We start from the raw sequence: 57,671 nt of genomic DNA, 5'->3' as shown, positions 1-57,671 counted from the left end.
CTACTTGACCGATCTGCTGCGCAACGAGGGCATCACGTCGATGCACTTCGTCCCCTCGCTACTCGGTCTGTTCCTGTCGCTGCCCGGGGTGAACGAGTGGCGCACCCTGCAACGCGTGCCGATCGGCGGCGAGGCCCTGCCTGGCGAGATCGCGGATAAGTTCCACGCCACCTTCGACTCGCTGCTGCACAACTTCTACGGCCCCACCGAGACGGTGCTCAACTGCACCCGGTTCAAGGTCGAGGGCAAGCAGGGCGCCCGCATCGTGCCGATCGGCACCCCGAAGATCAACACCACCATCCACCTGCTCGACGAGGCGCTGGCCCCGGTTCCGGTCGGAGTCATCGGTGAGATCTACATCGGCGGAAGCCATGTCGCCCGCTACCACGACAGGGCCGGCCTCACCGCCGAGCGCTTCGTCGCCGATCCGTTCAACCCGGGTGGACGGATGTACCGGTCGGGTGACCTCGCGCGCCGCAATGCCGACGGTGACGTCGAGTTCGTCGGCCGTGCCGACGAACAGGTCAAGGTACGCGGATTCCGTATCGAACTCGGCGAGGTCTCCGCCGCCATCTCGGTGGACCCCTCGGTCGGTCAGGCCGTGGTGGTGGTCAGTGACCTGCCGACGCTGGGCAAGAGCCTGGTCGCCTACATCACCCCGGCCGCCGATGCCGAGGTCGTGGAGATCGACCGCATCCGGGCGCGGGTCGCGGCCGCGCTGCCCGAGTACATGATCCCCGCCGCGTACGTGGCGATCGACGAGATCCCGATCACCGCGCACGGCAAGATCGACCGGAAAGCGCTGCCGGAGCCCGAGATCCGGTCGGCGACGGAGTTCCGCGAGCCCGCCAACGACACCGAGCATCAGCTGGCCACGCTTTTCGGCGAGCTGCTGGACCGCGATCAGGTGGGCGCCGACGACTCGTTCTTCGAACTCGGTGGGCACTCGCTGCTGGCCACGAAGCTGGTGGCGGCGGTGCGTTCGCGCTGCGGCGTCGACATCGGTGTGCAGGACGTCTTCGAACTCGCCACCGTCGCGGCGATGGCCGCCCACGTCGACGATCTCGTCGCATCGGGCGGGACGTCAGGGCGGCCCCCGATCGTGGCCATCCCGCACGAGGGGCCGCTGCAGATGTCGGCCGCACAGCTGCGGCAGTGGTTCCAGTTCCGGATCGACGGCCCCAACCCCGTCAACAACATCCCGTTCGCCGCCAGGGTGACCGGACCCAGTGACGCCGAGGCGCTGGTCGCGGCGATCAACGACGTCGTCGCACGCCACGAGATCCTGCGGACCACCTACACCGAGATCGACGGTGCGCCCTACCAGTTGATCAACCCGGTCGCGCCGTTGACGGTGCGGCGTGCACGCGGTGCCGACGAACAGTGGCTGCAGCGCGAACTCGACGCCGAGCGCAAGTACTGCTTCGAGCTGGAGAGCGACTGGCCCATTCGCGCCGCGGTGCTGTCCACGCCGTCCGATCATGTGCTGTCGATCGTCGTGCACCACATCGCCGCCGACCACTGGTCGGCTGGCGTGCTGTTCACCGACATCCTCACCTCCTACCGCGCGCGACGCGCGGGCCAGGAAGTCGAGCTGCCCGACCTGCCGGTGCAGTACGCCGACTTCGCGTCGTGGCAGGCCGGGCTGCTCGCCGATGAGGGTGAAGCGGTTGTCGCGCAACGGGAGTACTGGACCCGCCAGCTGGCCGGGCTGCCCGAGGAGAACGGGCTGCGTCCGGACTTCCCGCGCCCGCCGGTGCCGTCCGGTGGCGGCGACGCACTGGGCTTCAGCATCGACGGCGAGACACGCGCCAAGCTGACTGAACTCACCCGAGAACTCGGCGTCACCGAGTTCATGCTGTTGCAGGCCGCCGTGGCCGTTGCGCTTCATGCCGCGGGGGAGGGCGTCGACATCCCGTTGGGCACACCGGTCGCGGGGCGCACCGAACCGCAGCTGGAAGCGTTGATCGGCTTCTTCATCAACATCGTCGTGCTGCGTAACGACCTTGCCGGCAACCCCACACTGCGTGAGGTGCTGCGTCGCGCCCGGGAGATGGCGCTCGATGCCTACAAGCATCAAGACCTGCCGTTCGATCGCGTCGTGGACGCGGTCAGCCCGGTGCGGTCGCTGTCACGCAACCCGCTCTTCGGCGTCGTGGTGCACGTCCGCGAGGATCTGCCTTCCGATCGGGTCATCGATTCCGGCCCCGACGGTGAGACCCGTTTCACCGCACTGGAACCGACGTTCGACGTCGCCCATGCCGACCTGTCGCTGAACTTCTTCGCCGAGCCCGCCGCGGGGTACAAGGGCACCGTCATCTACCGCACCGAGCTCTATGAGCGTGCCACCGCTGAACGGCTCGTGTCGTGGCTGCACCGCGTTATCGCCGCGTTCGCCGATAACGCGGACCAGACGCTGCGCGACATCACGGTCGTCGAGCCGGGCGAACGCCGCCGCATCGTCGAGGACTGGAGCCGTCGGGCGGTACCGCCGGAGGCGCTGCCACAGACCGCGGGCGCAACCGCTGTCTACGTTCTCGACGAGTGGCTCGAACCGACCGCAGTCGGTGTCATCGGCGATGTTCACTACGCAGGAGGCGCAGTCGACGACGCGGCGGCGAATGCCAATGTCGCAGGCGCGATCCGGTTCGTGGACAACCCGTTCACGACGGGCACCAGCCTCTACCGCACCGGCGATCGGGCGCGGTGGACTTCTGACGGCAGGCTCGAGGTCGTCGACGCGGGTGATCACCGCGTCCAGGCCGCGTTGGAGGCAGTCGACGGTGTCGCATCGGCGGCCACCAGGGCGTGGCCCGGTCGTGTCGGGACGCAGCTGGCCGGTTACGTCGTGCCCGAGGCGCCGATCGAGGACGCCGCCGAACGTATCCGGTTCGCCGAGCAGGTGGCTGCGGCACTGCCCGCGGATCTGGTTCCGCCATCCATCACGGTGGTCGACTCCGTCGATCGCAGGACCCTCACCCGCCCGGTGTTCACCAACACCGCACCGACCGAACCCCTGCGCACCGACACCGAACGCGCTCTGGCCGCGGTGCTGATCGATGTTCTCGGGATCGGCGAAGTGGGTCGCAACGACGACTTCTTCACGTTGGGCGGCGACAGCATCCTGGCCGTCCAGCTGGCCGCACGGGCCCGTGACGCCGGTGTTCCGCTGACGGCACGAATGGTGTTCGAGCATCCCGAGATCGCCGAACTCTCCGTTGCGATCGACGAGAAGGCCGCCGCCGGCGGTGCCCCCACCGGTGGCGACGCCCACCATGCGCCGATGGCCGCGTCCGGTTTGACCGCCGATGAACTGGCGGCGTTGACCGCAGGCTGGTCGGAGACGCGAGACGAGACGACGTGACGACGATCGGAACGCCGTCAGCCGTCGAGGACGTCATGGCACTGAGCCCGCTGCAACAGGGGCTCTACTCGCTGACGGGCCTGACCGATGGCGACGACGCCGCTGATCCGTACGTCATCGCGATGGCGGCCGACGTCGAGGGCAGGCTCGATGTGGGGCTTCTACGCCGCTGCGCCGAGGCGATGCTGGTGCGCCATCCCAATGTGCGGGCCAGCTTCTTCCAGGGCAATCTGAGCCGGCCGGTGGCTGTGGTGCCGTCGAGCGTGGACCTGCCGTGGCGGCACGTGACGGCGACCGCGGAGGAGGCCGTCGGGATCGAGGCCGACGAACGGCGCAGGCGATTCGATCTGGCCAAGGGGCCCGTCGTCCGCTTCCTGCTCATCGAGAAACCGCAGTCGCAGTGGCGCCTCGTCGTGATCGCGCATCACATCGTCATCGACGGATGGTCGTTGCCGGTGTTCGTCGGCGAACTGATCACGCTGTACTGCGCCGGCGGCGACGTCGACGCGCTGCCGTCGGTGCCCCGGCCCTACCGCGACTACATCGGCTGGCTGGCGGGCCGCGACCCGGAGACCAGCCGCGTGCGCTGGCGGACACACCTGGACGGTCTCGACGGGCCGACGCTGCTCTCACCGGCGCTGACCGGTCGTGAGGCCGCGCCGGGGCTGCCGCAGCGCGCCGAGGTCATGCTCGACGAGGCGGCCACCGCCGAGTTGGTGGACGCCGCGCGACTGCGTGGGGTCACCGTGAACACGCTGTTCCAGATGGCCTGGGCGGCAATTCTTTCAGCGTTCACCGACCGCACCGACGTGGTCTACGGAGTCACCGTGTCGGGCCGACCAGACGAGCTGTCCGGTGTCGAGACGATGGTCGGGCTGTTCATCAACACGGTGCCGCTGCGCATCCGCCTCGACGCCACCGGGCGGGTGGGGCAGCAGTGTCTGGCACTGCAGCGGGAAGCCGCCGAGCTGCGCGACCACAGCTACCTGAGCCACGCCGAGATCCGAGCACTCGGTGGCCTCGGCGAGATGTACGACTCGCTGCTGGTGTACGAGAACTTCCCGCCGGGCGGGCTGGTCGGCAGCGACGAATTCCCGCTCGACGGTGCGGTACTGCGCCCAGCCGCCCTGGAGAGCCTGTCGCACTTCCCGGTCACCATCGCCGCTCATCCGACGCATGGGCGCCTGACGGTGCTCGTCGAGACCCTCGACGGTGCGCTCGGAGCGCTCGACGCCGAGACGCTCGGCCGCCGGGTGCTCACGGTTGTTCAACGCCTCCTGCGGTTGTGGGACCGGCCGCTGCGCGATGTCGCCGTGACCCTCGACGACGAGATCTCACCGCCGGTTCCCGTCGACCGCACCGAACCCGCGGGTGGCTTCCACACCGCCTTCGCCGAGATAGCCTCGCAGCACCCGGGTTCGACCGCACTGAGTTGGGACGGCGGTGAACTCACCTACCGTGACCTCGACGAGGTCGCCGATGGACTGGCCGATGAACTCGTCCGACGCGGGGTGCGCGCCGAGACCCCGGTGCCGATTCTGCTGCGCCGTGGCCCGGAGTACGTGATCGCGATGCTGGCGGTGCTCAAGGCAGGTGGTCTGATCGTTCCGCTGGACCCCTCGATGCCCGAGGACCGCATCGATGAGATCGTGGGCCAGACAAGTGCGTCGCTCATCGTCGATGACGCCGTGCTGGCTGCCGCGCCACGCGTGGCAGGCGCCGACTACCGGGCTGCCGACATCCGTCCGGGTCAGGGCGCCTACGTGGTGTTCACCTCAGGGACAACGGGAAAGCCCAAGGGTGTCATCGGAACTCACCAATCGCTGCTGTTCTACGCGGCAGATCACGTGCGCAACGTCCTGCGCCCAGCAGCCGAGCGACTGAGCCGTCCGCTGCGCGTCGCGCATGCGTGGTCGTTCACCTTCGACGCGGCGTGGCAGCCGCTCGCCGCCCTGCTCGACGGGCACACCGTGCACATCGTCGGCGACGCCGTGCAGCGCGACGCCGAGGCGTTGGTCGAGGTGATCGACCGACACGGAATCGATCTGATCGACACCACACCGTCGATGTTCGGTCAGTTGCAGGCGGCGGGTTTGTTGAGCAGGGTGCCCCTGGCGGTGCTGGCGCTCGGGGGAGAGGCCATCGACACCGCGCTGTGGCAGGCCATCCGCGCGGAGTGCGGGCGTACCGGCATGGCCGCGCACAACTGCTACGGGCCGACCGAGACGACGGTTGAGGCCGTCGTCGCCGCGATCACCACCTACGACGAACCGTGCATCGGCACGCCCACCGACTCGACCGTTGCCTACGTGCTGGACTCCTGGTTGCGGCCCGTACCCGACGGCGTGGCAGGCGAGTTGTACCTGACCGGAGGCCAACTCACACGCGGCTACCTCGGTCGCGCCGGCGAGAGCGCGGGCAGGTTCGTCGCCGATCCGTTCACTCCAGGTGCGCGGATGTACCGCACCGGCGACGTGGTCCGCCGCACTGACGGTGCAATCCAGTTCCTGGGTCGCAGCGACGACCAGGTCAAGATCCGCGGTTTCCGGGTGGAGCCGGGTGAAGTCGTCGCCGCGCTGTCCGGTCACCCCGGTGTGCGCCACGCCCACGTGGCGGTGCGCCGCCACCGCAGCGGCCCCCGGCTGGTGGCCTACGTCGCGACGAGCGCCCCGGTGTCCGACCTGCGCAGGCTGCTGGTTGCCACATTGCCGAGATACCTGGTGCCGCACCACATTGTCGTCGTCGACGAGATACCCCTGACCAGACACGGGAAGGTCGATGACGTGTCGCTGGCGGCGCTTGACGCCGACCGGCGCTCCGAGCAGTTCGATTCTCCGGCCACCGACACCGAGACCGTGCTCGCCGAGGTGCTCGCCGAGGTGCTCGAGGCCACGCAGATCGACGTCACGGCCGACTTCCTCGACCTCGGTCTGGACAGCATCGTGGCGCTGTCGGTCGTGCAGGCCGTGCGCCGACGCGGTATCGCGTTGCGAGCGCGACTGATGTTGGACTGCTCGACGGTCCGCGAGCTGGCCGCGGCGATCGACTCCGACGACGGCGTGGACGCGGACTACGACGAGGGGTCGGATCCGATCCCGCTGCTGCCCAACGGACACTGGCTCTACCAGTACGGTGACCCGCGCCGGCTCGCGCAGACCGAGGCGCTCGGGCTCCCCGACGGCATCACCCGCGCACAGCTTGATGCGCTGTTGCGCAACGTGATCGACGGACACGAGGTGCTGCGCAGTCGTCTGGACCGCGACACGATGACACTGGTCGGCCACTTCAACGAAGCTGTGCTGTCCGAGGCGATCGTGTCCGGTGACCTGATCGGTGCAGTCTCCAAGCACGCCGCGGAGTCGGTGGAACGCCTGAATCCCGATGCGGGTTCGATGCTGGACGCGGTGTGGCTGCACGACGGTGCCGGCGGGCCGAGCGTGCTTGTCCTCACCGTGCACGTGCTCGCGATGGATCCGGCGTCGTGGCGGATCGTGCTCGGTGAACTCGAGGCGGGCTGGCACGCGCTGGCATGCGGCACCAGTCCGGCGCCGGCACGGGAGCACACGTCGTTGCGTCAGTGGTCGGGGCTGTTGGCCGAGCGTGCACGCACGCTCGACACGTGCGACTTCTGGGCGGCTCAGTTCGACGGTGGCGACCCCCTTCTGGGGGCACGGCGGATATCCCCGGACACCGACTGCATGGGCGATGTGATCGTCGAGATGGCGTTCGCCGACCCCGAGGTGACAGCGCGTGTGCTCACCGGCCCGATCCCCGTGACGGAGGTGCTGGCCGCGACGACGGCACGCACGCTGACCGCGTGGCGTCGTCATCGCGGCCAGGCGACACCATCGCCGCTGCTGGCATTGGAGACGCACGGCCGCGCCGACCTGGCCGTGTCGGCGGGACTGGGCGATGATGCCCGTCAGATCGACACCGGCGATACCGTCGGTCTGCTCAGCGCGATCTACCCGCTGCGGCTCACCGCGACCGACGCCCGCGGGGTGGCAGAGGCGTTCGCGGCGATACCCGGCGACGGCATCGACTACGGGCTGCTGCGTTACCTGCGCGCCGATACCGCCGAACGACTTGGCGCGCATCGCGATCCGCAGATTCTGCTGAACTACCTGGGTCGCATGCAGCTCGCCGCCGACGGTGGGGCGCTGCGGCAGGACCGCTCACTGCTGAGCGACGTGTCGACGCTTCCCGAGCCCAACGCCGCGGTGCGGCACGAACTGACGATCATGGCGGCCGTGATCGACCGCAATGGGTCGGCGGTTCTCGGCACCCAGTGGCGCACCCTTCCCGAAATCCTGTCCACCTCCGATGTCGCCACCCTGCAGGCGATGTGGATGGACGCTCTGCGAGAGGTAATCGAGTGAGTCCTACAACTCCGAAACTGGCTGTCATCGGTGCGGGGGCCAAGGCCGTCGCGGTCGCCGCCAAGGCCGCCGAACTGCGTGCGATGGGCGTGCCCGCACCGGACGTCGTCGCCGTCGAACGCGCCGGTGTGGCCGCCAACTGGCAGTCCGGCGGAGGCTGGACCGACGGTAATCACCGGCTGGGCACGGGCCCGGAGAAGGATGTGGGCTTCCCGTACCGGTCGTCGTTGGTGCCCCGCCGCAACGCCGAACTCGACGAGCGGATGACCCGGCACAGCTGGCAGGCCTACCTGGTGGCCACAGGTGGTTTCGCCGAGTGGATCGACCGTGGTCGACCCGCGCCGACGCATCGGCGATGGAGCCAGTACCTGCGGTGGGTGGCCGATGACGTCGGCATGACCGTGGTCAACGGTGAGGTCGAGCGGATCTCGGTGCACGAGGACGCGGGCAACCAGCGCTGGGCGCTGCACACCGCCGAGGACACGGTCTACGCCGACGGGGTCATGGTCACCGGCCCGGGACAGGCCGAACGGTCGGTGCTGCCGGGCAATCCGCGCGTCATGTCGATCGCCCAGTTCTGGCACCACGCGGCGCAGCACGAACGTATCTCCGCCGAGCGCGTCGCGGTGATCGGCGGTGGCGAGACCGCCGCGTCGATGCTCAATGAGCTTTTCGGCCATCGCGTTTCGACCATCACGGTGATCTCGCCGTCGGTCACGCTGTTCACCCGCGGCGAGAGTTTCTTCGAGAACGCGCTGTTCTCCGATCCGACGGGGTGGACCGGGCTGACTCTGGCTGAGCGTCGCGACGCCCTGGCCCGCACCGATCGCGGCGTCTTCTCGGCACGCGTTCAGGACGCTCTGCTCGCCGATGACCGTATCCGGCACCTGCGTGGCCGCGTCGCGCACGCCGTCGCGCGGGACGGGCGAATCAGGTTGACGCTCAGCACGAACACCGGCGGGGAGGCCGTCGAGACCGTGCACGGCTTCGACCTGGTGATCGACGGGTCCGGCGCGGACGAGCTGTGGTTCGTGCCGCTGTTCACCCAGGACGCGCTGGACGTTTTGGAACTCGGCATGGGCGGGCCGATGACCAGTGAGTCGCTGCAGGAGTCCATCGGCGACGACCTGGCCGTCACCGGCGTGCACCCGAAGTTGTTCCTGCCCGGCCTGTCCGGACTCACCCAGGGCCCCGGGTTCCCGAACCTGTCCTGCCTCGGGCTGTTGTCGGACCGGGTGCTGGGCGCCGACCTGACCCACGATCCGATGAGGAGACTCGATGAGCAACAATCCGTTCGATGACGAGGACGGCACCTTCTTCGTTCTGGTGAACGACGAGGATCAGCACAGCCTCTGGCCGACGTTCGCCGACGTGCCCGCGGGCTGGCGGGTGGTGTTCGGGGAGAGCACGCGCGCCGACTGCGTGGCCTTCGTCGAGGAGAACTGGACAGACCTGCGGCCGCGCACACTGCGCGAGGCCATGGCCGCCGACTAGCCCTACGCTGGCGGGCGTGACCGTCTGGGTCGGCGCGCTGCTGTGGATCGCCTCCGCCGTCTGCTACTTCGCCGCAGAGGCGGTCGCCGCCGCGGGGTTCGACGGCTACGCGTACGCCACCGACTTCGTCAGCACCCTGGGCGACCCTCAGCGGTCGCCGCATGCCGCGGTGATGAACGCGGCCTTCGTGGTGCAGGGCTTGGCGTTCCCGCTCGGCGCGTGGTTGGTGTCCCGGGCTGCGCAGGCAGGCAGGGCGCTGCCGTTCCTATCGCTCGCGGTGTGCAACGGCATCGGCAATCTGCTCGTCGCTGCCGTACCCAGCGGCACGGGTTCGGCCTGGCACGGTGTCGGTGCCGCGCTGGCACTCATCGGCGGCAACGTGGCGGTGCTGGCCGGGTCGTCGGTCCTTCGATCGGCGCTCGCCGCACCGGCCTATCGGAAGGTGTCGATCGCGCTCGGGGTGTTCGGGCTGCTGTGTCTGCTCGCGGTCGCGTCCGAGCTGTCGCCGATCGGGGCCTGGGAACGCGGCAGCGTCTACGCGATCTATGCGTGGCAGGTCCTCACAGGGATCATGGTCATCGCTCGTGGAAGGTAGAGGCGAGCGTCAGCTCGGCTGAGGTAGCGGACCGTCCATGTCGAACACGCGGGCGTGCAGGACAGTGCGGTTGCGCAGCGCGGCGCGCACCGCGCGGTGCAGGCCATCCTCGAGGTACACCACGCCCTTCCACCGCACGGCGTGCGGGAAGAGGTCACCGTAGAACGTCGAGTCCTCCGACAGCAGCCGGTCGAGTGCCAGCACCGTGGTGGTGGTGACCAGCTCGTCGAGCCGAATCTGGCGGGGCGGGATCTGCGCCCACTGCCGGTAGGACAGGCCGTGCTCCGGATACGGCTTGCCCTCGCGGACGCCCTTGAAGATCATCGCTGGGCCGTCGCGCACTGCTTGTTTCGCAACATAGGCGTCGGCATGTGTCGAGATTAGTGCCCCGGGCGCGCCTTGTCCCTGGCATCGGAGCACTATCGTTCGGTGTCCTCGCTGCTCTGCACCGTAAAATGAAACTCGACCAGGAGGTGAACGATGGGTAGCGCTGATGATCGGCGTTTCGAGGTGCTGCGTGCCATCGTCGCCGACTTCGTGACATCCAAGGAACCGATTGGCTCCAAGGCACTTGTCGAGCGGCACAACCTCGGCGTCTCCAGTGCCACCGTGCGCAATGACATGGCGGTGCTCGAGGCCGAGGGCTACATCGCGCAACCGCACACCAGCTCGGGACGTGTGCCGACGGAGAAGGGTTACCGCGAGTTCGTCGACCGCCTCGACGACGTCAAACCGATGTCGTCCAGCGAGCGACGCGCGATCCTCTCGTTCCTGGAGTCCGGCGTCGACCTCGACGATGTTCTGCGACGCGCGGTCAAGCTGCTCGCTCAGCTCACCCGCCAGGTCGCGATCGTCCAGTACCCCACGCTATCGACGTCGACGGTGCGTCACCTCGAGGTCGTCGCGCTGACGCAGGCGCGGTTGCTGCTTGTCGTGATCACCGACTCCGGCCGCGTCGATCAGCGCATCGTGGAACTCGGTGACGCCATCGACGACCATCAGCTCGCGCAGCTGCGGGAGCGTCTGGCCCATGCGCTCGAGGGCAAGCCCCTCTCGGCGGCGTCAGTCGCCGTCGCGGACCTCGCCTCGCAGCTCGTGGGCCACGGCGCCCTGGGCGACGCCGTGGGTCGCGCGGCCACGGTGCTGGTCGAGACGTTGGTGGAGCACCACGAGGAACGCCTGCTTCTCGGTGGCACCGCCAACCTCACTCGCAACACCGGTGACTTCGGTGGATCACTGCGTTCGGTGCTCGAGGCACTGGAGGAGCAGGTCGTGGTGCTGCGGTTGCTGGCCGTGCAGCAGGAGGCCGGTAAGGTCACGGTACGTATCGGGCACGAGACCGAGGCCGAGCAGATGGCCGGAACATCGGTGGTCAGCACCAGTTACGGCAGCTTGGGCAAGATTTACGGCGGCATGGGTGTGGTTGGTCCCACTCGAATGGACTATCCGGGAACCATCGCCAACGTTGCGGCGGTTGCTCTCTACATAGGCGAGGTCTTGGGCACCCGTTAGGGGTGTGAGTCGGGCCGCGAAACGCGGCTCAGAGGGTTTTGAAAGGGTTTGGCGTGGCACGCGACTATTACGGCCTGCTCGGTGTGAGCAAGGGCGCGAGCGATTCGGACATCAAGAAGGCGTATCGCCGCCTGGTGCGCGAGTTGCATCCCGACGTCAACCCCGATGCGGGCGAGCAGTTCGCCGAGGTCAAGCTCGCCTACGAGACCCTCATCGATCCCGAACGGCGCCGGATCGTCGACATGGGCGGCGACCCTATGGAGCGGGCCGCAGGTGGCGGTAACGGGTTCGGTGGCTTCGGTGGGCTCGGTGACGTGTTCGAGGCGTTCTTCGGCGGCGGTGGCGGCGGGGCTCGCGGACCGGTTGGCCGAGTGCGGCCCGGTTCGGACTCGCTGCTGCGGATGCGGATGGACCTGACGGAGTGCGCGACCGGCGTGACCAAGCAGGTCACTGTCGACACCGCGATTCTGTGCGACCTGTGCCACGGCAAGGGCACGCACGAAAACTCGACCCCGGTGACCTGCGATACCTGCAACGGCCAGGGTGAGGTGCAGACCGTGCAGCGTTCGCTGCTCGGCCAGGTGCTGACGTCGCGGCCGTGTCCGGTGTGCGCCGGCGTCGGTGAGGTGATCCCCGATCCGTGCCACCGCTGCGGCGGCGACGGCCGGGTGCGCGCCCGCCGCGAGGTGAGCGTCAAGATTCCCGCAGGCGTTGGCGAGGGGATGCGCGTTCGGCTGGCGGCCCAGGGCGAGGTGGGCCCGGGTGGCGGACCCGCAGGCGACCTCTATGTCGAGGTCCACGAGCAACAGCACGATGTGTTCGTGCGTGACGGTGACGACCTGCACTGCACGGTGTCGGTTCCGATGGTCGACGCCGCGCTGGGCACATCCCTGTCGGTTGACGCGATAATCGACGGTCCCACCGAGATCACCATCGCGCCAGGGACCCAGCCGGGCACCGTCACATCGCTGCGCGGACACGGTATGCCGCACCTGCGGACGGGCGTGCGCGGCAACCTGCACATCCACGTCGAGGTCGTCGTGCCCGCGCGTCTCGACACACACGACACCGAGCTGCTGCGCAAGCTCAAGGAGCAGCGGCCGCGCGATATCGCCGAGGTCAAGTCCACGCATGCGACATCCTCGGGCGGGGGCCTGTTCAGCCGTCTGCGTGAGACCTTCACCGGCCGCTGAGATCGGGTGAGCCGCGCGTGAGCAGCGCACTGTTCTACGTCGATGTGCTTCCCGAGGCCGGCGAGCGGGTCGTCGTCGACGGTGATGAGGGATTCCACGCCGCCAACGTCCGCCGCATCCGCGTCGGTGAGCAACTCGACATCGGCGACGGTGCGGGGGCGGTCGCACACTGCGTCGTCGAGGACGTCGCCAAGGGCCGGCTCGAGGCGCGGCTGATAACTCGGCGCACCGTGGATCCGCCCACCCCGACGGTGACCGTCGTGCAGGCACTGCCCAAGTCCGACCGCTCCGAACTTGCCATCGAGCTGGCGACCGAGGCCGGCGCGGACAGTTTCATCGCCTGGCAGTCGCAGCGGTGCGTCGCGCGCTGGGAGGGATCGGCCAAGGTGGACAAGGGGCTGCGGCGGTGGCAGGCGGTGGCCCGGTCGGCGGCAAGGCAGTCGCGCCGCCCGTACATCCCGGGGGTCACGTCGGTGCTGTCCACCGCTGATCTCGTCGACGCCGTCGGCGCGGCCGTCGACTCCGGGGCGGTGGTGCTCGCGCTACACGAATCGGCGACGGGACCGCTCACCGCGCCCGCGATGACAGCGCGTCTGGAGCGGGCCGGGGCCGTGTTTCTGCTGGTCGGGCCCGAGGGCGGGATCAGCGACGACGAGATCGAGGCACTGACCCGGGCGGGTGCGACGGCGGTGCGGTTGGGACCCTCGGTGCTGCGAACGTCCACCGCCGCGGCGGTCGCGCTGGGAGCCCTCGGCGTGCTGACTGGCAGGTGGTCCTAGTGCGGTTTGCACCCCGCGCTGTGGGTCGACCGTTGGTTTGAGTGCGTGACCAGCGGTAAACTGCAATTGCACCGCTACCAGAGCACAGAAAGCAGGCACTGAACACCACGTGACTCCCCGCGAGACGCAGGCTGCGTCGTCGGCCATGCGAAGCAACGACGCCGTGCGCAGCAATATCAACGTGCCGCCCGATCTGGTGGTGGGCCTGCTCGGCTCAGCCGACGAGAATCTGCGCGCCCTGGAGAACCTGCTGACCGCAGACATCCACGTGCGCGGCAACGCACTTGCCCTGTCCGGTGAGCCCGCCGACGTCGCACTCGCCGAGCGTGCGGTGACCGAACTCCTCGCCGTCGTCGCCAGCGGACAGCGCCTGACCCCTGACGCCGTGCGTCACACGCTGTCGATGCTGACCGGATCGGGCACCGAGTCGCCCGCCGAGGTGCTGACGCTCGACATCCTGTCGCGGCGCGGCAAGACCATTCGTCCCAAGACGCTGAACCAGAAGCGGTACGTCGATGCGATCGACGCGCACACCATCGTGTTCGGCATCGGCCCCGCCGGCACCGGCAAGACCTACCTGGCGATGGCGAAGGCGGTCAATGCGCTGCAGACCAAACAGGTGTCGCGCATCATCCTCACCAGGCCGGCCGTGGAAGCCGGTGAGCGCCTTGGGTTCCTGCCCGGCACGCTGAGTGAGAAGATCGACCCCTATCTGCGTCCGCTGTATGACGCGCTGCACGACATGATGGACGTCGAGTTGATCCCGAAGCTGATGAGCACGGGTGTCATCGAGGTCGCGCCGCTGGCGTACATGCGTGGCCGCAGTCTCAATGACGCGTTCATCATCCTCGACGAGGCGCAGAACACCACGGCAGAGCAGATGAAGATGTTCCTCACCCGGTTGGGCTTCGGCTCGAAGATGGTCGTGACGGGGGACGCCACGCAGGTCGACCTGCCCGGAGGTGCCCGTTCTGGGTTGCGGGCCGCAGTCGACATCCTCCACGGCATCAACGACATTCACGTCTCGGAACTCACCAGTGCCGACGTCGTGCGCCATCGGCTGGTGTCGGAGATCGTGGACGCCTACGCGAGATCCGAGTCCGAGGAGTCTGGCGGACTCAACCGCTCCCAGCGTCGCGCCAACATGGGCAGGCAGCGCCGATGACCATCGAGGTGGCCAACGAGTCGGGGATCGACGTCTCCGAGTCCGAGCTGATCAGCGTCGCGCGCTTCGTCATCAAGCGAATGGATGTCAATCCGGCCGCCGAGTTGTCGATGGTGCTGCTCGACACCGCGGCCATGGCCGATCTGCACATGCGGTGGATGGATCTGCCCGGTCCGACGGACGTGATGAGCTTTCCGATGGACGAACTCGAGCCCGGTGGCCGGCCCGACGCGCCCGAACCGGGACCGTCGATGCTCGGCGATATCGTGCTGTGCCCGGAGTTCGCCGCCAAACAGGCTGAGACCGCCGGACATTCACTGGGCCACGAACTCGCGCTGCTTACCGTGCACGGCGTCCTGCACCTCTTGGGCTATGACCACGCCGAGCCCGATGAGGAGAAGGAGATGTTTGCGTTGCAGGGCGAACTGCTCGAGGAGTGGGTCGCCGATCAGGTGGCGGCCTATCACCGGGAACGGCAGACCGAGCGCGATCGGGAGCTGCTCGACAAGTCGCGGTTCTACGACCACCCGTGACCGCACTCGCGCCGCTGCTCGGCGCCATCGCCCTGATTCTCATCGGCGGACTGTTCGCGGCGATCGACGCCGCCATCAGCACCGTCTCCATAGCCCGCGTCGAGGAACTCGTCCGTGAGGAACGCCCCGGCGCCGCCCGACTGGCGCGGCTGGTCACCGACCGGCCCCGCTACATCAACCTCGTTGTGCTGCTACGCATCACGTGCGAGACCATTGCCACCGTCCTGCTCGTCGCCTACCTGGCCGAGTACTTCGCGCTGCAGTGGGCACTGGTGGTCGCCGCGGCCATCATGGTGGTGGTCACATTCGTGGCGATGGGCGTCGGCCCGCGCACCCTCGGCAGGCAGAACGCCTACTCGATAGCCCTGATGGCCGCGCTTCCGCTACAGGCGATCTCGGTTCTGCTGACCCCGATCAGTCGGCTGCTGGTGCTGATCGGGAACGCACTGACCCCGGGCCGCGGATTCCGCAACGGCCCGTTCGCCTCCGAGATCGAACTGCGTGAGGTGGTGGACCTGGCGCAGCAGAGCGGCGTGGTCGCCGACGACGAGCGTCGCATGATCCAGTCCGTGTTCGAACTCGGGGACACCGCGGCGCGCGAGATCATGGTGCCGCGAACCGAGATGGTCTGGATCGAGTCCGACAAGTCCGCGGGCCAGGCCACATCCCTTGCGGTGCGCAGTGGTCACAGCCGCCTCCCGGTGATCGGTGACAACGTCGATGACGTGGTGGGCGTGGTGTACCTCAAGGACCTGGTTCAGCAGACGTACTACTCGACCAACGGCGGCCGTGACACCAAGGTCGCCGACGTGATGCGTCCCGCGGTGTTCGTACCGGACTCCAAGCCGTTGGACGACCTGCTGCGCGAGATGCAGCGCGACCGCAACCACATGGCACTGCTGGTGGACGAGTACGGCGCGATCGCCGGACTGGCAACCATCGAGGACGTCCTTGAGGAGATCGTCGGCGAGATCGCCGACGAGTACGACACGGACGAGGTCCAGCCCTGGGAGGACCTGGGTGACCAGCGGTTCCGGGTGTCCGCGCGGCTGCCGCTGGAGGACCTCACCGAACTGTTCTCCGGTCTCGAGATCGAGGACGACCTCGACTTCGACACCGTCGGCGGACTGCTGGCCCACGAGCTGGGCAGGGTGCCCCTTCCCGGCGCCGAGGTGATCTGGGATGGGCTGCGATTGCGCGCGGAGGGTGGCCGTGACCACCGTGGTCGGGTGCGCATCGGCACGGTGCTGGTCGCCCCCACCACCGAGATCGAGGAGGATCGATGACCACCCTGGACACCGAGGACGCGAAGCTGGTGACCCTGGCACGTGGGGCGATGGCCCGGACCGAGTCGGAAAGCGGTGCGGCGGTGCGCGATCTCGACGGCCGCACCTACGCCGGAGCCCCCGTCGGACTTGCGGCCCTGAGCCTCACCGCATTGCAGGCCGCGGTGTCCGCCGCAGTCTCCAGCGGGGCGGCGGGCCTGGAGGCCGCGGTGCTCGTCGGCGGCACCGCCGATGACGCGGGGGTGGCCGCGGTGCGCGAGCTGTCGGCCGACGCCGCGATCATCGTCACCGACCGGGCAGGGGAGCCGCGATGACCGATACCGAATTTCGTTCGGGTTTCGTCTGTTTCATCGGCAGGCCCAACACCGGTAAGTCGACGCTGACGAATGCGCTGGTCGGGACCAAGGTGGCGATCACCTCAAACCGACCGCAGACCACGCGGCACACGATCCGCGGCATCGTGCACAACGAGGACTTCCAGATAGTGCTCGTCGACACGCCCGGCCTGCACAGGCCGAGGACTCTGCTCGGCCAGCGGCTCAACGAACTGGTCAAGAACACCTACTCCGAGGTCGACGTCATCGGGCTGTGCATACCCGCCGACGAGGCCATCGGCCCGGGTGACCGCTGGATCTACGAGCAGGTCCGCGCCGTCGCACCCAGGACCACGCTCATCGTGATCGTGACCAAGACCGACAAGGTGCCCAAGGATCGGGTCGCGGCTCAACTGCTCGCGGTGAGCGAACTGACCGGCGGGGACTGCGAGATCGTGCCCGTGTCGGCGACGACCGGCGAACAGGTGAATGTCCTTGTCGACGTGCTCGTCTCGAAGCTCCCCCCGGGGCCCGCGTTCTACCCCGACGGCGAACTGACCGATGAGCCGGAGGAAGTCCTGATGGCCGAGCTGATTCGGGAGGCGGCGCTCGAGGGTGTCCGCGACGAACTTCCGCACTCGTTGGCCGTCGTGATCGATGAGATGACGCCCCGCGAGGGCCGCTCGGAGGAGCAGGGGGAACTCATCGACGTGTACGCCATCCTCTACGTCGAGCGCGACAGCCAGAAGGGCATCGTGATCGGCAAGGGCGGCGCGCGGCTGCGGGAGGTGGGCACCGCGGCGCGCACTCAGATCGAGAAGCTGCTCGGGACCAAGGTGTACCTGAATCTGCGGGTCAAGATCGCCAAGAACTGGCAGCGCGACCCAAAGCAGCTGGGGAAGCTGGGTTTCTAGCGGCTCACCCGTGCATGGGTGTCCAACCGAGTTCGGCCCTGGCCTTCGCGTTCGACAGTGGCAGCCACGTCGTGCCGAACGCCGTCGCCGGATACGAGGCGACCAACCTGACGAGCTTCGGTGAGATCGGCCACGGCCTCGGCCTGTGCAGTTTCGCGTTGAGTTCGCGGATGTAGTCGCCAAACGACCGCGGCCGGTCGTCGACAATGTTGTAGATCTGGCCATTTCGGCCGTTCTCCACGGCGTCGGCCGTCGCGCGGGCGACGTCATCGATGTGCACCCACGACAGGATTCCGGTGCCCGTCATCGCGGGCACCGCCCACCATTTCGCGAGTTTGACGAACAGTTCGTCGTGCGTCACGCCGGGGCCGTAGAACACGCCGTACCGCAACACGATTCCGTCCACCGCGAGCACTGTCCGTTCCATCTCCCGCAACGCGGCCAGAAACCCGGCGCCCTTCGGAGGCGGCGGCCCGGGGTACGGGTCGGCCTCGTCGATCAGCGCCGGACCGGTGGGGGCGTACCCGTAGGCGAAGATCACCGATTCAGCGACTATCCGACGAACGCCGGCACGCTGTGCGGCCGCCACCAGGTTCGGCGCACCGATACTCCACAACTTGGTCGCAGGTTCAAAGTCCTTGACGCGCTTTGGCCCCCAGGCGGGCAGTGTGGTGAGCAGGCTGACCACCGCCTCAGGAGCGATCTCGGCCAGCGCCGCGTCGATCTGGGTCTGGTCGAACACGTCGGCAACCAGTGGTTTCGCACCTGTGGCGGCGATCTGCGGCGTCTTCGACGCTGACCGGGTCAGCCCCACCACGTCGTGACCGCGGGCAGTCAGCTCACGCAGCAGCGGAATGCCTGGCACGCTCGTCGCACCCGCCACCAGGATCCGCATCTACTGCGCTCTCTTCCCGTCGAATGCGCTGCAGCGCAACCCGCTAACGCGAGAGTGGCCGCCGGTCACGGGCTAACCCAAATCGCGCTCAGCCGGGCTGACCGTAGACCGCGACGACGACGCTGCGGTCGAGCCGGTTCTCCGACCACACCCCGATCTGAGTGTTGGCGCAGTTCGACATGATCGCCATGTAGTCGGGCCGGTGGAACCACTGGTTCATGATCTCGACGCCATTGATGGCGAGCGCGGGGTTGATGGCGACGGTCTCGGCCACCACACCCTTGAAGCCGGCGGCGTTCGCGCGGTCCTGCGTCGTGGAGCCGTCGGATCCGATGTCACCGTCGAGGGCGCGATTGTTCAGGACGTCGTTGGTGTGCCACTGCGCGGCCAACCGCAGCTGCGGGTTGATCTTGAGGTCCGTCTCGCAGCCGGCCTTTTGCTGGATGGTGTAGACGTTGGCGGCAACACTCTCGTTCAGCCGCTTGTTGTCGGCGTTGGCCGTGGGTGCCGCGATGACCGCACCGCCGATGACGGCCAGTGCGGGCAGGGCGCGGGCACACCGGCGTGCGACATCGCTGCTCCTCATGTCCGGCGACATTACGCGCTGCAGCAGAGCCCGGTGAGGGATCCGGACTAACCTTCGCCCGCCGATTCCCACCACGGATCGGGCTGTCTTGTCGCCCAGTTGCCGATGACCTCGAGCTCGGCGGCCAGCGAGACCAACAGGGGTTCGCTGTTCGCTGGACCCATCAACTGCACGCCGATCGGCAGGCCATCGGAGGTGAAACCCGCCGGGATGTTGATCGACGGCCAGCCCAGTACGTTCCACGGCCACGTCACCGGGCATTCGCGGATCATGGCGCGGTCGGTGGCGAAGCTGCTGCGCCGGTCGTAGGCGTCGACCCGCGGCGGGGGCAGCGCCGTGGTGGGCGCCAGGACCACATCGGCCAGGTTGAAGATCCACCCGATCCGGCGCTGGGCATCGGCCTCGTGCCTGCGGGCCTTGCGCAGCACCCGTTCGGACAGCAGACGACCGGTCCGCATATTGCTCGTGGTGCGCACATCCAGGTCGACCAACGGACCGAGGCGATCGGCCCAGTTCAGCAGACCCGATGTCGAGCGGGACAGGAAGTCCCAGGACATCCGGAGTCCGTAGTTGGGATCGGCTGCCCGCACGGTGTGCCCCAGTTCCCCGAGCTGGCCGGCGATCACCTCCATGGCCGACCGGATCTCGGGGTGCAGCGTGGCCCGAAAGAAGGTGAATGGGAACGCCGTCGACATCGCGACCGTCAACGGGCCGGGTGCCTGGGCGACGTGCTCGGTGGCGCGGATCGGCGGCGGCTGGTGCAGATCGCCGTCGACGTTGCCCGACGCCGCGTCGAGGACCAGCGCGGCGTCGGTGACCGTGCGGGCCAACACCCCGTTGACGGTGATTCCGTTGAACGCCTCGGGCAGCGGCCAGGTCGAGATGCGTCCGCGCTGCGGCTTGATGCCGACAAGGTGGCTCCAGGCTGCGGGGATACGAACGCTTCCGGCGCCGTCTGAGCCGATGGCCGCGGTCACCAACCCGGCTGCGACTGCCGCGGCGCTGCCTCCCGACGATCCGCCGGGCGAGTGCTCGGCCGACCATGGGTTTCGGGTGTGACCGAAACCCGGCCCGCTGGTGAATGGCCACTGTCCGAGTTCACACGTGTTGGTCTTGCCGACGATCACCGCGCCTGCCGCCCGCAGGCGGCGCACGACCTCACTGTCGGCGGCGGCGGGAGCCACCGGACCCGATGTGCCGAATCGGGTGGGGATGCCCGCGATGTCGACGTCGTCCTTGACCGCGATCGGGATGCCCAATAGCGGAAGGTAGTGCCCGGTCGCCCGTTTGCGATCGGCCTCCACTGCATCGGCGAGGGCCTGTTCGGCCAACACGACCCGGAACGCGTTGAGGCTGTGTTGGCTGGCGGCGATGGCGTCCAGTGAACGTCGTACCAGCTTGACCGACGTCGTCTGGCCGCTGGCGAGTTGATAGAGCTGCTGGGTCAGGGTGGGGAACCGGTTGGAGGAGTCGCGTGTCGGGGAGGGAGTGCGTGGCATATCGGCTCCGAGAATATCCGGCCCGGCGACGGGCGGGCCTCGGCGGCGTTGTCGCCTTCTGATGGGAGACTGTCCCGATGCGGTTGTACCGAGATCGGGCTGTGGTGCTGCGCCAGCACAAGCTCGGCGAGGCTGACCGGATCGTGACCCTGCTCACCCGGGACCACGGGCTGGTCCGTGCCGTGGCCAAGGGAGTGCGCCGCACCCGGAGCAAGTTCGGGGCCCGGCTGGAGCCGTTCGCGCACATCGACGTCCAACTGCACCCAGGGCGCAATCTCGACATCGTCACGCAGGTGCAGGCCATCGACGCGTTCGCCAGTGACATCGTCAGCGACTATGGCCGCTACACCTGCGGGTGCGCGGTGCTGGAGACCGCCGAGCGGATCGCAGGCGAGGAGCGCGCCCCGGCGCCCGCATTGCACCGTCTGACCGTCGCGGCGTTGCGTGCGGTGGCCGACGGGGCGCGGGCGCGGGAACTGGTACTCGACGCTTATCTGTTGCGCGCCATGTCGATTGCGGGTTGGGCGCCTTCGCTCGTCGAATGTGCCCGGTGCGCCACCCCCGGCCCACACCGGGCGTTTCATGTCGCCGCGGGAGGCAGTGTCTGCGTGCACTGTCGGCCGTCCGGTTCGGTCACACCGCCCCAGGGCGTCCTGGATCTGATGGCCGCGCTGCACGACGGCGACTGGGAGGCTGCCGAGGTCTCGTCGGCATCGCACCGGAGCCAGGCCAGCGGTCTGGTGGCCGCGCACCTGCAGTGGCACCTGGAACGGCAGATGCGAACATTGCCGCTGGTGGAGCGCGTCTACCGCGCGGACACCACGGTCGGCGAGAAAAGGGCCGCCCTGGTCAGGCAGGATGAGGCGCATGGCATCCATCCGGGGCAAGGAGACCTTCCCGCAGCTGCCTCCAGCGCCTGACGACTATCCGAGCTTCCCGGACAAGTCCACCTGGCCGGTGGAGTTCCCACAACTGCCGCCCGAGACCAACGGCAGGTTCTCCCGTCCGCCGCAGCACACGTCGAAGGCGGTGGCTCCGCAGATCCCGGCGGGTCAGGTGCCCAACCACGTCGCCGTGGTGATGGACGGCAACGGCCGCTGGGCCACCCAGCGTGGCCTGGGCCGCACCGATGGGCACAAGATGGGTGAGGCGGTGCTCATCGACATCACCTGCGGTGCGATCGAACTGGGCATCAAGCACCTAAGTGTGTACGCGTTCTCGACGGAGAACTGGAAGCGCAGCACCGAGGAGGTGCGCTTTCTGATGGGCTTCAACCGGGAGGTGGTGCGCCGCCGCCGGGAGAACCTCGACGCGATGGGCGTGCGGATGCGCTGGGTCGGGTCCAGGCCTCGGATGTGGCGCAGCGTCATCAAGGAGTTCGACATCGCCGAGGACATGACAGTCGACAATGACGTCATCACGGTCAACTACTGCGTGAACTACGGTGGCCGCACCGAGATCGTGGAGGCCGCACAAGAACTCGCGCAGCAGGCGGCCGACGGCAAGATCAATCCAGCCAAGATCAACGAGGCGACATTCGCCAAGCATCTGCACCGCAACGACATTCCCGACGTCGACCTGTTCATCCGGACGTCAGGGGAGCAGCGGGCCAGTAACTTCCTGATCTGGCAGGCCGCCTACGCCGAGTACGTCTTCCAGGACAAGCTCTGGCCCGACTACGACCGGCGCGACCTGTGGGCGGCGTGCGAGGAGTACGTCAACCGCAATCGCAGGTTCGGCAGGGCCTGATGGCGTCCGGCGAGTTGCTCGGTCGTCTCTCGTCGGTGCTCGGCGCGGTGACCACGCTGCTCGAGGAGGACGACGAGGCCATCACCGTCGGTCACGAGGGCACCGTCGCGTCGCTGCGCGTCGTGTTGATCGCCGACGGACTGGAGATGGTGTCGCTGACCCAGCCGTTGGCGTGGGACCTGCCGCTGACCAACAAGCTCCGCGAACGGGTCGGTGGGCACGCGGGCAGGACGATGCTGGGCACCGTGGTGCTTGTCGAGAAGCTCGTCGAATCACCGGTGAACGGGTCCTCGACCAAGGCGGCGACGGGGCGGTCGACGGCCAAGAAGGTCGCCGACGTCTTGTTGCGCTACAACTTTCCTGCCGCGGGGCTCGGCGACGATGCGCTGCGAACCCTGGTCATGATGGTGCTCTCGGCCGGCGCGGAAGTCCGGGCGGACCTCACCGGCTGACGCCTACGCCGAGACGCACTCGCCGCACACACCGAAGATCTCGATGGTGTGCGTGACATCGGTGAAGCCGTGCTCGCTGGCGACGTCGGCGGCCCACTTCTCGGCGGCACCGCCCTCTACCTCGATGGTGGTTCCGCACGCGCGGCACACCAGGTGATGGTGGTGATGTGCCGAGCATCGGCGGTACACCGACTCGCCGGTGTCGGTGCGCAGGGTGTCGACCGCTCCTGCCGCGGCCAAGGACTGCAGCGACCGGTACACGGTGGTGAGGCCGATGACCTCGCCGCGGCGGCGCAGTTCGTCATGCAGCTCCTGCGCGGAGCGAAACTCCTCCACGCTCTCCAGCAGGGCGGCGATCGCGGCGCGCTGCTTGGTGGCGCGGACCGCGACCTTTGTTGACTCCTTTGCCGGATTCTCCACGGTCCCTGTCATCGGTGGTCCTCGGCGGAGTGCGCGACGGCCGCGAGCACGATCTCGCACAGGTGGTGGTCCACCAGCCGGTAGTGCACTTCGCGCCCGGACCGCTCGCCGGCGACCACACCGGCTGCCTTGAGGATCCGCAGGTGCTGGCTGACCAGCGGTTGGGGCACCCCGAGCGCGTCGACCAGCTCGTGCACGCAGCGCGGGGACGCGTGCAGTTGCAGCACGATCGCGATGCGAACGGGCGCCGCGAGGGCGCGCAGCAGTTCACCCGCGGAGTCGAGGACATCACGGGCGGGCAGCTCGACTGCGGGGATGTCGTCGTGCTCGTGGGGGTCGTGCGGCTGATCGGCCCGACCCGCTAAACTGGAAACCGTTTTCATTAGTAGTGAGGATACATGCGCGATAGTGCATGTCAACGTGCACGTCAACCAGTGGCGCGGCGCGGGCCTCTCAGGCACGTGACTACGCTGTGGACCCGTGGCATCCATCATCGACACCGTTGCGAACCTGGCGAAACGCCGTGGCCTGGTCTTTCAGTCAGGTGAGATCTACGGCGGCACGAAGTCGGCGTGGGACTACGGCCCACTGGGCGTCGAGCTCAAGGAGAACATCAAGCGGCAGTGGTGGCGGTCGATCGTCACCGGCCGTGACGACGTCGTCGGTCTCGACTCGGCGGTCATCCTGCCGCGTGAGGTGTGGGTGGCCTCCGAACACGTCAAGACCTTCAACGACCCGCTCGTGGAGTGCCTGAACTGCCACAAGCGGCATCGGCAGGACCACATGCAGGAGGCGTACGCGGCCAAGAAGGGGCTCGACGATCCGGACGCCGTTCCGATGGCGGAGATCGCGTGCCCGGACTGCGGCACCAAGGGGCAGTGGACCGAACCGCGCGATTTCAACATGATGCTCAAGACCCACCTCGGCCCGATCGAGACCGAGGAGGGCATGCACTACCTGCGGCCCGAGACTGCGCAGGGCATCTTCGTCAACTTCGCCAACGTGGTGACGACCGCACGCAAGAAGCCCCCGTTCGGAATTGCCCAGACGGGCAAGAGCTTCCGCAACGAGATCACCCCCGGCAACTTCATCTTCCGCACTCGCGAGTTCGAGCAGATGGAAATGGAGTTCTTCGTCGAGCCGTCCACCGCCGAGGAATGGCACCAGTACTGGATCGACACCCGTCTGCAGTGGTACGTCGACCTCGGCATCGACCCCGAGAACCTGCGGCTCTTCGAGCATCCCAAGGACAAGCTGTCGCACTACAGCACCCGCACGGTCGACATCGAGTACAAGTTCGGATTCCAGGGCAACCCGTGGGGTGAGCTGGAGGGCGTGGCCAACCGTACTGACTTCGACTTGTCGCAGCACACAAAGCATTCCGGCGTGGACCTGTCGTTCTACGACCAGGCCACCGAGGCGCGCTACGTGCCGTACGTCATCGAGCCGGCAGCGGGGCTGACGCGTTCGCTGATGGCCTTCCTGGTGGACGCCTACACCGAGGACGAGGCGCCCAACGCCAAGGGCGGCGTCGACAAGCGCACGGTGCTCAAGCTCGACCCACGGCTGGCCCCGGTCAAGGCGGCGGTGCTGCCGCTGTCGCGGCATGCGGATCTGTCGCCTAAGGCCCGCGACCTGGCCGCCGAGCTGCGCAAGTCGTGGAACGTCGAGTTCGACGACGCGGGTGCGATCGGTCGGCGGTACCGGCGTCAGGACGAGATCGGCACCCCGTTCTGTGTGACGCTGGACTTCGACTCGCTCGACGATCATGCCGTCACCGTTCGCGAACGTGACGCGATGACACAGGAGCGCGTGGCGATCGACGCCGTGTCCGATTACCTGGCGGTGCGCCTCAAGGGCTGCTGACCCAACTTCCGCTGACCCCCCTTCCGCGAGCGCGCGTGTTTGCGGGCGACACGCCGTCTGGAAATCGGACTTTGCGCGCTCTCGCGCTCGGTCGATCTGTCCACAGACGGGCCGTCATCCACAAATTGGGCCAGAGGTCTGTTGCGGACGGTCGTCTGGCCGGAACATCCGACATGTGGATGATGCGGTGCAAGCGGTACTCGACGCCCACGGTGGCGTGGCGACGTCGGGCCAGCTAAGGGATGTGTTGAGCCGAAGCCAACTCGACACCAGGATCACACGCGGCGATCTGATCAAGGTGTGGACCGGCGTCTACGCCAGTGCTGAGCCTGATACGAAGACCCGGCTTCGTGGCCTCGACCTTCGTGCGGGCGCGCCTGTCGCCATCTGCCTTGGTACCGCGGCGGCGGCGCACGGATTCGACACCGAGGAGGACGACGACCTCCACGTCCTCACTCCGCCTCGACATCTGTTGCGCGACTCGGACGGCTTGAAGGTGCACCGCCGAGACGGGGCGCCGCTGGTGATGGTTGACGGTCGGCGGGCCACCTCGCCGGCATGGACCGCGGTCGAGGTGGCCCGCAGTCTTAGGCGACCACGGGCCCTGGCCACCTTGGATGCAGCGCTGCGCAGTCGGACGTGTGTTCGGCAGGACATGCACATGGCTGCTGTCGAACAGTTCGGACGTCGAGGGATCGTCCATGTCCGTGAACTCATCCCGCTGGCCGACGCGCTCGCCGAGTCGCCGATGGAGAGCGAGGCGCGCTTGATGATGCTCGATGGTGGCTTACCCTCGCCCGCATTGCAATACGAGGTGATCGACGCGGACGGCCGGCTGTGGCGGCTGGACTTCGCCTGGCCTGACGTCAAGGTCGCGGTCGAATATGACGGCTTCGATTGGCATAGCGATCCCGTCGCCTTCCGGCGCGACCGGCTGAAGCGCGCCGCTCTGCTCGAGATGGGATGGTCTGTCATATCGATCGTGTTCGACGATGTCAGGCGGTGGCCCTGCGAGACGGTGCGTCGGATCGAGACCGAGTTGAACCGCTCGCGTGCGGCATGAGCGCGCGCAGAGTTGGATCTAGGCTCGGCGTGTCGCCCGCAAACACGCGCGCTCGTGGGGGAGCCGGAACCTAGAAGCGGCCGCCGCCGCCGCTGAAACCGCCGCCGCCCGAGCCGCCGAATGTCGTTGAACTCCAGCCGCCTCCGGCGCTGCCGCCGAGGCCGCCGCCCAGGGCGCCCGACAGGATGTTGCCGATGATGATGCCGCCGAGGATCGCCCCGGAGTTCCCGCCGCCACCACCGCGGTAGTTGGAGTACGCCCGCTGCGCATTGCTGACGTCGGTGTGCGCCAGCGTCTGCGCCTGCTCGGCGAGCATCGCCGCACCGTTGGCGTGCGCGATGGCCTCGGCCAGGTCACTCGTCCGCTTGGACTGCGCAGCCCCGAGTTGACGGACCGCCTCCGACAGCCGGGTGCGCGCCTCAGGACCGACGCTGCCGCGGCGGGTGTCGATGAAGTCGGTTACCGCCCGCACCCGTGACTGCGCGCTGAACAGCGCCTGGTCGAACGCGCGGCTCATGCGCTCCGCGGTCTCGCGTTCCTCGGTGATGGTGGCCAGCAGCCGATCCAGGTCGGCGTCGGCCTGCGTCAACTGTGTGAAGGCGCCCAGCGGGTCGGCGCTGCCGCTACTCTGCGCGACCGCCACCGCGGCGGCGGCCGCGTCACGGGCGGTGCGCAGCTCGTCGGTCCGGGGTGTGCCAGGTTGTGCGAGCAGTTCACCCGCCTGCTTGACGCCGTTCTGAATGTCGGCGATCGCCGCGGGCAGGCCCGCGACCGCACGATTGATATCGGTGGAGGCGCTGTCGATCGCGTCGAGCATCGTGCGGGCCTGACCCAGCGCGGACTCGGCGGCCCGGATGGAGTCGACCAGACCGCTCTGGCTTCCGGCGGGCCGGGAGACAAGCGTCCTGGCATTGGTGATGTTCTGGTCGGCGAACGTCAGTCGCTGGCTTGCCGTTTCGACGTTCCCGGTGACCGAGGTCAGGGCGGTCTCGGAGAACTGCGCTCCGAGCGCGGCCAACGTCTGGCGTGACGGTTCGATTCGCGCGGTGAGATCCACCATCTGCTGGGTCAGGCTGTCGAGCCGGCTGGGCGCATTGATGACCAGATCTCGAAGTTCCTGGAAGGCCTCGCGTTGGGCATCGAGTTCGCGGTCAGCCTTGGCCGCGGCCACCACGACGCGCGTGAGCAGGTCGCGGCGCTCCGCGGGCGTCTCAGGCACGGCGTCGTCGAGGATCTGACGCACGTTGAACGCCTGCGTCAGCGTCTTCTTGGCGGCGGCGACCGCCGCGCTGAAGGGTGCGGTGTCCTTCTCGCCGAATTCCTCGACGGCCAGAACCAGTTCGTTGTCGCTGGTTCGGACGGCATTGTCGACGTCGACCACGATCGAGCGGGAGAGATCGTCGAGCGCGTCGAGCGAGAGCGCCGCCAACGCGGCGGGGTCGGCCGGGTTGACGCGTTGTGCCGCCGCGAACTCGGCCGCGCGGCGCTTGCGTCGCCGCCAGCTCCGCCACCACAGCAGCAGCGCCACGGCGATGACGATCACGGCGAGGATCGCGAGCATGCCGACCCAGGTGATCTCGCTGCCGCCCGAGCTGGTGGCGTTGAGGCCGGTTGCCGCGGCGACCGCCGCCCCGGCCCAGTCGCCGCGCCGCAACGCCGGCTCGACCTCGTTGCGGCGCAGCGTGTCGACGTCGATGCTGCCCGCCGCGGCCTTGGGCACCAGCAGTGCGTAGGCACGGTCGGTGGTGGCCACCGCCAGGATGGCGTCCTCATTCTGGAAGTCACTGATCCGCATGGTGTTTCGGGCCCAGGTGTCAGCGCTCTGACCTGAGAACGAGTCCACGTAGACCACCCAGAGTCGAACGCGGCGCTGCGTGTAGAGATCCTCGACCGCGGCTTGCACCGCCGAGGACTGGCCGCGGTCGAGCACCCCGGCGTTGTCGGTGACGTAGTTGGACAGCCGCAGCGGCGGGTCGGCCCAGGCGGTCGGGGCGGTGGGTACCAGCAGAGCTGCGGCGAGCACCGCGAGCACCAGGCTGAAAAGGCGTGTCACCCGAAGTCTCCTGCGCATGATCGTCAATCTAGTGGTCAGCACGGCCCGGGCACCCGAGACCGAACAACGGTGCTGGCAGACTGTGCGTCAGTGAGTACCACCAGCGACATCTACGACGACTTCGACCGGCAGCGCCTGGTGGTCGAGGCGCCCAAGGCTGCGGCACTGGCGGGTACCGACAGCGAGCACCGCACCGACTTCGCCAGAGACCGGGCCCGGGTGCTGCACTGTGCCGCGCTACGCAGGCTCGCCGACAAGACGCAGGTGGTCGGGCCCCGTGAGGGCGACACCCCGCGCACCCGGCTCACCCACTCCCTGGAGGTGGCCCAGATCGGCCGCGGGATGGCCGTCGGTCTGGGCTGCGATCCGGATCTGGTCGACCTGGCCGGTCTGGCCCACGACATCGGCCACCCGCCATACGGGCACAACGGTGAACGCGCGCTCGATGAGATCGCGAAGGCCTTCGGCGGTTTCGAGGGCAACGCGCAGAACTTCCGGATTCTGACCCGACTGGAGCCCAAAGTCCTTGACGGCGAGGGGCGTTCCGCGGGCCTGAATCTGACCAGGGCCTCCCTCGACGCGGTGACGAAGTATCCGTGGGTACGCGGCGACCGCAAGAAGTTCGGGTTCTACGACGACGACGCCGACGGGGCCGCCTGGGTGCGCGACGGTGCGCCCGCCGAGCGGCCGTGCCTGGAAGCCCAGGTGATGGACTGGGCCGATGACGTCGCCTACTCGGTGCACGACGTCGAGGACGGTGTGATCTCCGGGCGCATTGACCTGCGGGTGCTGGCCGACACCAGCGCCGCCGCCTCGTTGGCTCGTCTCGGCGTCAAGTCCTTCCCGGCGGTGCGCCACGACGATCTGCTGGAGGCCGCGCAGCGGCTGTCGCAGATACCGGTGGTCGCGGCGGTGGGCAAGTATGACGGCACCATCGCGGCGTCCGTCGCGCTCAAGCGGCTGACGAGTGAGCTGGTGGGCCGGTTCGCCAACGCGGCGATCACACAGACCCGCGCCGTCGCGGGTGGCGGCCCGCTGAAGCGCTTCGACACCGACCTCGCGGTGCCCGCGCTGGTGCGCGCCGAGGTGGCGGTGCTGAAGATGCTGGCCCTGCAGTTCATCATGTCCGACCACCAGCACCTGCAGATTCAGGCGGACCAGCGGACCCTCGTGCACGAGGTCGCCCTGGCGCTGTGGGCGCAGGCGCCGAGCAGTCTGGACCCGCAGTTCGCGCCGGAGTTCGTCGCGGCCGCCGACGACGGAGCCCGGCTGCGGGTGGTGATCGACCAGATCGCGTCCTACACCGAGGGGCGGTTGGAACGAGTGCACGAGGCGCGCTCGCCCCGGCCCCTAGACTGAGCCGATGGTCGGTTCGACGGGTAGGAGCGAAGCGACACGGGGTGGCCGAATCCCTGATCGCGATATCGCGGCCATACGTGAACGCATTCGCATCGAGGACATCGTCGGTGACTACGTTCAGCTGCGCCGCGCCGGCGTCGATTCGATGAAGGGCCTGTGCCCATTCCACGACGAGAAGTCCCCGTCCTTCCACGTCCGGCCCAACCACGGCCACTTCCACTGCTTCGGGTGCGGTGAGGGTGGCGACGTCTACGCCTTCCTGCAGAAGATCGAGCACGTCTCCTTCGTCGAGTCGGTGGAGTTGCTGGCCGATCGCATCGGCTACACCGTCACCTACACCGGCGGGTCGACCACCAACGTCCAGCGCGATCGCGGTAGCCGTAGTCGGCTGATCGCGGCCAACGCCGCCGCGCAGGAGTTCTACGCCGAGGCGCTGAAGTCGGATGAGGCCGCCGCGGCGCGGCAGTACCTGCTGGACCGCAACTTCGACGCCGAGGCGGCCGCCCGGTTCGGGTGCGGCTTCGCCCCGTCCGGGTGGGACACGCTGACCAAGCACCTGCTGCGCAAGGGATTCGAGTTCAAAGAACTCGAGGCGGCGGGGTTGTCGCGCGAGGGCAAGCGCGGGCCGATGGACCGCTTCCACCGCCGCCTGCTGTGGCCGATCCGGGTATCGGCCGGTGAGGTGATCGGGTTCGGGGCGCGGCGGTTGTTCGACGACGATCACATGGAGGCCAAGTACGTCAACACACCGGAGACGGTGTTGTACAAGAAGTCGAACGTGCTGTTCGGTCTTGACCTGGCCAAGCGTGACATCGCCCGCGGGCACCAGGCGGTGGTGGTGGAGGGCTACACCGACGTCATGGCGATGCACCTGTCCGGTGTGACGACGGCGGTGGCGTCCTGCGGTACCGCCTTCGGTGACGAGCATCTCTCGATGCTTCGGCGACTCATGATGGACGACAACTTCTTTCGTGGCGAGCTGATCTACGTCTTCGACGGCGACGCGGCGGGCCGTGCGGCCGCGGTCAAGGCGTTCGAGGGCGAGCAGAACCTCGCCGGGCAGTCGTTCGTCGCGGTGGCCGACGACGGTATGGACCCGTGCGACCTGCGACTGCGTTCGGGCGAGGGTGCCCTGCGCGATCTGGTGGCAAGGCGAACACCGCTGTTCGAGTTCGCCATTCGCACCGCTCTCGGTGAGCACGACCTCGACAGCGCCGAGGGGCGGGTGGCCGCACTGCGCCGCTGCGTGCCGATCGTCGCCAAGATCAAGGACTCCTCGCTGCGCGACGAGTACGCGCGACAACTCGCCGGCTGGGTCGGCTGGGATGACGTCGGTCAGGTTCTCGGCCGGGTGCGTGAGGAGGCCGGCCGCGGTGGGGGAAGGCCGGCGGGCCGGCGGCCCTCGGCGGCCCACGATGCCTCCTCCGTGGCGCGTGCCGTGCCGCCGCCGGTGTCACGCCCGGACCCCCGCGACCCCACGCTGTGGACACAGCGCGAGTCGCTCAAGGGGGCGCTGCAGTATCCGGCCATCGCCGGGCCCGTGTTCGACGCGTTGTCCAATGAGAGCTTCGCGCATCCCGCCTATCTCGGTGTGCACGCGGCGATCGTTGCGGCGGGCGGAACCTCAGCCGGACTGTCAGGCGCGGACTGGATCGAGGCCGTGCGCGCGAAGGTGCCGTCGGCCGAGGCGGCCAACCTGGTCAACGAGTTGAGCGCGGAGTCCATCAACGTCGTCGACGACGAGCGACTGCCGCGCTATATCGGGGCGGTGCTGGCCAGGCAGCAGGAGGTCTGGGTCGGCAGGCAGATCGCCGAGATGAAGTCCAAGCTGCAGAGAATGTCGTCGGTGGACCACAGCGACGAGTATCACGCCCTGTACGGCGACCTGATCGCACTCGAGACGTACCGCAAGAGCCTGATCGAGCGGGCGAGCGGCGACGACCTCACTGCGTGAGCAGAGCATTCGCGCTATTGTGAGGTCGCTGTCTCAGCACGTCGACCCATCTGGAGGGCCCACCCCATGACCATCCGAGCACACCGTCTCGTCGCCGCCGGCTCGCTGGCCGTCGCCGCCCTGGCCGCTCCGATCGCCATTGCGCTGACCAGCACCGACGCTTCCGAGGCTATCGCTGGCCCCCGGTGCCTGTCCCACGTTGGCAACATCGAGGACGGCGTCTGCGCCGGATACTCCAGCGGTAACGGCATCAACGTGGGCACCCCCGACATCGGCGTGTACGGCCCCAACAGCGGCGCCGCCAACGGTCGCGGCGGCGGCATCGGCGTCACCACCGGCCCCCTGCTGCCGGGCCAGACCTGGACTGTGCCGATCGGCTAGCGGTCTGCGGCCGTTTCCGGCCGCAGTACCGAGGTCGTGGCGTCGATGGGCGTCAACTTCACCAAGTGTGGATCGGGTGACACCCGATCCGCTACCTTGCGTCGCCCTGCGTCGATCAACGCCTTGGTTCGCGGGCTCTCCGTGACGGCACGGTAGGTGCCCGCGATCTGCTCATAACGTTGTCTGCCGGCCTTGCTGCCCAGCACGTAGCCGACTGCCAGGACGGCGGCGAAGCGGATCACAGGAGTCCTCCATCGAGACGGTGCATCGCCTCCATCCTGCCTCACCCGAGGCGAGTGCGGCGCGATGGTGGCGGGCCCAGCGCGGATGCTGGCGTTCGGCGGCGGGTCGCCTGCCCGGTTCCAGAGTTCGGGCCATCATGCGCTAGAGTCATGCCTCGGTTCGCGGGCAGGTTTCGCGCACCAGACGGGCAATCCCCTGTAGCTCAATTGGCAGAGCTTCCGACTGTTAATCGGACGGTTCCTGGTTCGAGTCCAGGCGGGGGAGCCACCCGTAAACTCGCGTTCATGCGAGCATTCGCGGCCGCCGCGGCCTCCGTCTTGATCCTGGTGGCCGCCGGCTGCGGCTGGAGCCCATCGAGCGGGAACCAGGCGCAGCCCAACACCTGCACGGCCGAGCAGGGACCGTCGACTGACACCGTCAATGCCGAGATCGCCAAGATCTCCGGCGGTCAGCAGTGGCGGGAGTCGGCGCGGGGCAACACCACCGACTGCCGCCTGTACTGGGTGCAGGTCGCCTCGGCTGCGCCCGCCTCCGATGCGCCGGGCCAGGTGCTGTTCTTCGACGGTGGCGCACCGATCGGCACGCCGACGCCCGACCCGCGGCCCTACATCGCCGTGGTGAACTCCAGCCCTGACACCGTGACGGTCCAGTACCAGTGGCGCCAGGGCGCGGACAAGGCGTGCTGCCCGACGGGAATCGGGACCGTGCGCTTCCAGCTGGCCGACGACGGGCTGAAGGCGCTCGACCCGATTCCGGGGCCGCAGCCCTAGCGGGCGTCCTGCGGCTCGCCCTCGTCGGCGTCTGGGATGTGTTCTGGGTGCAGCATCTCGGCGTAGCGGAGTTGCTCGGGAATCCCGAACCCGTCGACCAGTAGTTCGGCGTGCGGGCGCAGCTTGCGGCACCGGTCGTTGATGCCGCGGGTGACGGCCTTCGCGCGCTCGGTGGACAGGAAGCGGTGCTCGACGAACCAGGCCTTGTCGGCCTCGATCACCGTCAGCGCGTACAGATCGCACACCAGGCCGAGGATCTCGCGGGCCTTCGCGTCCTCACAGGCGTCGATACCGGCGACGAACGCCTCAAGGACTATGCGGTCGATGTGCGCCTGGGCGGCGTGCAACACGTGGTCCTGCACGGCGTTGAACGCGTCGAACGGGGACATCTCCTTGGACTTGCCCTGAAGGCGGCGGGCCACGGAGGCGATCATGTACTCCTCGCGGTCCTCGAACATCTTGACCTGCGTGCCGCGGTTGAAGAGGCTGCCCTCCTCCTCGTTGTCCTCGCGGGTGTCGATGATCGTCTGCATGATCGTCTGCGCCGCGGTCCGCTTCAGCACCCGCTCGCCTGCGAAGTTCGCCGCGAAGCGCACCCACTCGACCGGGCTCATGCCCTTGACGTCGTCGGCGTAGGCCGTGAGCAGTTCCTTGGCCACCAGCTGGGTGAGCACGTGGTTGTCGCCCTCGAACGTGGTGAACACGTCGGTGTCGGCCTTCAGTGCGATCAACCGGTTCTCGGCGAGATAACCTGCGCCGCCGCACGCCTCGCGGGCCTCCTGAATGGCGCGTGTCGCATGCCAGGTGTTGGCGGCCTTCAGCCCCGCGGCGCGGGACTCCAACTCCCGCTGCTCCTCGGCGTCCGGGCTGTCCGACGTCTGCAGTTCGTGGCACTTGGCGACGAGCTCATTCTGCGCGAACTGCAGTGCGTAGGACCGCGCGACAAGGGGGAACAGGCGGCGCTGATGCACCAGGTAATCCATGATCAGCACCTCCTTCTCGTCTCCGGGTGCTTCGAACTGCCTGCGCTCCAACGCATATCGGACCGCGATGTCGAGTGCGACGCGGGCGGCCGCAGCCGCGCTGCCGCCGACGGTGACCCGCCCCCGGATCAGGGTGCCGAGCATGGTGAAGAACCTGCGGTTGGGGTTCTCGATGGGTGAGGTGTAGGTGCCGTCCTCGGCGACGTCGGCGTACTTGTTGAGCAGGTTCTCCCGTGGCACCCGCACCTGGTCGAACTGGATGCGGCCATTGTCGACGCCGGGAAGGCCGCCCTTGTAGTGACAGTCCGATGTCGTCACGCCGGGCAGGTCGTTGCCCTCGTCGTCGCGGATCGGCACCACCAGGCAGTGCACGCCGTGCACCACGGGCTTACCGTCCTCGTGGGTGATCAGCTGTGCGAACACGGCTGCCACGCGGGCGGTTTCGGCCGCGCCGCCGATGTAGTCCTTGCGCGATGTCCGAGTGGGGGAGTCGATGACGAACTCGCACGTGGCCGGATCGTAGGTAGCGGTCGTCTCCAATGACTGGACGTCGCTGCCGTGCCCGGTCTCGGTCATGGCGAAGCAGCCCAGCAGCTCCAGGTTGATGATCTTCTTCACATAGGCCTGGTGATGACGCTCGGTGCCGAGGTTCTCGATGGCGCCGCCGAACAGGCCCCACTGCACGCCGGCCTTCACCATGAGCGACAGGTCCGACATCGCGAGCATCTCGATCTGGGTCACTGCGGCGCCGACGTCACCGTTGCCGCCGTGCTCCTTCTTGAAGCCGTCCTCCGCCGCACCCCTGGCGGCCATGATCTTCAGTTGCTCGGCCACCTTGGTCCGGGCGATGACGGTGTTGGGTGTGTAGTGCGGGCGGAAGATCTCGGTGGAGAGTTCTTGGCGCACGCGGTTCTTCACATCACGCCAGCGTCCGTCCAGCGTGTTCCGGAGATGATCGGCAGTGGTGGTCATACCTGGACGGTAGCCCGCGAACGCGTCGTTAAAACTGTGATGGGCCAAACGTAGGTAAACCTTGCTCGACGGGTTCACAAGGGAAGGCGCATGATCAACGTCATGGTCGAGCCTCGCGAAGCGCAGCCGGGGGCGGGTATGCCGCACCAGATTGATCATCGGCATGCGGACGTGTCAGGTGGGTGGCTGCGGGCGGCCACCTTCGGGGCGATGGACGGTTTGGTGAGCAACACCGCGCTCATCGCGGGTGTCGCGGCCAGCGCCGACGCCAACACCGTCGTGTTGTCCGGCGTCGCCGGACTGCTTGCCGGTGCGTTCTCGATGGCGCTCGGCGAGTACACGTCGGTGACCACGGCCAACGAGCAGGTGGAGTCAGAGGTCCGCGTCGAGCGACGTTCGTTCCGCAAGCATCCGCATGCCGAGCAGGCGGAGTTGGTCGAGACGCTCATGAGCATGGGGATGACTCAGGCCACCGCCACCTCGGCCGCCGAGGAGATCCACCGTGACGAGAACACCGCACTCAACTTCCACCTGGTGCAGGAGCTGGGTGTCGACCCGAGGTCGAAGCCGTCGCCGTGGACGGCCGCGGGATCGTCATTCCTGATGTTCGCGATCGGCGCCATCATTCCGTTGATCCCGTACCTGCTCGGCTTCGGCACGCTGTGGTTCGGGCTGGCGTGCGGCGGTGTGGGCCTGCTGATCGCCGGCGGGGTGGCTGCGACTTTCACCCGCAAGCCGGTGTGGCAGGGGTCGTTGCGGCAGTTGGCCTTCGGAGGCATAGCCATCGGCGCCACCTATGTCGTCGGCACCCTCATAGGGACGACCGTCACCTAACTGTCGCTGCCCACCGTGATCGCGGTGGCCTCGTCGGTGAGTTCGTCTAGCGACTCCTCGTCGGCGTCGACGTTCACGGCCCGACGTCGCGCCATCGTGAGGGTGGCCAGGCGATGAACCGCACCTTCCCTATGACACTGTCCACCGGTATGGATCCAGCCATGGGGTCGCCGGTGCATAACAACCCGCGCATGGCGTCGGCGGGCGTACTCGTGCAAAGCGCGCGTGAATCGGCCGAATGAGTGCGGTTGTCGCCCATCACCCACAGTCGGCCCTCCGGTACCTCAACTGGGCCGAACTCGTTGCCCAAACACGGGTAGACGCTGGTGTCGGCCATCATCGTGGTGGGATCGAGATAGGGCTCGTTGAGTCTCTTGTCGTCGACGGTCAGCCCTGTGGCCGCGCTGCACTGGACGGTCTGGCCGCCCACCGCGATAACCCTTTTGACCAGGCCGTTCTCGTCGGTCGACTTCGAGTCGACGTTCCATGCCGAGGGAGCTCGGAACACGATCACGTCACCGGGCTGCGGTGAGTTGAAGCGATAGGTGAGTTTGTCGACGACGACATGGTCATTGGCGCAGCCACTGCAGCCCAGAAGGGTCGGCCCCATTCCCTCCGACAGGACCGTGTACGTCCGAGCAAAAAACATGACGATGACGAAGTACAGAACCGCGAGAAATGCGATCAACAATCCCACGACGACAACGACCTTGCGCAGCACGCTCCGCTTTCGTTTCGGCGGCGCAGACGTCCCGACATGCGTAGCCGCAGCGCTAGAACCGAGCTTGGACGGTGAGTTGTCGCGCGAGCCCGCCGCGTCGATGCTGTCAGTCACGGCGTCGACGTTGCCATACGAGTATGCGGCCCCCGACGTGTTTGGACGGACGGCATGCTCATAGGGACGACCGTCACCTAACTGTCGCTGCCCACCGTGATCGCGGTTGCCTCGTCGGTGAGTTCGTCGAGCGGCTCCTCGTCGGCGTCGACGCCCGCGAGGTGGCTGCGTGTGGCGAACAGCACCGCTGCGCCCAGCAGGACCGCGCCCGCGCCGACCCAGAAGGGGAGGTGGGCGTTGAACCGCTCGCCGAGGAAACCGGCCAGCCAGGGCGCCGCGGCGGCGCCGCCGAAGCGCACGAAGCTGTACGCCGCCGACGCCACACTGCGCTCGACCGGCGCGGCCTTCATCACGGTCTCGGTGATCAACGTGTTGTTGACGCCGATGAACAGGCCAGCCACCACGACGCAGGCGGCCAGCACGGCCTTGTGGTCGGTCCACACGGCCATCGCCGCCAGCGTCGCCGTCATCAACAGGAGGTTGACCACCAACGTCGGGATGGTGCCGAACCGGCGTTGCAGGCGCGGCGCGACCACGACCGAGGTGAATGCGAGCGCCACACCCCACCCGAAGAAGATCAGCCCGATCTGGTGGGCGGTCATGTCGAGCGGGAACGGGGTGAAGGCGAGCAGCGTGAAGAAACCGAAGTTGTAGAGAAGTGCCGTCATCGCGACGCCGAACAGGCCGCGGTGGCGCAGTGCGCGGAACGGGTCGGCCAGTGTGGTGGCCCGCTCGGGGCGTGGGCTGTCGGGGAGCAGGAACGCGGTGATGACGAGGGCGATGGCCATCAGCGCCGACACCCCGAAGAACGGGCCACGCCAGGAGATCGAGCCCAGCGCGCCGCCGACCAACGGGCCCACCGCGATGCCCAGACCGAGCGCGGCCTCGTACAGGATGATCGCCTGCGCCACCGACCCGCGTGCCGAGTTCACGATGGTCGCCAGCGCGGTGGCGATGAACAGCGCGTTGCCCAGACCCCACAGCGCCCGCCAGCCGACGATCTCCATGATGGTGCCCGACATGCCGGCCAGGCCCGCGCCGACGATGATCACCAACAGGCCCAGCAGCAGCGTGCGTTTCGGCCCGATCCGGCTCGACACCACCCCGGTGATGAGCATCGACACACCCATCACCGCCATGTAGCTGGTGAACAGCAGCGACACCTGTGACGGCGAGGCGTCAAGACCGTCGGCGATCGGCTTGAGGATGGGATCGACCAGGCCGATTCCCATGAAGGCGACGACGGACGCGAACGCGACCGCCCAGACGGCCTTGGGTTGGCGCCACATGTGGCGGGTCCTCCTGATGGTTGGTGTTTCGTGGGGATTGGGGTCAGCGACGCTGTGCCTCGTCGAGCAACTCGCGCATCACCCGGACCGCGTCGGCGAGGGTCTGCCGGTCTGTCGCGTCGAGTCGCTCGAGGTAGGGGTCGAGTGCCGCGCTGCGGTCTGCGCGTACCGAGGCCAGCACCCGCACGCCCTTTTCCGTGATGCTGATCAGCACGGCGCGCGCGTCGGCGGGGTCGGCGGTGCGGGAGACCAGGCCGGCGTCCTCGAGCCTGCGAACCTGAGTGGTCATCGTCGGCTGGGAGCAGTGGTCGAGAGCCGCGAGGTCGGAGATGCGTGCGGCGCCCTGGTCCTCGATGGCGGCGAGCAGGCGCGCCTGGGCGACGGGGAGCTCGAGCCGGACTCGTTGACTTGCCAGGCGATTGATTCTGGCGACCACGGTCAGTAGATCCGACGAGAGTGCCGTTTCAGCCGAGGCAGGTGGAGTCATGACGCCCATATTACATAGATATTCTATGTAGGTGGCAGGGGTGACCCTGGCAACGCTCACAGGCGGCGATGACTGTTCTTGGCTTACGGCTGGCAGAATCGAGAAATGGTCCCGACCGGCGCACGCGAAACTCGACGTGCTGGGTCCCTGCAGCCCACCGAACTCGCGCACGCCGCCGTCATGGCCGCGCTGTGCGCCGCGACCGCGATCATCGCCGTCGTGGTGCCGTTCGCGGCGGGGCTCTCGTTGCTCGGCACCGTCCCGATGGGCCTGCTCGCGTACCGCTACCGGCTGCGGGTTCTGGTCGCTGCCACCGTCGCGGGTGCCATGATCGCCTTCCTCATCGCCGGTATGGGCGGCTTCATGACGGTCGTGGACTGTGCCTACATCGGTGGGCTCACGGGTGTGGTGAAGCGCCGGGGGCGGGGCACGCCGACCGTGACCGTCGCCGCGTTGGTCGCGGGCACCGTGTTCGGTCTCGCCGCGGTGGCGGCCCTGACGGTCCTCTCACGCCTGCGCAACCTGGTCTTCGACGCCATGACAGCCAATGTCACCGGCACCTCAAGGGTGCTGGAGCAGATCCCCGGTATGGAGCCCTTCGCGCTGCGGTTGCGCGAGGACTTCGCCACGATGCTGAACTACTGGCCGTTGTTGATCCTGGCCGCGGGCATCGTCAGCATCACGGGCGTCAGCCTGATCGGGTGGTGGGCGCTCTCGCGCGTGCTGTCGCGTCTGTTCGGCGTACCCGATGTCCATAAACTCGACGCTCCCGCCGACGACGCGCCGGCAGCATCACCGGTGCCGGTGCGGCTGCGCGACGTGCATTTCCGTTATCCCGGCGCCAACCACGACGCCCTCGGGCCGGTGTCGCTGAGCATCGAACCGGGCGAGCACGTCGCGATCACCGGGGCCAACGGGTCGGGCAAGACCACGCTGATGCTGCTGCTCGCCGGACGCGAACCGACGGCAGGGGTTATCGAGCGGCCCGGTGGGGTTGGGCTCGGTCACGTCGGCGGAACTGCCGTGGTGATGCAGCACCCGGAGAGTCAGGTGCTGGGCACCCGCGTGGCCGACGACGTGGTCTGGGGGCTGCCCGCCGGCACGCACCCCGATGTCGACCGTCTGCTCGCCGAGGTGGGGCTCGACGGGCTGGCGGAACGCGACACCGGCGGCCTGTCCGGCGGTGAGCTGCAGCGCCTCGCCGTCGCGGGCGCACTCGCCCGTGAACCCCGACTGCTGATCGCCGACGAGGTCACCAGCATGGTCGACCAACAGGGCCGCGAGGCCTTGATATCGGTGCTGGGAGGTCTCACACAGCGGCATCAAATGTCGTTGGTGCACATCACCCACTACAACGACGAGGCGGACTCCGCCGAGCGCTCGGTGAATCTCGTCGGCAACGGCGGTACCGCCGACAACGTCGAGATGGTGCCGACCGCACCCGCTCCCGTCGCGAGCGCGACCCACCACGCGGGCAGGCCGCTGCTCGAACTGCGCGGTGTCAGCCACGAGTACGGCAGCGGGACACCGTGGGCGTCGACGGCATTGCGGGACATCGACTTCGTGGTGCACGAGGGCGACGGTCTGCTGATCCACGGCCTTAACGGGTCCGGCAAGTCGACACTGGCGTGGATCATGGCCGGTCTGCTCGAACCCACCACTGGCAGCTGCCTGCTCGACGGCGTTCCCGTGGCGGATCAGGTTGGCGCTGTTGCCATCTCCTTCCAGGCCGCGCGCCTGCAGTTGATGCGTGGCCGGGTCGATCTCGAGATCGCCTCCAGCGCTGGGTTCGACTACCACGACCATTCGAAGGTCGTGCGGGCGATGACGCGTGTCGGACTGGACCCCGCGCTCGGGCTGCGGCGCATCGATCAACTCAGTGGCGGCCAGATGCGCAGAGTGGTGCTGGCCGGGCTGCTGGCCAAGTCGCCGCGCGTGCTCATCCTCGACGAACCGCTGGCCGGTCTGGACGCCGCGAGCCAGCGCGGTCTGCTCTCGGTCCTGGAGGATCTGCGTCGCAACTCTGGACTCACCGTGGTGGTCATCTCGCACGACTTCTCCGGCCTTGAGGAACTCTGCCCACGCACACTGCACCTGGACAACGGCGTGATCGCCCAGTCGCCCAGCACCACCACAACAGGGGGCATGTCGTGAGCGCCGAGACCAAGCGGCAACGCCGTCCCGTCGTGCTTCTGCGGCCGGTGCCCGGCCGCTCGCCCGTGCACGAATTGTGGGCTGGCACGAAACTTCTCGCCGTCGCCGCGGTGGGCCTGCTGATGACGTTCTATCCGGGATGGATCCCGATCGCTCTGGTGGGCCTACTGGTCGTGGCCACCGCACTGATCGCCCGGGTGCCGCGCGGCGCGCTTCCGTCGATTCCGATGTGGTTGTGGTTCATCGTCTTTCTCGGCGGGCTGACGGCAACGTTTGCGGGGGGAAGCCCAGAGGTCACGGTGGGCACGTTGACCGTGGGGCTGGGCGGACTCTTCAACTTCCTGCGCATCACCGTCTTGTCGATTGTCCTGCTCGGCCTCGGAGCGCTGGTGTCCTGGACGACCAACGTCGCCGAGATCGCGCCGGCGGTCGCCAAACTCGGGCGTCCGCTGCGGATTTTCAGGATTCCCGTCGACGACTGGGCGGTGGCGTTGGCGTTGGCCCTGCGCGCCTTCCCGATGCTCATCGACGAGTTCCGCATCTTGTTCGCGGCCCGTCGGCTCCGGCCGCGTGACGAGGCGACCCGCGGGCGTGCACGCAGCCAGCGCTGGGCCGCCGAGACCATCGACCTGCTCGCCGCGGCCATCACCGTGGCATTGCGCCGCGCCGACGAGATGGGCGACGCGATCACCGCACGTGGTGGGGCGGGCCAGATCTCGGCGCAGCCGTCGAGGCCGAAATGGCGCGACGCCGTGGCGCTCGTGATCGTGGCGGTGATGTGCGGAGTGTCGATTTACGTCGAGGTCTTCACACCGCTGGCGACCAGCGTCTAGTGGACTGAGTCCAGCGAATCGCAACACTCCAGGGCCATCGCGGTGGCTACCGTGCTGGCCGCAAGCAGCGGTAGTCGGACGTGCGGGCACGGAATCCGGCCATGAGCCGCCAGCACGGCCTTGATCACCGCGGGATTGGGTTCGGCGAATAGCGCACGGGCCAGCGGAATGAGTCGGTTGTTGAGGTCGCGTGCGTCGTCGAGCGCGCCGCCCCGCCACGCGGTGAGCAAATCGGCGTATGCGCGGGTGGCCACATTGGCGCTGGCAAGGATTGCCCCGCTCGCCCCGAGCGCCATCAACAGCCCGGCGTAGAGGTCGTCGCCGGCGAGGACTGAGACATCGGTCGGCATGTTGCTCATGAAAGTTACAGTGGCCTCGTCGATTCCCCCGACGGCGTGCTTGAACCCTGCAACGTTGGGTAGCAAGGCGAGCCGTGCGAGGGTGTCGGCTCCCAACGGCCTGCAGGTGCGGTGAGGGACGTTGTAGATGAGCAACGGCACCGGACTGGCTGACGCGAGTCGCCGGAAGTGCTCGACGACGCCGTCCTCGGACGGGCGCGAGTAGTAGGGGACAACTGTGAGAGCCGCAGTCACTCGGGGGTCGATGTCGGCGAGGGCGTCGATCGAGCCCGCGGTCGAGTTCGACCCGGTGCCGACGATCAGGTGGGCGTCGCGTTCACTGCACACACCGGCGCAGATGTCGACAACCCTGCGGCGCTCCTCGAACGTCAACGTCGCCGATTCGGCGGTCGTGCCCAAGGCGACGATGCCGTCCGCCCCGTCATCGAGCACGCCGTGGGCGAGCGTCTCCAACGCCTGACAAGCGAGTTCGTCCGTGGCAGTGAACGGAGTGACGAGCGGAACGAAGAGACCAGTGAGCGACATATGTCGACGATCACTCAATCCGTTATGCAGGTCCAGTTCGCATTCCTTCATTCAAGCATAAGCTGAGCTTATGCTCGATGTGCGCAAACTTCGGCTTCTTCGTGAGCTGGCCCATCGCGGGACGATCGCGGCCGTTGCTGAGGCACTTGCATACTCGCCATCAGCGGTATCTCAACAGCTCACCGCACTTGAACGCGATACCGGCGTGTCACTGTTGGAACGGACCGGGCGGCGAGTGAGGCTCACTCCGGCGGCTCGCGATCTCGTCGAGCACACGGAGTCCATCCTCGCGCTCCTGCAGGAGGCCGCCGCCGGACTCGCATCGTCGACAACGACGCTCGCAGGAACGCTGCGGATCGGCGTCTTCCCCACGGCGGTCCCGACCATTCTGACGCCCGCGATCGTCGCACTGAGTAGTGACTATCCGGGCTTGGATCTGATGGTCACCGAACTCGATCCGGCGTCAGTTCCCGATGCACTCCGTGAGGACAGCCTCGATATCGCTCTCGTTCAGGAATACGACTATGTACCGCTCCTGCGCCATGCTGGTCTGCAGACCGAACCGCTGTGCGAAGAAGTCGTCCACCTGGCTGGGTTAGGCGCCGATCCCCTTACCTCTCACCGTGATTCGCCGTGGATCTCGGGCACACCTGGCACGCTCTGCCACAGGCTGACCGTCAGGGCCTGCGAGGCTGCGGGATTCACTCCACGCATCCGTCATCACGCCGACGATTTCGGTGCCGTCCTCGCGTTGGTGGCAGCCGGTCAGGGTGTCGCTCTCGTCCCCGACCTGGGTGCCGTCGCGCCTCCTGCCGCGGTGGTGTTGACCCCGCTATCCATCCGGCGGCGAACCCACTTGGCCTACCGTCGTGGCACCGGCACCCATCCCGCGATCTCCGCCGGACGAGTTGCCCTACAAGCGGCGGCGAAACTCGGTTGCGTGAGGACCGGTGGTCGTGGGTAGTGTCTCTGATCATGTCGAGCCCTGAGTCGGACAAGGTGGGGGCTTTCGGTCACGCCGCCGTCAGCCCCCTGAATCGCTGAATTCCCAGTCGGCTTCCCAGCTTCGGGGCCACCGGCCGCGGTGACGAGACGTCTCCTTCTCGTTCTCACTCACCTCGGAGTCCGCAATGCCTCTTTCCCTGTACCTCCTTGCCGTGGCGGTATTCGCCATGGGCACATCTGAGTTCATGCTCGCCGGCCTGGCACCAGACCTCGCCGCATCCCTTGACGTGTCGATCGGCGCCGCCGGGCTACTGACCTCCGCGTTCGCGGTCGGGATGATCATCGGCGCGCCGACGATGGCGGCGCTGGCCCGGCGATGGTCACCCCGGACCAGCCTGCTGGGCTTCCTGGCGGTGTTCGCCGTCGTGCATGTCGTCGGCGCCCTCACAACGAGTTTCGCGGTTCTGCTGGTCACCAGGGTGATCGCTGCCCTGGCCAATGCGGGCTTCCTGGCCGTGGCGCTGAGTGCCGCGGTCGCCGTCGCCGCCGCCGATCGCCGAGGACGTGCGCTGGCGGTGTTGCTCTCGGGTATCACGATCGCCACCATCGCCGGCGTTCCCGGCGGTGCGGTGCTCGGCACGCTGTTCGACTGGCGGGCGACGTTCTGGGCGATCGCGCTGCTGTGTGTTCCCGCCGCCGTCGGCATCGCGATGGGCATTCCGGTCCGGGCCGCACAGTGCACTCCAGTGGCCGTCTCACTGCGCACCGAGATCGCTGCGCTGGCGCGTCCCAGGCTGGCCCTGGTCATGGTGCTTGGCGCATTGGTCAACGGGGCCACCTTCGCCACGTTCACCTTCCTGGCGCCGATCGTGACCGATACCGCCGGCCTGGGGGCGTTGTGGGTTCCGGTGGCATTGGCCCTCTTCGGTGTCGGCTCGTTCGTGGGTGTCACCGTCGCGGGCCGGCTGTCGGATCGGCGTCCCGCCATCGTGATCGGCGTCGGTGGTCCCATCCTGCTGCTCGGGTGGATCGCGCTGGCGGCCCTGGCTGCCCAGCCGGTGTCGCTGCTGTTCCTGGTGTTCATGCAGGGTGCCCTGGCGTTCGCGGTGGGCAGCACGTTGATTGCCAGAGTGCTCTATGAGGCGGTGGACGCGCCGACCATGGGCGGGTCCTACGCGACCGCGGCGCTGAACATCGGTGCAGCCGGAGGCCCTCTCGTCGCGGCGGCGACGCTCGGTGCGAACGCCGGTGCGCTGGGTCCGGTGTGGGTGAGCGCCATCCTGGTCGCGGTCGCACTGCTCATCGCGCTGCCGCTGCTGCGGGTGATCGGACCTCGTGCCGGGGCTTCGCGGCGCGGGGCTTAGCGCTTAGCCGCGGCGTTGGCTGCGGCCTGCGCATCGGTCAGGGTCTGTGCCACGTCGGTGCGGCCGAGGAACATCTCGTCGAAGAACGGCGCCAACGCCGCGAATCCCGCGGCGAAGCCGGCTCCGCCGGGGGCGGGGATGCGCGGCCCGTCGAGCACCTGGAAGAACGGTGCCACGTCGACACCGCGGCCGGCCCAGTACCTGAAGTACACCGCCTGCGCCGCGATGACGGCCGGAATGGCGGCGCCCCGTAATCCCAGGTACTGATTGCCCTTGACGCTGCCCATCCACGCCAGCACCGCGCGCACCGCGTCGGGATGCCTGGTCGCCGAGTTGGCCGCCGCGGCAATGCCATTGGTGACGCTCACCCTTCCGGCCGGCCCTGTCGGCAGCATCGCCACCCCCCAGCGGAATCGCGCCTGATCGGCGATCGCGGCCAGGTTGTAGGTGCCGGACTGGAACAGCGCCATGCGCCCGGCCAGGAACTGGTTGCGGGAGAAGTCGCCGTTGCCGTTGGTGTTCGACGCCGGGGGAGCGACGTGATCGACGTTGATCAGGCGCACCAGATACTCGAACGCCTGTGTCGCAGCGTCATTGTCGAAGGCGAACCGGTCGCCGTCCTGGAACACCCCACCCGCCGATCCGATGTAGTTGAGGTAGATGCCCTGCAGGTCGTTGGCGGCGTTGTATCCCCACTGCCGGATGCGGTCGGCGTTGAACGCCGGTGTGTCCGCGCGATTCCCGTCCGCGTCCACGGTCAGCCGTGCCAACAGCGCCCGCAGGGTGTCACCTGCCTCCGGCCCGCCGGGTGACCACCGCAGGCGCGCCATCTCGCCGCGGCTCACTCCCGCCGCGTCGAGCAGATCGGCGTTGTAGTACACCGCGATACCCGCATCGGTCAGCTGCGGTACACCCCACAACGTGTCGTTGCGCGTGAACTGCGCGGCCACCGCCGGGTCCCACGATCTGACGGCGCCGGGCAGTGTCGCGCCGATGTCGAGAAGCCTGCCGTTGTCGGCGTAACCGGCGAAATAGGCGTTGGACAACCAGAACACGTCGTCGGCGCTGCCGCCGGCCACATCGGTGCGCAGTGTGTCGAAGTACGACGAGTAGGGGACGACGTTGACCCGCACCTCGATATCGGGATGTGTGCGGGTGAACTCGTCAAACGACTCGCGGTAGGCGGCGGCCACCTGCTCGTCCCACAGTCGTACCGTCACCACGGCGCGGTCATCGGGTTCCGTCGATCGGCCGAGCAGGACGGCGACCGTCAGCAGCACGGCGATGAGAAGCGCGACCGAGCCCGCGAACAACGTCGACGACCTGGGCCGCAGCTGCGCGCGCCTCCGGGCGCGGGGGAGACTCACTTCAGTCCCGTCACCACGATTGATGAGGTGATGTGGCGCCCGAGCGCGACGAACACCACGATCAACGGCACGATCGCCACGGTCGTCGCCGCCATCACCAGCGTCCACTGGGCGTCGTACCGCGACTGCAGACCGGCCGTGGCCACCGTCAGGACCTGCCAGCGCCCACCACTGGTGATGACCAACGGCCACATGAAGCTGTTCCACTGCGACACCACGGTGATCAGCCCGAGGGTGACGAGGATGGGTTTACTGGCCGGAAGCACCACGTGCACGATGACGTCGACGGTGTTGGCGCCGTCGACGCGGGCGGCGCGGATCAGGTCGGCCGGGATGGTGCGGAAGTACTCGCGCAGCAGGAAGATCGCGTAGGGCGAGCCGAACATGAACGGCAACACCAGCGCCCAGAACGTGTTGCGCAGACCCGTCTCGGCCATCATCAGATACAGCGGAACCACAGTGACGGTGGCGGGCACCATGAGTGTGGCGACGTACACCCAGAACAGCGCGTCGCGGCCGGGGAACTCCAGCCGTGCGAACGCGTAGGCGGCGAGTACCGAGAACGTCAGCTGACCCACCAGGATCACCGCGGTCATCAGTGCCGTCACCACGATGGCGCGTCCGAACCCGGCATCGGCCAGGCCGGTGTAGTTGCTCAACGTGGGCGGATTCGGCAGGGACAGCGGCGATCCGGTGTTGAACTGCTCGGCGGAGGTGAACGACGTCAGCAACCCCAACCCGAACGGGACCAGGGTGATGAGCGCGCCGAGGATCAGTAGGGGATAGATGATGGCGCCCCTGGACACGGAGCCGGATGGTCCCCTAGACACGGAGCCGGAGGCGACCCTAGATGAGGTCATAGCTGATCCGTCTCCTGAAGTACCGCTGCTGGAGCAGGGTCACACCGACCAGCAAGACGAACAGCACGACCGCCATGACCGACGCCCGCCCGATCGATGCGGCACCGAACGCCTCGGCGTAGATGCGGTGCGCCACCAGATCGGTGCGGCCCTGCGGACCGCCACCGGTCAGGGCATAGACGGTGTCGAAAACCTGGGCCGCGCTCACGATCCCCGTGACCAACACGAAGAACAGCGTCGGGCGCAGCATCGGGAGCGTGATGTGCCGGAAGCGCTGCCACGAGCCGGCGCCGTCGGTGCGTGCCGCGTTCTGCACCTCTGTGGGGATGGCCAGGATGCCGGCCAGGAAGAACAGGGTCACGTAGCCGACGTTGGTCCACACCGTCACCGCCGAGACGACAGGCAGCGCCAGCGTGGGATCCGTCAGCCACTCGACCGGGCGATCCAGCAGGGTGCTGACGGCGCCGTCCGTGGGGGCCAGGATCCAGCGCCACAGCACCGCGATGGCCAACGGGGAACAGATCCACGGCAGCACGTACAGGGTCCTGAAGAATCCGCTGCCCGGCAGCCCGCGCGCCAGCATGGCCGCCGCGAAAAGCCCCAGCGCTGTCTGTATCGGCACCACCAGGGCGATGAACAGCACCGTCACCCCGAGCGACTTGGCGAACGTGGCGTCGGTGAGCACCGCACGCCAATTCGCCAGTCCGACATATTCGATGGGGCCCAGCAGATCCCAGCGCTGCAGGCTCAACCACACCACCACGAGCATCGGCAGCAGCAGGAACGTGACCATGCCGAACAGGCTGGGCGCCAGCAGGGCGTATCCCCGCACAGTCGCTCCCACCCTCCGACGCGTCACGGGGTCATTAAAGCCTCTTCGGAGCACGTGCCACTACGGTGTAGGCGTGACAGCGCACCGACGTGTCGATGCCGACTTCCTCGCGCTGCCCCGGCATGAGCTTGCTGACGCCGCGCTGACCGCGGCCGTCAATGCCGGTGCCAGCTACGCGGACCTGCGCATCCACCGCATCACCACCGAGATCATCCAACTCCGCGATGGCGAGCTGGAGACGTCCGTTCTGACGCGTGAGTTGGGGCTGGCGGTGCGGGTCATCGTCGATGGCACCTGGGGGTTCGCGTCGCATGCCGAACTGGACCCGCGGGTGGCCGCAGACACCGCGCGGCGCGCTGTCGCCGTGGCCACCACCCTGGCGCCGTTGAACGCCGAGCGCATCGAGCTGGCGCCCGAACCGGTGTACGCCGACGCCTCCTGGGTGTCGGACTATCGCATCGACCCGTTCGAGGTGGCCGCTGCCGACAAGATCGCCGTGCTCGACGAGTACTCCGGCAGGCTGCTGGCGGCCGACGGCGTTGACCACGTGTCCGCAAGCCTCTACGCGGCCAAGGAGCAGACCTTCTACGCCGACACCTTCGGCTCGTCGATCACTCAGCAGCGGGTCCGGGTGCAGCCGACCCTGGAGGCCATCGCCGTGGACGCGGCGGTCGGCACGTTCGACACCATGCGGTCGCTGGCCCCGCCGACGGCGCGCGGGTGGGAGGCCGTCGCGGGTGACGAGGTCTGGGACTGGACGACCGAGCTCGCCGAGCTGCCGTCACTGCTGGCCGAGAAGACCAAGGCTCCCGGTGTGATCGCGGGTCCCACCGATCTGGTGATCGATCCGTCCAACCTGTGGTTGACCATCCACGAGTCCATCGGCCATGCCACCGAGTACGACCGCGCCATCGGCTATGAGGCCGCTTATGCGGGAACCTCGTTCGCGACGCCGGACAACCTGGGCAGCATGCGCTACGGCTCACCGCTGATGAACGTGACCGCCGACCGCACCGTCGAGTTCGGTTTGGCCAGCATCGGTTTCGACGACGAGGGCGTGCAGGCGCAGAGCTGGGACCTGGTTCGCGACGGCATCTTCGTCGGCTACCAACTGGACCGGGTGTTCGCGCCGCGGCTCGGCGAGGCCCGCTCGAACGGGTGCTCGTATGCCGACTCGCCCCATCACGTCCCGATCCAGCGGATGGCCAACGTGTCGCTGCAGCCCGCCGCAGAGGATGTCAGCACCGAGGATCTGATCGCCCGCGTCGATGACGGCATCTACGTGGTTGGCGACAAGTCGTGGTCGATCGACATGCAGCGCTACAACTTCCAGTTCACCGGGCAGCGCTTCTACCGCATTCGCGACGGCCGCCTGGACGGACAGGTCCGCGACGTCGCGTACCAGGCCACCACCACCGACTTCTGGGGGGCGATGGAGGCCGTCGGCGGCCCGTCCACCTGGCGCCTCGGGGGCGCGTTCAACTGCGGCAAGGCCCAACCCGGCCAGGTCGCGGCGGTCAGCCACGGATGCCCGTCGGCGCTGTTCCGCGGCATCAACGTGCTCAACACACGCGAAGAGTCGGGGCGCAGCTGATGATTGACGCACCACGGGTCGTGGAACTGGCCCTTGCCGAGGCCAGGCGCCTGGGCACCGCCGACGAGACCATCGTGCTGGTCACCGACCGGTCGACGGCCTCGCTGCGGTGGGCAGGCAACTCGATGACCACCAACGGCGAGTCGCTCGGCCGCGACACGACGGTCATCTCGATCGTCCGCCGGGGTGAGCGCGCGTTCGTCGGGGCGGTCACCTCCAGTGAGGTCGATCCCGAGTCGGTCGCCGGGTTGGTGCAGGCCTCGGCGGCGGCGGCGCGGTCGGCGCCCGAGGCGAGAGACGCCGCGCCGGCGCTGCCCGGAACCGACGCGCCCGCCGACTGGCACGCACCGGTGCCGACAACCGGAGCGGGTGTGTTCGGCGATGTGGCGCAGAGCCTGGCGCGCGGATTCCGCGGCGCCGACACGCTGTACGGCTTCGCCCGCCACGAACTGGAGACGACGTTCGTCGCGACGTCGGGCGGCCTGCGACGGCGCTACACCCAGCCCACCGGCACGGTGGAGATCAACGCCAAGCGCAACGGCGCGAGCGCGTGGTCGGGCGTCAGCACCGCCGACTTCGTCGATGTGCCAACCGATTCCATGCTCGAGGACCTGTCGATGCGGCTGGGCTGGGCCAACCGGACCGTCGAGTTGCCTGCCGGGCGCTACGAGACCCTGATGCCGCCGTCGACGGTGGCCGACATGATGATCTACCTGACCTGGAGCATGGATGGCCGCGGCGCCCAGGAGGGCCGCACCGCGATGTCGGCGGCCGGCCGCACCCGGGTGGGGGAGCGGCTCACCGACCTCGGGCTGACCCTGTACTCCGATCCCGGTGCGGCCGACCTGCGGTGCGCACCCTTCGTCGCGACGAGGAGTTCCTCGGAGCGGGTGTCGGTGTTCGACAACGGCATGGACCTCGGGCGCGTCGACTGGATTCGCGACGGCACCGTCAACTCGCTGGCCTACCCGCGTGCGGCGGCCGCCGAGTTCGGCGTGCCCGTCACAACCGCCGCCGACAACCTGCTGATGACGGGCGGTTCGACGAGCCTCGCCGACATGGTGGCGGCCACCGAGCGCGGGCTGCTGCTGACGACGCTGTGGTACATCCGCGACGTGGATCCCACGGTGCTGTTGCTGACGGGGCTGACCCGCGACGGCGTGTACCTGGTTGAGGACGGGGAGGTGACCGCCGCGGTCAACAACTTCCGGTTCAACGAGAGCCCCCTGGACCTGTTGCGGCGCGCCACCGAGGCGAGCGCAAGCGAGGTCACGCTGCCCCGCGAATGGGGCGACTGGGCGACCCGCGCCTCGATGCCCTCACTGCGAATTCCCGACTTTCACATGTCATCGGTGAGCCAGGCGCAATAATCGCGTTCGTGCCCGAATCGCCGTACGACCTACTCAGCCAGCTCATCGCACTATCGCCGCAGCGCCTGGGAACCGTCAACGCGCAGGTGCGCCAGACGTGCGCGGGGGCTATGACGCTGCCGCCGCTGCCGGCCGAGGACACCCCGTCGGCGGATGCGGCCGTGCGTGACTTCGCCGAACAGTTCGCCGTCGACGTGGCGGGGATCAGCCCGTCGCAGCGGGAGGCGTTCCTGGGCGCACTCGGCGCCGACGCCTTCGCCGGGACGGCACTGATCTTCGTCGCCGACTGCGTGCCGCGCGTACTCGCGGGCCTGGAGGCGCTGGGCCTTCCGGCCGTGCCGGAACCCGATGGTTGGGACCACGACACCGATCCGATCGACCTGCTGCTCAACCGGTTCGCACCGACGGTGGGTGCCCTGCGATCGCTCGATCCCGTCACGACCGAGGTGGTCCGTCTGCGCGGCGCCGTCGCGCACAACTGCCGACTGTGCCGGTCGCTGCGTGAGGGCGCGGCCCTGGACGCCGGCGGCACGGAGTCGATGTATGACGACATCGAGCACTACGACACCTCGACGCTGCTCGACGAGCGGCACAAGGCGGCCCTGCGCTATGTCGATGCGCTGATCTGGACGCCGTCGCGCATCGACCCCGACGTCGCCGCGGGCGTGCGGGCGCACTTCACCGATGTCGAGGCGACCGAGCTGACACTCGACGTGATGCGCAACGCGGCCAACAAGATTGCGGTGGCCCTGGCGGCCGACGCCCCACGGGTGGTAGAGGGCACCGAGCGTTACCTGCTGGGTGTGGACGGCCAGCCGGTGTACGCCTGACTAGTCGGACTTCGCGGGCTTGCCCGCCTTGGCCGACGCCACCTTGCTCTTGAGGAACAGCGCCGGCAGGACGACCGTCGCGATCGCGGTGATGAGCCAGACCACGATGGTCGCGCCGACCCACGAGCCGATGCCGCGGATCGATATCCCGCTGGCGAACAGCGAGGCCAGCAGCAGCGCGGCGAACGTCGACACCAGGCCGATACCGCCGAGGAATGCCGACGCGTACCGGCTGGCCATCTTGAGGAAGAACGGCGAGAGGATCGCCTGGGCGACGGTGAAGATAACGACGGCGGCCAGGAAGCCGAGCGGTCGGATGGTCACACCGGGCACCAGCCACGCCGCGGCAAGAAGGCCCAGCGCCGAGGACCCGAGGAATATGGCGATGCGCAGCAGGAATCGGATCACGGCTGGCAGCCTAGTCCGGCAATGCCAAGCATGATCAGCATTCCGATATCACCTGGGAGGCGTCGCGCAGGCCTGTGCGACCATAGTGGCCGCGCAGATGCGCGACGGGGCGGTAGCTCAGTCGGTTAGAGCCGTGGACTCATAATCCATTGGTCGCGGGTTCGAGCCCCGCCCGCCCCACTTCTGTCCACTACGACAGTTCGCGTGCTCGCACGGCCTGTCGCCAAGCCGTGCGGACCGCTTGGAGCGCATCCGTTGCGGAGACACTGAGACGGGTCTGGCCGGCCAGCTGGGTTCGCCACTCGGCGTCCGATGGCGCGCCGCGGAACAGGTAGGGCCCCGGTGCCCTGTTAGTGGGTCCGTATCGCTGGTAGAGCGTTGCGGCAGTCGCGTCGATCGCCCCGAGTCGGCTGAGCGCCCACAGATCCCAGAGATCACGGGCGGCGTGCCGGTCGGCCCACGTCGCGGTCTTTGAAGCGGCGAATGCGGGCAGCGTGGGAACCAGCAGCTCGGCTACGGGAGCGTCGGCGTAGCGCTGGAACAAGTCCCGCCGTTCGGTTGGCCAGACCACTCGGTCCCGGGCCGACAGCAGCTGCAGGCGCACAGGACGTCCGTCTGCAGGCCGGAGCAGAACCGGGAGGGTGTCTGCGGTGTCGCTCAGTGCAGGCTCGACGATCAGCCTGCCGTGGCTCCGCGCTAAAGCGCGTGGGAGCGCGTCGTCGAGGTCGCGTGCGACGTCCTTTCGGCTGCCGACGGCGATGAGGTCGATGTCCTCGCTGAGCCGCCCGTCCGGGAGGTGGGTGCGGGCCAGGGCTGTGCCGCCGATGAAATGGATCCGGTCACCGAACTTGCGGCTGAGGAATGCGAGGACGTGGGAGATGAGATGGTCACGCTCGACTTGTTCGGCGGGGACGCCGAACTGTGTTGCGACCGAGTCGCGTTCGTCAGGATCTATGATCGATCCTCGCCCAGTCCTCGGCCCGGCGCAGGGAAGCCAGCCGGCGCTGTTCGGCGGCGAGGCCCTGGAGGCGTTTCTCGTCGCTGCGCGCGTAGAGGGCCGCGACGGCGGCAGGAACGTCGGCTTCGTTGTCGCCGAGGGTTGGGCGGTGAGCCAGGTCGAGGACGGTCTGTTCGGGTGTGGTCACCAACGCCGGCCCGAGTTCGGTGCCTATGCGTTCGGCGTCCAGGCTGCTCGTGTCGCGTTGGACGAACCGCACGATCGCGGTTCGGTCAGATAGCTCGATGAGACGGTGCTGGCGCGGCACGGCAACGATTGCCGTCGCCAGCGCGCGCGGCATCACGCCGTGCAGGCGCGCAGCGCTGAGGCCCATAACAACAACGTTGTCGAAGCCGTAGATGGCCGTCGCTATTCCCGCCGCAGCGGACTCTAGGTTTGGTATCCATTTGCGACCCAACATCTCCTGCGGAACAACGGCGTAGTACCCGTCGGCGAGGCGGTGAAGGACTCCTTGTTCGGCGAGCCGGACCAGTTGGGATCGAGGATGGGCGTACACAGCCTCGGCATCGCGCGGCCGGATTGTCTTCAGCGGGGCGTGTGCCAGGGCCGTGGGGAGCGGAGTGCTGTGCTTCGATGCCACATCCGCTCCTTGGGTATGCAAATCGTACTTCTATAGAGTACGAAATGCATAGTCACTGGCGCAAGGCTTGCTCCGCGTGCCACTCACCCTGACGTCGACTCCTCCTCACCGGGAGTCACGATCATCGGCACCTGCAGGACCCGCAGGATTCTGGCGGCCGTGGAACCGATGAACAGGCGGCGGGGCGGGGCCAGCCGGCTGGAGCCGAGCATCAGCAGATCACCGTCCTGCCAGTCGAGCTCTTCGACGGCGGCCTCGATCGTCGCGCCGTCGGCGACGACGGCCGTCACGTCGGCGCCCTCCGGCAGGGCCGCCTGCACGGATTCGAGGGTGGCGTTGGCGTGTGCACGGGCCGCCTCGACACCCTGCTCGCCGTGTTTGTCCAGCGCGACAAGTGACACCAGGCGCAGCGGCGCCCCGGTCGCCCTGCTCACACCCACTGCCATCTCGAGGAGTCGACGCGCGCCGGGACGATCACCGATGGCACACGTGACGGCACGGACGCGTTGTACGTCGGAGTGCCGGGTGCCTCGCGGAGCCACGGCCACTGGGACCGGAGCGAAGTGCAGCAGGTCGTCGACGAGTGAGCCGAGCGACAGGCTCCCGACCAGCCCGCCCCCCGATCCGCCGACCACGATGGCTGCGGCCTCGAGCCGAACTGCTTCCGCGCTGAGTGCGCCGGCAACCGACTCCTCGACGAGGATCGCGCCCTGAGCCGGAACGTCGTCGGGCACCAGGCGCATTGCCTCGTCGAGCCACGCCGAACCCCGTTCGGCGAGTACGTCGTGGAACTTGTCTGACGTGACGCGCGGAGTCGTCACATCGTCGGGGGCCAGGACCATCCGCAGTTCCAGTTCGGCACCGAGGGTGCGGGCGAGCCGAACACCGAGTGAGACAGCGTCCGCGCCACCGGATGTCGCGAGATATCCGACGAGGAGCTTCATCGCGGCTCACCCGCCTTGCCGTGCTCGATGTGGGGGATCGGGGTGCCCTCCTCGGCGAGGGTCTCCTCCTCCATCGCCATGGTGAGCGGCTTGCGCAACCCGCGGGTGGCGTAGACCAGCACTATGAGGCCGACGACGAACCAGATCGCGCCGTAGAGGAGCGCGTCGACGTGCAGGTTGAGCCACAGCACCACTGTCAGAGACATGCCGATGACCGGCAGCACGATGTTCGTGAGGATCTCCGCAGGAGTGTTTCGCTTCTTCAACCGGACGGCGTAGTACAGGAGCACGGTCAGGTTGACGACGGTGAACGCGATCAGCGCGCCGAAGTTGATCATCGCGGAGACGAACTCGAGCGTGAAGTTGACCGCCAGCAGTGACACCGCGCCGACGATGAGCACCGCGTGCAAGGGGGTCAAGAATCTCGGGTGGATGTAGGACAGGAACCGTGGGATCCGACCCGTGCCGTTGCGCCCCATGACGTAGATCAGTCGAGAGACGCTGGCGTGCGAGGACAGGCTCGATGCGAACATCGCGGCGAGCGCGGCTGACACGAACAGGATCTTGAAGAAATCGCCGCCGACCTTGAGCGCGAGTTCCGGGAGCGTGTCGTCGGTGACCTCGAAACCGTCGAGCGTGGGGAAGGCGGCCTGGGCGAACCACGCGCCGAGGAAGAAGATCGCGCCGCCGATCAGCAGCGCGAGCACGATCGCCTTCGGCACAGTGCTCGGCGACTTGGCCTCCTCGCTGTACATCGTGATCGCGTCGAACCCGATGAAGGAGAAGCACACCACCGTGGCGCCCGCGGCGACCGCACCCATGTTCACACCCGCGTGATAGAGCGGTTCGAGCGTGAACACCGTGCCCTGGCCCAGGCCGTTGCGTATCTGCATGTACGCGAGCACGATGAACACGCCGATCAGCACGACCTGGAAGACGACGAGTACACCGTTGATGTTCGAGGTGCCCTTGATGCTCCAGGCGTTGAGCGCGGTGACGATGCCGACGTAGACGAGGACGAATATCCACGACGGCGCCTCGGGGAAGAACGACTCGAAGTAGATCCGGCCGATGACGGCGTTGACCATCGGCAGCAGCAGGTAGTCGAGCAGCGAGGACCAGCCGACGAGGAACCCGACGTTGGGGTGGATCACCTCCGAGGCGTAGGTGTACGCCGATCCCGCCGACGGATAGACACGTGTCATCCGGCCATAGCTGATCGCGGTGAAGATCATGGCGATCAGCGCGACGATGTAGGCGAGCGGGACCACACCGTCGGTCTCGCCCGAGACGATGCCGAACGTGTCGAACACGGTCATCGGCGTCATGTAGCCGAGACCGAGGCCGACGATCGCCCACAAGCCGAGCGAACGCCCGAGATGCGGAGTGCTGGATGGTTGCACGCGAGCGCCTTTCAGTCGACAGTTCGTTCGGGTCACACGGTGCGCCAGTGGGCGTCGTCGTGAACCTCGGACGATCACGCTAGCCCTGAGAGGGCGATCGCCGCGCGGTATTAGCGTGCCCGCGGAAGTCCGAGTTGTCCTGTCCTCACGGCAAGTTCACAGCAGACTCGCAGCTAGGTACTGGCTGCCCGGCTTAGAACGCCGGCGCGCCCGGGGGAGGTGGCTCCGGCAGGGGCGGTGGCGGCGGCGGGGGAGGCGGCGGTGGCGGCGGTGGAGCTAGGCCAGGGATCGTTATCGGCGGCAGCCCGGGGATCAGGATGACGTTCTCAGGTGGCGGTGGTGGGACCCCGGGCGGGGGTGGAGCATCCGGAGGGGGAATGAAGACAGGGGGCGGCACATAGCCGGTGCTGGTATTGATCGTGATGATCGAGCCGGGGATGGTCTTGCCGCGTGGGGTCGTTCCGACCACGGCACCCTTCGAGGCGCTGTTGTTGACCGGCGTGGGTTGGTCGGCGACCTGGAACCCGGCGTCCTGCAGCCGTTTACGCGCCGCGTCGAGCTTCAGGCCGGTCACACTGGGTACCTCGCTGCCGGGGCCGCCGTCGACGTAGCGTGGGTCGGTGGGCGGCATGACCACGGGCCCGAAATCGTCGGCGATCGGATTCATCGCCCGATACCAGGTCAGCGCCGGCTCGGTGCCGCCAAACAGATCGCCGTCACCGCACTTGCGCAACGGGTACGAGCACAGACCTGACGGCGTGGAGGAGTCGTCGAAGATGTAGTTCGCGGCCGCGTACTGGTTGGTGAAGCCAAGGAATCCCGACGACCGATGCGACTCGGTGGTGCCGGTCTTGCCCGACATCGGCAGCGTCCAGCCCACCGAACCCGCTGCACCCGTGGCAGTTCCACTCGTGTGGTCCTTGCCCAGCGCATTGGCCAGCGTGTTGGCAAGGCCCTCGGGTACCGCCTGTTCGCACGGCGCAGTGTCGAGGCCCACTTCCTTGCCGTTGCGGTCGAAGACCTTGTCGATCGGTGTCGGTGGGCACCACACGCCGCCCGAGGCCAGCGTCGCTCCGACATTGGACAACTCGAGCGCATTGAGCTCGAGAGGACCGAGCGTGAAGGACCCGATGTTCTGCCGCTTGACGTAATCGGCGATGCTCTCGTCGGAGTCCGGCTGATAGGCGTGGGCGCTGCCCGGTTCGGCGTACGACCTCAACCCCAGCCGGACCGCCATATCCACTGCGCGCGGCACCCCTATCTGGGAGATGAGTTTGGCGAATGCCGTGTTGGGCGACTGGGCCAGCGCGTCAGTAACACTCAACGGACTGGAGTACGCCCTGGCGTTTCTCACACACCAGGTCTCGCGCGGACACCCGGGGGTGTCACTGCTGCCGAGGCCCTTGCCCTGAAATGACGAGGGGACGTCGAGTTGAGCACTGATCCCCATCCCCATGTCGAGCGCGGCGGCAGTGGTGAAGATCTTGAATATCGACCCGGCACCGTCGCCGACCAGGGAGAAGGGTTGCGGTTGCACAGTCTGGTTGGCGTTGAGGTCGAGCCCGTAAGTGCGGTTATCTGCCATCGCGATCACCCGGTGCGCGTCCTTGCCCGGCCTGATCACGCTCATCACACTCGCGACGCCGTCGGCGGTGGGGTCTGCCGCCCTGTCGACTGCCGATTTCACGCTGGCCTGCACCGTGGGGTCGAGGGTGGTGCGGATCAAGTAGCCGTTGCGCGCGACCTCCTCCTTGCTCAGGCCTGCGCGCGCGAGGTAGTCAAGGGCGTACTCGCAGAAGAACGCGTTGTCTCCCGCGCCTATGCAACCCTGCGGCAATGGGTCGACCGCTGGGAGAACTCCCAGCGGCTGGGCCTTGGCGGCACGGAGTTCGTCAGCCCTGTCGGGCAGATACTCGATCATGGCGTCGAGCACGGTGTTGCGTCGCTCCAGGGCACCGTCCGGGTTCGTGTACGGATTGAGCATGCTGGTGGATCTGAGCAGGCCGGCGAGCAGTGCCGCCTGCTGCCAATTGAGCTGGCGGGCATCGATGCCGAAGTACGTGCGCG

At 67.9% G+C, this 57,671-nt stretch carries 52 protein-coding genes and 2 tRNA genes (2 of these 54 only partly in view); 32 read left to right on the top strand and 22 right to left on the bottom strand.

Features of this window, described 5'->3' with window-relative positions; translation table 11 throughout:
• The 5 genes in view from ABIA65_RS29060 to ABIA65_RS29040 are tightly spaced (at most 16 nt apart) and all read left to right on the top strand, a layout consistent with a single transcriptional unit that may run on beyond the window.
• On the top strand, positions 1–3,364 hold the 3' portion of the coding sequence (locus ABIA65_RS29060; protein ID WP_502919631.1) for an amino acid adenylation domain-containing protein. It extends 2,108 nt beyond the left edge of the window; the window shows 3,364 of its 5,472 coding nt (coding positions 2,109–5,472); its start codon lies off the left edge, out of view; the stop codon is at positions 3,362–3,364.
• Positions 3,361–7,743, top strand: a complete 4,383-nt coding sequence (locus tag ABIA65_RS29055) for a non-ribosomal peptide synthetase (protein ID WP_354525723.1) — start codon at positions 3,361–3,363, stop codon at positions 7,741–7,743. The genes ABIA65_RS29060 and ABIA65_RS29055 overlap by 4 nt, the downstream gene beginning before the upstream one ends.
• Positions 7,740–9,044 (top strand): NADPH-dependent L-lysine N(6)-monooxygenase MbtG, encoded by a 1,305-nt coding sequence (gene mbtG / locus ABIA65_RS29050; protein WP_354525722.1) that lies wholly within the window; start codon positions 7,740–7,742, stop codon positions 9,042–9,044. The genes ABIA65_RS29055 and mbtG overlap by 4 nt, the downstream gene beginning before the upstream one ends.
• A complete protein-coding gene (locus tag ABIA65_RS29045) occupies positions 9,022–9,237 on the top strand; it encodes an MbtH family protein (RefSeq protein ID WP_241404495.1) in 216 nt (71 codons plus the stop codon). Before mbtG ends, ABIA65_RS29045 begins: the two co-directional genes overlap by 23 nt.
• A gap of 16 nt (positions 9,238–9,253) precedes the next feature.
• A complete protein-coding gene (locus ABIA65_RS29040; RefSeq protein ID WP_354525721.1) occupies positions 9,254–9,832 on the top strand; it encodes a DUF998 domain-containing protein in 579 nt (192 codons plus the stop codon).
• Between the two features lie 9 nt (positions 9,833–9,841).
• Here ABIA65_RS29040 and ABIA65_RS29035 read toward each other — a convergent pair whose 3' ends face one another.
• Complete coding sequence (locus ABIA65_RS29035) at positions 9,842–10,156, bottom strand: type II toxin-antitoxin system VapB family antitoxin (protein ID WP_241405587.1); 315 nt, start codon at positions 10,154–10,156, stop codon at positions 9,842–9,844.
• Between the two features lie 156 nt (positions 10,157–10,312).
• Here ABIA65_RS29035 and hrcA point away from each other — a divergent pair, with 156 nt between their 5' ends.
• From hrcA to era, 8 genes are all read left to right on the top strand, one after another.
• Positions 10,313–11,344 (top strand): heat-inducible transcriptional repressor HrcA, encoded by a 1,032-nt coding sequence (hrcA, locus tag ABIA65_RS29030; RefSeq protein WP_354525720.1) that lies wholly within the window; start codon positions 10,313–10,315, stop codon positions 11,342–11,344.
• 53 nt (positions 11,345–11,397) lie between these two features.
• The gene (gene dnaJ, locus ABIA65_RS29025; protein WP_241404498.1) at positions 11,398–12,537 is read left to right on the top strand and encodes a molecular chaperone DnaJ; all 1,140 of its coding nucleotides are present in this window, start codon (positions 11,398–11,400) and stop codon (positions 12,535–12,537) included.
• A gap of 17 nt (positions 12,538–12,554) precedes the next feature.
• On the top strand, positions 12,555–13,316 hold the full coding sequence (locus ABIA65_RS29020) for a 16S rRNA (uracil(1498)-N(3))-methyltransferase (RefSeq protein WP_354525719.1): 762 nt from the start codon (positions 12,555–12,557) through the stop codon (positions 13,314–13,316).
• Between the two features lie 109 nt (positions 13,317–13,425).
• Positions 13,426–14,481, top strand: coding sequence for a PhoH family protein (locus tag ABIA65_RS29015; RefSeq protein ID WP_241404500.1), 1,056 nt, complete (start codon positions 13,426–13,428; stop codon positions 14,479–14,481).
• Positions 14,478–15,014 (top strand): rRNA maturation RNase YbeY, encoded by a 537-nt coding sequence (ybeY, locus tag ABIA65_RS29010; RefSeq protein ID WP_241404501.1) that lies wholly within the window; start codon positions 14,478–14,480, stop codon positions 15,012–15,014. Before ABIA65_RS29015 ends, ybeY begins: the two co-directional genes overlap by 4 nt.
• The gene (locus tag ABIA65_RS29005; RefSeq protein WP_241404502.1) at positions 15,011–16,300 is read left to right on the top strand and encodes a hemolysin family protein; all 1,290 of its coding nucleotides are present in this window, start codon (positions 15,011–15,013) and stop codon (positions 16,298–16,300) included. Before ybeY ends, ABIA65_RS29005 begins: the two co-directional genes overlap by 4 nt.
• Positions 16,297–16,614 (top strand): cytidine deaminase-like protein, encoded by a 318-nt coding sequence (locus tag ABIA65_RS29000; protein WP_241404503.1) that lies wholly within the window; start codon positions 16,297–16,299, stop codon positions 16,612–16,614. The genes ABIA65_RS29005 and ABIA65_RS29000 overlap by 4 nt, the downstream gene beginning before the upstream one ends.
• On the top strand, positions 16,611–17,528 hold the full coding sequence (gene era / locus ABIA65_RS28995; RefSeq protein WP_354525718.1) for a GTPase Era: 918 nt from the start codon (positions 16,611–16,613) through the stop codon (positions 17,526–17,528). The genes ABIA65_RS29000 and era overlap by 4 nt, the downstream gene beginning before the upstream one ends.
• Before the next feature lie 4 nt (positions 17,529–17,532).
• On the opposite strand, the gene ABIA65_RS28990 is transcribed toward era, so the two are convergent.
• From ABIA65_RS28990 to ABIA65_RS28980, 3 genes are all read right to left on the bottom strand, one after another.
• Positions 17,533–18,423, bottom strand: coding sequence for an NAD-dependent epimerase/dehydratase family protein (locus tag ABIA65_RS28990; RefSeq protein ID WP_241404505.1), 891 nt, complete (start codon positions 18,421–18,423; stop codon positions 17,533–17,535).
• Between the two features lie 88 nt (positions 18,424–18,511).
• Positions 18,512–19,009, bottom strand: a complete 498-nt coding sequence (locus tag ABIA65_RS28985; RefSeq protein WP_241404506.1) for a CAP domain-containing protein — start codon at positions 19,007–19,009, stop codon at positions 18,512–18,514.
• A 47-nt stretch (positions 19,010–19,056) separates the two neighbouring features.
• Positions 19,057–20,508 (bottom strand): amidase, encoded by a 1,452-nt coding sequence (locus tag ABIA65_RS28980; RefSeq protein WP_354525717.1) that lies wholly within the window; start codon positions 20,506–20,508, stop codon positions 19,057–19,059.
• A gap of 77 nt (positions 20,509–20,585) precedes the next feature.
• Between ABIA65_RS28980 and recO the strand changes: the two genes are divergently transcribed.
• From recO to ABIA65_RS28965, 3 genes are read left to right on the top strand one after another with little or no spacing between them, the layout of a single operon-like run.
• The gene (gene recO, locus ABIA65_RS28975) at positions 20,586–21,428 is read left to right on the top strand and encodes a DNA repair protein RecO (protein ID WP_241404508.1); all 843 of its coding nucleotides are present in this window, start codon (positions 20,586–20,588) and stop codon (positions 21,426–21,428) included.
• Positions 21,376–22,257 (top strand): decaprenyl diphosphate synthase, encoded by an 882-nt coding sequence (locus ABIA65_RS28970; RefSeq protein ID WP_241404509.1) that lies wholly within the window; start codon positions 21,376–21,378, stop codon positions 22,255–22,257. The genes recO and ABIA65_RS28970 overlap by 53 nt, the downstream gene beginning before the upstream one ends.
• On the top strand, positions 22,257–22,709 hold the full coding sequence (locus tag ABIA65_RS28965) for a hypothetical protein (RefSeq protein ID WP_354525716.1): 453 nt from the start codon (positions 22,257–22,259) through the stop codon (positions 22,707–22,709). Before ABIA65_RS28970 ends, ABIA65_RS28965 begins: the two co-directional genes overlap by 1 nt.
• Positions 22,710–22,712: 3 nt before the next feature.
• Here the strand turns inward: ABIA65_RS28965 and ABIA65_RS28960 are convergent, their stop codons facing one another.
• Both ABIA65_RS28960 and ABIA65_RS28955 read right to left on the bottom strand, forming a co-directional pair.
• Positions 22,713–23,141, bottom strand: a complete 429-nt coding sequence (locus ABIA65_RS28960; protein ID WP_241404511.1) for a Fur family transcriptional regulator — start codon at positions 23,139–23,141, stop codon at positions 22,713–22,715.
• The gene (locus ABIA65_RS28955; protein ID WP_241404512.1) at positions 23,138–23,512 is read right to left on the bottom strand and encodes an ArsR/SmtB family transcription factor; all 375 of its coding nucleotides are present in this window, start codon (positions 23,510–23,512) and stop codon (positions 23,138–23,140) included. Before ABIA65_RS28955 ends, ABIA65_RS28960 begins: the two co-directional genes overlap by 4 nt.
• A gap of 97 nt (positions 23,513–23,609) precedes the next feature.
• Here ABIA65_RS28955 and ABIA65_RS28950 point away from each other — a divergent pair, with 97 nt between their 5' ends.
• Together ABIA65_RS28950 and ABIA65_RS28945 are read left to right on the top strand one after the other, a co-directional pair.
• Complete coding sequence (locus ABIA65_RS28950) at positions 23,610–24,995, top strand: glycine--tRNA ligase (RefSeq protein WP_241404513.1); 1,386 nt, start codon at positions 23,610–23,612, stop codon at positions 24,993–24,995.
• Positions 24,996–25,170: 175 nt separating this feature from the next.
• Entirely contained in the window at positions 25,171–26,058 is an 888-nt protein-coding gene (locus ABIA65_RS28945; RefSeq protein WP_241404514.1) for a type IV toxin-antitoxin system AbiEi family antitoxin, read from the top strand.
• A gap of 70 nt (positions 26,059–26,128) precedes the next feature.
• On the opposite strand, the gene ABIA65_RS28940 is transcribed toward ABIA65_RS28945, so the two are convergent.
• Positions 26,129–28,129: a TPM domain-containing protein gene (locus tag ABIA65_RS28940; RefSeq protein ID WP_354525715.1), complete on the bottom strand. Its 2,001-nt coding sequence runs from the start codon at positions 28,127–28,129 to the stop codon at positions 26,129–26,131.
• Between the two features lie 72 nt (positions 28,130–28,201).
• Here ABIA65_RS28940 and ABIA65_RS28935 point away from each other — a divergent pair, with 72 nt between their 5' ends.
• From ABIA65_RS28935 to ABIA65_RS28925, 3 genes are all read left to right on the top strand, one after another.
• Positions 28,202–29,470, top strand: coding sequence for a deoxyguanosinetriphosphate triphosphohydrolase (locus ABIA65_RS28935; protein ID WP_241404516.1), 1,269 nt, complete (start codon positions 28,202–28,204; stop codon positions 29,468–29,470).
• A gap of 4 nt (positions 29,471–29,474) precedes the next feature.
• The gene (gene dnaG, locus ABIA65_RS28930; protein ID WP_241404517.1) at positions 29,475–31,424 is read left to right on the top strand and encodes a DNA primase; all 1,950 of its coding nucleotides are present in this window, start codon (positions 29,475–29,477) and stop codon (positions 31,422–31,424) included.
• 66 nt (positions 31,425–31,490) lie between these two features.
• On the top strand, positions 31,491–31,805 hold the full coding sequence (locus tag ABIA65_RS28925; protein WP_241404518.1) for a DUF7155 family protein: 315 nt from the start codon (positions 31,491–31,493) through the stop codon (positions 31,803–31,805).
• Here the strand turns inward: ABIA65_RS28925 and ABIA65_RS28920 are convergent.
• On the bottom strand, positions 31,802–32,047 hold the full coding sequence (locus ABIA65_RS28920) for a hypothetical protein (RefSeq protein WP_241404519.1): 246 nt from the start codon (positions 32,045–32,047) through the stop codon (positions 31,802–31,804). The genes ABIA65_RS28925 and ABIA65_RS28920 overlap by 4 nt on opposite strands.
• Before the next feature lie 192 nt (positions 32,048–32,239).
• On the opposite strand from ABIA65_RS28920, the gene ABIA65_RS28915 reads away from it, so the two are divergent.
• A tRNA-Asn gene (locus ABIA65_RS28915) sits at positions 32,240–32,315 on the top strand.
• 17 nt (positions 32,316–32,332) lie between these two features.
• On the top strand, positions 32,333–32,818 hold the full coding sequence (locus ABIA65_RS28910) for an LppP/LprE family lipoprotein (RefSeq protein ID WP_354525714.1): 486 nt from the start codon (positions 32,333–32,335) through the stop codon (positions 32,816–32,818).
• Here ABIA65_RS28910 and ABIA65_RS28905 read toward each other — a convergent pair.
• The gene (locus ABIA65_RS28905; protein WP_354525713.1) at positions 32,815–34,773 is read right to left on the bottom strand and encodes an acyl-CoA dehydrogenase family protein; all 1,959 of its coding nucleotides are present in this window, start codon (positions 34,771–34,773) and stop codon (positions 32,815–32,817) included. The two genes, ABIA65_RS28910 and ABIA65_RS28905, sit on opposite strands and share 4 nt — an antisense overlap.
• 90 nt (positions 34,774–34,863) lie before the next feature.
• On the opposite strand from ABIA65_RS28905, the gene ABIA65_RS28900 reads away from it, so the two are divergent.
• Positions 34,864–35,607, top strand: coding sequence for a VIT1/CCC1 transporter family protein (locus tag ABIA65_RS28900; protein ID WP_371747021.1), 744 nt, complete (start codon positions 34,864–34,866; stop codon positions 35,605–35,607).
• A gap of 73 nt (positions 35,608–35,680) precedes the next feature.
• Here the strand turns inward: ABIA65_RS28900 and lepB are convergent, their stop codons facing one another.
• The 3 genes from lepB to ABIA65_RS28885 all read right to left on the bottom strand — a co-directional run bounded on the left by lepB (position 35,681) and on the right by ABIA65_RS28885 (position 38,218).
• On the bottom strand, positions 35,681–36,442 hold the full coding sequence (lepB, locus tag ABIA65_RS28895) for a signal peptidase I (protein WP_354525712.1): 762 nt from the start codon (positions 36,440–36,442) through the stop codon (positions 35,681–35,683).
• Positions 36,443–36,519: 77 nt separating this feature from the next.
• A complete protein-coding gene (locus tag ABIA65_RS28890) occupies positions 36,520–37,731 on the bottom strand; it encodes an MFS transporter (RefSeq protein WP_354525711.1) in 1,212 nt (403 codons plus the stop codon).
• A 43-nt stretch (positions 37,732–37,774) separates the two neighbouring features.
• The gene (locus tag ABIA65_RS28885; protein ID WP_241404523.1) at positions 37,775–38,218 is read right to left on the bottom strand and encodes a MarR family winged helix-turn-helix transcriptional regulator; all 444 of its coding nucleotides are present in this window, start codon (positions 38,216–38,218) and stop codon (positions 37,775–37,777) included.
• A gap of 105 nt (positions 38,219–38,323) precedes the next feature.
• Between ABIA65_RS28885 and ABIA65_RS28880 the strand changes: the two genes are divergently transcribed.
• The gene (locus tag ABIA65_RS28880) at positions 38,324–40,372 is read left to right on the top strand and encodes an ABC transporter ATP-binding protein (RefSeq protein WP_354525710.1); all 2,049 of its coding nucleotides are present in this window, start codon (positions 38,324–38,326) and stop codon (positions 40,370–40,372) included.
• On the top strand, positions 40,369–41,205 hold the full coding sequence (locus ABIA65_RS28875) for a CbiQ family ECF transporter T component (protein ID WP_354525709.1): 837 nt from the start codon (positions 40,369–40,371) through the stop codon (positions 41,203–41,205). Before ABIA65_RS28880 ends, ABIA65_RS28875 begins: the two co-directional genes overlap by 4 nt.
• On the opposite strand, the gene dapA is transcribed toward ABIA65_RS28875, so the two are convergent.
• Positions 41,202–42,089, bottom strand: coding sequence for a 4-hydroxy-tetrahydrodipicolinate synthase (gene dapA / locus ABIA65_RS28870; protein WP_354525708.1), 888 nt, complete (start codon positions 42,087–42,089; stop codon positions 41,202–41,204). The two genes, ABIA65_RS28875 and dapA, sit on opposite strands and share 4 nt — an antisense overlap.
• Before the next feature lie 70 nt (positions 42,090–42,159).
• Here dapA and ABIA65_RS28865 point away from each other — a divergent pair, with 70 nt between their 5' ends.
• Entirely contained in the window at positions 42,160–43,053 is an 894-nt protein-coding gene (locus ABIA65_RS28865; protein WP_354525707.1) for a LysR family transcriptional regulator, read from the top strand.
• A 166-nt stretch (positions 43,054–43,219) separates the two neighbouring features.
• On the top strand, positions 43,220–44,398 hold the full coding sequence (locus ABIA65_RS28860) for a Cmx/CmrA family chloramphenicol efflux MFS transporter (RefSeq protein WP_354525706.1): 1,179 nt from the start codon (positions 43,220–43,222) through the stop codon (positions 44,396–44,398).
• On the opposite strand, the gene ABIA65_RS28855 is transcribed toward ABIA65_RS28860, so the two are convergent.
• The 3 genes from ABIA65_RS28855 to ABIA65_RS28845 are packed head-to-tail and all read right to left on the bottom strand — an operon-like array spanning position 44,395 to position 47,484.
• On the bottom strand, positions 44,395–45,732 hold the full coding sequence (locus ABIA65_RS28855) for an ABC transporter substrate-binding protein (RefSeq protein ID WP_354525856.1): 1,338 nt from the start codon (positions 45,730–45,732) through the stop codon (positions 44,395–44,397). The genes ABIA65_RS28860 and ABIA65_RS28855 overlap by 4 nt on opposite strands.
• 29 nt (positions 45,733–45,761) lie before the next feature.
• Entirely contained in the window at positions 45,762–46,625 is an 864-nt protein-coding gene (locus ABIA65_RS28850; RefSeq protein WP_354525705.1) for a carbohydrate ABC transporter permease, read from the bottom strand.
• On the bottom strand, positions 46,612–47,484 hold the full coding sequence (locus tag ABIA65_RS28845; protein WP_241404530.1) for a carbohydrate ABC transporter permease: 873 nt from the start codon (positions 47,482–47,484) through the stop codon (positions 46,612–46,614). Before ABIA65_RS28845 ends, ABIA65_RS28850 begins: the two co-directional genes overlap by 14 nt.
• A gap of 46 nt (positions 47,485–47,530) precedes the next feature.
• On the opposite strand from ABIA65_RS28845, the gene ABIA65_RS28840 reads away from it, so the two are divergent.
• The 3 genes from ABIA65_RS28840 to ABIA65_RS28830 are packed head-to-tail and all read left to right on the top strand — an operon-like array spanning position 47,531 to position 51,251.
• On the top strand, positions 47,531–49,051 hold the full coding sequence (locus ABIA65_RS28840) for a TldD/PmbA family protein (protein WP_354525704.1): 1,521 nt from the start codon (positions 47,531–47,533) through the stop codon (positions 49,049–49,051).
• Positions 49,051–50,421: a metallopeptidase TldD-related protein gene (locus tag ABIA65_RS28835; protein ID WP_354525703.1), complete on the top strand. Its 1,371-nt coding sequence runs from the start codon at positions 49,051–49,053 to the stop codon at positions 50,419–50,421. Before ABIA65_RS28840 ends, ABIA65_RS28835 begins: the two co-directional genes overlap by 1 nt.
• An 8-nt stretch (positions 50,422–50,429) precedes the next feature.
• Positions 50,430–51,251, top strand: coding sequence for a carboxymuconolactone decarboxylase family protein (locus ABIA65_RS28830; protein ID WP_354525702.1), 822 nt, complete (start codon positions 50,430–50,432; stop codon positions 51,249–51,251).
• Here the strand turns inward: ABIA65_RS28830 and ABIA65_RS28825 are convergent, their stop codons facing one another.
• A complete protein-coding gene (locus ABIA65_RS28825) occupies positions 51,252–51,659 on the bottom strand; it encodes a phage holin family protein (protein ID WP_241404534.1) in 408 nt (135 codons plus the stop codon). It abuts the gene before it with no gap.
• A gap of 106 nt (positions 51,660–51,765) precedes the next feature.
• Between ABIA65_RS28825 and ABIA65_RS28820 the strand changes: the two genes are divergently transcribed.
• Positions 51,766–51,839, top strand: a tRNA-Ile gene (locus ABIA65_RS28820).
• 10 nt (positions 51,840–51,849) lie between these two features.
• Here the strand turns inward: ABIA65_RS28820 and ABIA65_RS28815 are convergent.
• The 5 genes from ABIA65_RS28815 to ponA2 form a co-directional block, all read right to left on the bottom strand.
• Positions 51,850–52,539, bottom strand: a complete 690-nt coding sequence (locus tag ABIA65_RS28815) for a nucleotidyl transferase AbiEii/AbiGii toxin family protein (protein WP_354525855.1) — start codon at positions 52,537–52,539, stop codon at positions 51,850–51,852.
• Between the two features lie 64 nt (positions 52,540–52,603).
• Complete coding sequence (locus ABIA65_RS28810) at positions 52,604–53,257, bottom strand: type IV toxin-antitoxin system AbiEi family antitoxin domain-containing protein (RefSeq protein WP_354525701.1); 654 nt, start codon at positions 53,255–53,257, stop codon at positions 52,604–52,606.
• Between the two features lie 83 nt (positions 53,258–53,340).
• Positions 53,341–54,201, bottom strand: coding sequence for a universal stress protein (locus ABIA65_RS28805; RefSeq protein WP_241404536.1), 861 nt, complete (start codon positions 54,199–54,201; stop codon positions 53,341–53,343).
• Complete coding sequence (locus ABIA65_RS28800; protein ID WP_354525700.1) at positions 54,198–55,604, bottom strand: APC family permease; 1,407 nt, start codon at positions 55,602–55,604, stop codon at positions 54,198–54,200. The genes ABIA65_RS28805 and ABIA65_RS28800 overlap by 4 nt, the downstream gene beginning before the upstream one ends.
• A gap of 193 nt (positions 55,605–55,797) precedes the next feature.
• On the bottom strand, positions 55,798–57,671 hold the 3' portion of the coding sequence (ponA2, locus tag ABIA65_RS28795) for a transglycosylase/D,D-transpeptidase PonA2 (protein ID WP_354525699.1). It continues 622 nt past the right edge of the window; 1,874 of the gene's 2,496 nt are visible here — the last part of the coding sequence; the start codon falls outside the window, past its right edge; its stop codon occupies positions 55,798–55,800.

The organism is Mycolicibacterium sp. 624, assembly GCF_040548615.1.
Lineage (GTDB): Bacteria > Actinomycetota > Actinomycetes > Mycobacteriales > Mycobacteriaceae > Mycobacterium.
The sequence above is the reverse complement of the archived record's forward strand: the minus strand, read 5'-3'. Positions and strand labels throughout refer to the sequence as shown.

Excerpts from the sequence above, each read along its gene's own strand:
- ABIA65_RS29045 (WP_241404495.1), top strand. The coding sequence starts at position 9,022 with ATGAGCAACAATCCGTTCGATGACGAGGACGGCACCTTCTTCGTTCTG.
- ABIA65_RS29035 (WP_241405587.1), bottom strand. The coding sequence starts at position 10,156 with ATGATCTTCAAGGGCGTCCGCGAGGGCAAGCCGTATCCGGAGCACGGC.
- hrcA (WP_354525720.1), top strand. The coding sequence starts at position 10,313 with ATGGGTAGCGCTGATGATCGGCGTTTCGAGGTGCTGCGTGCCATCGTC.
- ybeY (WP_241404501.1), top strand. The coding sequence starts at position 14,478 with ATGACCATCGAGGTGGCCAACGAGTCGGGGATCGACGTCTCCGAGTCC.
- ABIA65_RS29000 (WP_241404503.1), top strand. The coding sequence starts at position 16,297 with ATGACCACCCTGGACACCGAGGACGCGAAGCTGGTGACCCTGGCACGT.
- era (WP_354525718.1), top strand. The coding sequence starts at position 16,611 with ATGACCGATACCGAATTTCGTTCGGGTTTCGTCTGTTTCATCGGCAGG.
- ABIA65_RS28990 (WP_241404505.1), bottom strand. The coding sequence starts at position 18,423 with ATGCGGATCCTGGTGGCGGGTGCGACGAGCGTGCCAGGCATTCCGCTG.
- ABIA65_RS28985 (WP_241404506.1), bottom strand. The coding sequence starts at position 19,009 with ATGAGGAGCAGCGATGTCGCACGCCGGTGTGCCCGCGCCCTGCCCGCA.
- ABIA65_RS28980 (WP_354525717.1), bottom strand. The coding sequence starts at position 20,508 with ATGCCACGCACTCCCTCCCCGACACGCGACTCCTCCAACCGGTTCCCC.
- recO (WP_241404508.1), top strand. The coding sequence starts at position 20,586 with ATGCGGTTGTACCGAGATCGGGCTGTGGTGCTGCGCCAGCACAAGCTC.
- ABIA65_RS28970 (WP_241404509.1), top strand. The coding sequence starts at position 21,376 with ATGGCATCCATCCGGGGCAAGGAGACCTTCCCGCAGCTGCCTCCAGCG.
- ABIA65_RS28965 (WP_354525716.1), top strand. The coding sequence starts at position 22,257 with ATGGCGTCCGGCGAGTTGCTCGGTCGTCTCTCGTCGGTGCTCGGCGCG.
- ABIA65_RS28960 (WP_241404511.1), bottom strand. The coding sequence starts at position 23,141 with ATGACAGGGACCGTGGAGAATCCGGCAAAGGAGTCAACAAAGGTCGCG.
- ABIA65_RS28955 (WP_241404512.1), bottom strand. The coding sequence starts at position 23,512 with ATGAAAACGGTTTCCAGTTTAGCGGGTCGGGCCGATCAGCCGCACGAC.
- ABIA65_RS28940 (WP_354525715.1), bottom strand. The coding sequence starts at position 28,129 with ATGCGCAGGAGACTTCGGGTGACACGCCTTTTCAGCCTGGTGCTCGCG.
- dnaG (WP_241404517.1), top strand. The coding sequence starts at position 29,475 with ATGGTCGGTTCGACGGGTAGGAGCGAAGCGACACGGGGTGGCCGAATC.
- ABIA65_RS28925 (WP_241404518.1), top strand. The coding sequence starts at position 31,491 with ATGACCATCCGAGCACACCGTCTCGTCGCCGCCGGCTCGCTGGCCGTC.
- ABIA65_RS28910 (WP_354525714.1), top strand. The coding sequence starts at position 32,333 with ATGCGAGCATTCGCGGCCGCCGCGGCCTCCGTCTTGATCCTGGTGGCC.
- ABIA65_RS28905 (WP_354525713.1), bottom strand. The coding sequence starts at position 34,773 with ATGACCACCACTGCCGATCATCTCCGGAACACGCTGGACGGACGCTGG.
- ABIA65_RS28900 (WP_371747021.1), top strand. The coding sequence starts at position 34,864 with ATGATCAACGTCATGGTCGAGCCTCGCGAAGCGCAGCCGGGGGCGGGT.
- ABIA65_RS28890 (WP_354525711.1), bottom strand. The coding sequence starts at position 37,731 with ATGTGGCGCCAACCCAAGGCCGTCTGGGCGGTCGCGTTCGCGTCCGTC.
- ABIA65_RS28885 (WP_241404523.1), bottom strand. The coding sequence starts at position 38,218 with ATGACTCCACCTGCCTCGGCTGAAACGGCACTCTCGTCGGATCTACTG.
- ABIA65_RS28880 (WP_354525710.1), top strand. The coding sequence starts at position 38,324 with ATGGTCCCGACCGGCGCACGCGAAACTCGACGTGCTGGGTCCCTGCAG.
- dapA (WP_354525708.1), bottom strand. The coding sequence starts at position 42,089 with ATGTCGCTCACTGGTCTCTTCGTTCCGCTCGTCACTCCGTTCACTGCC.
- ABIA65_RS28865 (WP_354525707.1), top strand. The coding sequence starts at position 42,160 with ATGCTCGATGTGCGCAAACTTCGGCTTCTTCGTGAGCTGGCCCATCGC.
- ABIA65_RS28860 (WP_354525706.1), top strand. The coding sequence starts at position 43,220 with ATGCCTCTTTCCCTGTACCTCCTTGCCGTGGCGGTATTCGCCATGGGC.
- ABIA65_RS28850 (WP_354525705.1), bottom strand. The coding sequence starts at position 46,625 with ATGACCTCATCTAGGGTCGCCTCCGGCTCCGTGTCTAGGGGACCATCC.
- ABIA65_RS28835 (WP_354525703.1), top strand. The coding sequence starts at position 49,051 with ATGATTGACGCACCACGGGTCGTGGAACTGGCCCTTGCCGAGGCCAGG.
- ABIA65_RS28805 (WP_241404536.1), bottom strand. The coding sequence starts at position 54,201 with ATGAAGCTCCTCGTCGGATATCTCGCGACATCCGGTGGCGCGGACGCT.